We start from the raw sequence: 57671 nt of genomic DNA on the forward strand, positions 1-57671 counted from the left end.
TCCCCCCCCGCCCCCCCCCCCGCCGCGGCCCGCCCCCCCCCCCCCCCCCCCCCCCCCGCGCGGCGCGCCGGCCCCCCCCCCCCCCCCCCCCCCCCCCCCCCCCCCCCCGTCCGGCGGGGGCCGCTGCGGCGCGTGCGTCAACCGGAGCGGTTCGGCGCCCCCGCCTCGGCGTGCGTCCGGGTGGCCGGGGCGAGCGGCTGCCCCGCCGTCTCCACCGGGTCCTTCGCGCGCCGCTTGGCGATGACCGCGCACACCATCAGCTGCATCTGGTGGAAGAGCATCAGGGGCAGGACCGCGAGCGAGGCGTGCGCGCCGAACAGGACGCTGGCCATGGGCAGTCCGGAGGCGAGCGACTTCTTCGAGCCGGCGAACTGGATGGCGACCCGGTCCGCGCGGCCGAAGCCGAGCGCCTTCGCCCCGTACCAGGTAGCGGCGAGCATCACCGCGAGCAGCACCGCCTCCACGGCGAGCAGGCCGGCCAGCCGCACCGCGCTGACCTGGTGCCAGATGCCCTGCACCATGCCCTCGCTGAACGCGGTGTAGACGACGAGCAGGATCGAGCCGCGGTCGACGTAGCCGAGGATCTTCTTGTGACGGGTGAGGAAGCCGCCGACCCAGCGGCGCAGCAGCTGGCCCGCGAGGAACGGCACGAGCAGCTGAGCCACGATCTTGACGAGCGAGTCGGCGGAGAAGCCGCCGCCGCTGTTGCCGAGCAGCGCCGCCGCGAGCAGCGGCGTGAGGACGATGCCGGCCAGGGACGAGAAGGAGCCCGCGCAGATCGCCGCCGGGACGTTGCCGCGCGCGATGGAGGTGAACGCGATCGACGACTGGATGGTGGAGGGGACGAGGGTCAGGAACAGCAGCCCCTCGTAGAGGTTGCGCGGCAGCAGGACGGGGACGAGGCCGCGGGCGGCCAGGCCGAGCAGCGGGAACGCGACGAACGTGCAGGCGAGGACCGTGACGTGCAGACGCCAGTGCCGCAGTCCGTCCATCGCCTCGCGGGTCGAGAGTCTGGCCCCGTAGAGGAAGAAGAGGAACGCGACCGCGCCGGTCGAGGCACCGGAGGCGACGTCGGCCGCGGCGCCGCGGGCCGGCAGGAGCGCGGCCAGGCCGACGGTCCCGAGCAGCGCCAGGATGTACGGGTCGATCGGCATCCAGCGCGGCCAGTGCAGGCGTTTCATCGGTTCCCAGCTCTCGGTTCAGGTCGTGCCCTCTCCATGGTCCACCTGATCACCGTGATCGGGAATCCTGCATACCGCTCTGACTGTGATCGTGGTTCGTGATCGGCGGGGTTAGGCTGGGGGCATGTACGACCCCGGGCAGTTGCGGACGTTCCTGGCCGTCGCGCAGACGCTGAGCTTCACGCAGGCCGCGCGGCGCCTCGGGCTGCGCCAGTCGACGGTCAGCCAGCACGTGCGGCGGCTCGAGGACGCCGCCGGGCGCACGCTGTTCACCCGGGACACGCACTCCGTGGAGCTGACGGAGGACGGCGAGGCGATGCTCGGGTTCGCGCGGCGCATCCTGGAGGTCCACGAGCAGGCCGCCGCCTTCTTCACGGGGACGCGGCTGCGCGGGCGGCTGCGGTTCGGGGCCTCCGAGGACTTCGTGCTGACCCGGCTCACCGAGATCCTGGAGGCGTTCCGGCACGAGCATCCCGAGGTCGACCTGGAGCTGACGGTCGAGCTGTCGGGCACGCTGCACGAGCAGCTCGCGGCGGGCAAGCTCGATCTCGTGCTGGCCAAGCGGCGGCCGGAGGACCCGCGCGGCGAGTCCGTCTGGCACGACCGGCTCGTGTGGATCGGAGCGGAGCGGCTGCGCATCGATCCGGAGCGCCCGGTCCCGCTGATCGTCTATCCCCCGCCGGGGATCTCGCGGGCCCTGGCCCTGGAGGCGCTGGAGCGGCACGGGCGGGCGTGGCGCATCGCCTGTACCAGCGGGTCGCTGAACGGGCTGATCGCGGCGGCGCGGGCCGGTCTCGGTGTGATGGCGCACGCGCGGGGCCTGGTCCCGCCGGGCCTGGTGCGGGTCCCCGACCGGGCGGGGCTGCCGGAGCTGGGCGAGGTCGACTTCGTGCTGCTGCACGGGGCCGCGGGGCGGGGGCGCGACCAGGGCGGGGCCGGGGCGGCGCTGGCCCAGGCCATTCTGGCCGGTGGGGACCGGTTGCACCGGGCTGCCCGGTAGCGCCGGCGGCGGATGTCCTGCGGCGCGCGGCGCGGCCGCACGTGCGTCCCGCGCTTCAGCGGACCGGCGGGCTGTACGTCAGCTGCTTCACCCTGCGGCTGAACGGGGCCGTCTCCACGTGCTCCACTCCCTTCAGGTGCCCGAGCTCTCCGCTGACGTAGGCGTAGAGGCCGGCCGTGTCGCGGGCGACCGCGGTGACGACGATGTTCGAGGGGCCCGCGGTCGCGGCCGCGTAGGCGATCTCGTGGTGGCCGGCGAGCGCGCGGCCGACGTCGTGGAGATGGCGCGGGGCCGCCGTGATCCACAGGACGGAGGCCAGGCCGAAGCCGAGGCGCTGCGTGTCGTACTCGATGTCGAAGTAGCAGGCGCCGGAGGCCAGGAGCTGGGCCAGGCGGCGATTGACCGCGGACTCCGAGGTGCCGGTCGCGCGCCGCAGTTCCGGGTAGGCGGCCCGGCCGTCGCGGCGCAGGGCGGCGAGCAGCGGGGCGTCGGCCGGGGTGGGCAGGGCGGGGTCGGCCGTGGGCGGCGCCGGGCGCAGCGCGGCGATCTGGCCGGCGGTGAGCGGCCCGTTCTTGCGCAGCCAGCCCTGGGGGCCGCCGAAGTACCGGTGCAGCAGTTGCAGGGCCCGGATCTCGACGATGTGCGGGGTGCGCGGGAGTTTGCCGAGGAGCAGGTCGTCGTGGTCGCCGGGGGTGCGCGGCACGGTGATGCAGACGACCTCGGTGCCGCCGGAGGTCAGGCCGATCCAGGCGGTGTCGGGGCGGCGGGCGAGGGCGGCGGCGATGGTCCCGGCGCCTTCCGGGGCGCAGCGCAGCCGCAGCATCCAGGTGTCGTGGCCGAGCAGGTGGTGGTCCTGGAGGCCGACGACGCGCAGCCCGCCGCTCGCGACCATCCGGCGGTAGCGGCGGGCGACGGTCTGGTCGGAGACGCCGAGGACCTCGGCGATCCGGCTGAAGGGCGCGCGGCCGTCGATCTCCAGGGCGTGGAGAATCTTGAGCTCCAGCTCGTCGAACGGGATGGAATCCACTCCCCTGTCCCCTCTGTCTGTCGGTTTCCGCCGTCCGGAAGGGACCGGGCGTGGCGATCGGCCGCCGCCGGGCCATCGTACGGAAGCAGAACAGGACAGGACGAGACGAGAGACCGGAGTGACCATGCGTACGTGGGGGACCTTGACGGCGGTCTGTCTGGGGACGTTCATGCTGTTGCTGGACGTGTCCATAGCCGTGGTCGCGCTGCCGGACATGGCGGGCGCGCTGCACGCCTCGCTGAGCGATCTGCAATGGGTGATGGACGGGTACGCGCTGGCGCTCGCCGCGCTGCTGCTGGGGACCGGCGCCGCCGCGGACATCCTGGGGCGGCGCCGGGTGCACGTGGTGGGTGTGGTGGTGTTCGCGCTCGCCTCGCTGGTGTGCGGGCTCGCGACCGGTCCCGGGATGCTCGTCGCGGCGCGCGTGGTGCAGGGGGTGGGCGGCGCCGCGATGTTCGCGACGACGCTGCCGATCATCGGCTCCGTCTACCAGGGGCGGCAGCGCTCCGTCGCGCTGGGCGTGTTCGGCGCGGTGAGCGGGGGCGCCGCCGCGATCGGGCCGGTCCTGGGCGGGCTGCTGACCGAGGGGCCGGGGTGGCGGTGGATCTTCTGGGTCAATCTGCCGGTGAGCGTCGCCGCGGTGTGGCTGACGCTGCGGGCGGTCCCGGAGTCGCGCGGGCCCCGGGGGCGGCGGATCGACTGGGCCGGGACCGGCACGTTCGCGGCGTTCGCCGGGGCGGCGACGTACGGCGTCATCCGGGCCGGGGAACGCGGCTGGGGCGAGCGGGGGGCGCTCCTCGCGCTGGCGGTGGCCGCGGTGGCGCTGGTGGCGTTCGTGGTGGTGGAGCGGGGCTCGGCGCATCCGATGCTGGATCTGGCGCTGCTGCGCAAGCCCGCGTTCGTGGGGGTGATGGTGGGGGCGTTCGCCTTCAACGCGGCCGCGTTCGGTGTGCTGCCGTACACCTCGCTGTGGTTGCAGACGCTGCTCGGGATGAGCCCGGTCGACGGCGGTCTGGTCTTCGTGACGCTGTCCGGCGCGTCCATGGTGGTGGCGATCGCCGGCGGCAGGCTGCTGCACGGGGTGCCGGCCCGGGTCACGGTCGGGGGCGGTCTGGTGCTCATCGGGGCCGGACTGTGCTGCCAGGCCGTCCTGGACGCCGGGTCCACCTGGCCGGCCCTGGTCCCGGGGCTGCTGCTGACCGGTGTCGGCGTGGGCCTGGTGTCGCCGGGGATCGCGGGCGCCGCGCTCGCCACGGTCGCGCCGGAGCGGGCCGGCATGGCGGGCGGTTCGCTCAACACGTTCCGCCAGCTCGGATACGCGCTCGGCATCGCCGTCTTCGGCACCGTGGTGATCGCGCGGATGCGGGACACGCTGCCGCGGGGGGCCGCGCATGCGCTCGCGGGCGGCGGGGCGGACTCCCTGCGCGGCCGGGTGCCGGAGCCCGTGCTGCGCACGGCGTTCGCGCAGGGACTCAACTCGGCATCGGTGCTGGCCGGTTGCCTGGCCATCGCCGCGGGCCTCGCGGTTCTGGTCCTGGTACGGTCGCCCCGGACGGCCGGAGCGGAACCGACCACTCCGCCCAAAAAGGCCGTCGACGCGCCGCGGTGACCTCTCCGTAGGGATTCCGTGGAGACGGGTGAAGAGCGCCGGGAGATTACGCTCCCGAAACTTACTCGGGCGTAAGAATTCTGTCCCGGCACTTCCCTTGTGGCCGCATTTACCCGGCTGACCTGTGCATATTCCGCGCGCTTGCGGCAACTTGGCACCCCTCCCGCCGGGGCGCGCGGTCGGGTACCGTCACCGACGCTGTGCGGAGCGCCACAAGGAGCAACTTTGCGCGAGTTCACCAACCCAGCTCTGGCGTCGGCGCCGCCGGTGGGCGGCCTGGCCGACGTCGTCTTCGACCACGCCCTGGAGGACCCCTCACACATCGCCTTCGGCCGCAAGGACAAGAACAAGCAGTGGCACGACGTCACCGCGGCCCAGTTCCGTGACGAGGTACTGGCCCTGGCCAAGGGGCTGCTCGCGGAGGGCATCAGATTCGGCGACCGCGTCGCGATCATGTCGCCGACCCGCTACGAGTGGACGCTCTTCGACTTCGCGCTGTGGACCATCGGCGCCCAGGTCGTCCCCGTCTACCCCACGTCCTCGGCCGAGCAGGTCTTCTGGATGCTCTACGACGCCCAGGTGACGGCGGCGGTGGTGGAGCACGAGGACCACGCGATGACCATCGCCACGGTCATCGACCGGCTGCCGCACCTGCGGCGGCTGTGGCAGCTCGACTCGGACGCGGTCGGCCAGGTGACGGCGGCCGGTGCGCACGTCGACGACGAGACGGTGCACCGGCACCGCCGCGCGGTCACCCCGGACTCGGTCGCCACCATCATCTACACGTCCGGGACGACGGGCCGCCCCAAGGGGTGCGTCATCTCGCACGCGAACTTCATGTTCGAGGCGGACACGATGGTGAGCCGCTGGGAGCCGGTCTTCGCCTCCAAGCGGGACCACGTCGCCTCCACCCTGCTCTTCCTGCCGCTGGCGCACGTCTTCGGGCGGATGGTGCAGGTCGCCGCCGTGCGCGGCGGCGTGAAACTGGCGCACCAGCCGCAGCTGAACGCGGCGGCGCTGCTGCCCGACCTCCAGGCCTTCCGGCCCACCTTCATCCTGGCCGTGCCGTACATCTTCGAGAAGGTCTTCAACGCGGCCCGCCGCAAGGCCGAGAAGGAGGGCAGATCGGGCGCGTTCGACAAGGCCGTGGAGTGCGCCGTGAAGTACGCGGACGCGCAGGAGGCCAAGGCGTTCGGCACCGGCCCCGGCCCCTCGGCGTCGCTGCGCATGCAGCACTCCCTCTTCGACAAGCTCGTCTACTCCAAGGTCCGCGACGCGATGGGCGGCCGGGTGCGCCAGGCGATGTCCGGGGGCTCGGGCATGGACCGGCGGCTCGGGCTGTTCTTCGCGGGCGCGGGCGTCGCCATCTACGAGGGCTACGGACTGACCGAGTCGACGGCGGCGGCCGCCGCGAACCCGCCCGAGCAGACCCGGTACGGCACGGTCGGCAAGGCCATCCCGGGCACGACCGTGCACATCGCCGACGACGGTGAGATCTGGCTGTACGGCGCCAACATCTTCCAGGGGTATCTGAACGACCCCAAGGCGACCGACGCCTCCCTGCACGACGGCTGGCTCGCCACCGGCGACCTCGGCTCCCTCGACGAGGACGGCTACCTCACCATCACCGGCCGCAAGAAGGAGATCCTCGTGACCTCCGGCGGCAAGAGCGTCTCGCCGCAGCAGCTGGAGGAGCGGGTCCGCGACCATCCGCTGGTCGCGCAGTGCATCGTCGTGGGCAACGACCGCCCCTACATCGCCGCGCTCGTCACCCTCGACTCCGAGGCCGTCGAGCACTGGCTGGGGATGCGCGGCAAGCAGCTGATGACCCCCGCCGACCTGGTGCGCGACGGCGACCTGGAGATGGAGGTGCGGCGCGCGGTGGTGGCCGCCAACACCCTCGTCTCCCAGGCCGAGTCCATCCGTACGTTCCGCATCCTGGCCCATCAGTTCACCGAGGAGCACGGGCTGCTCACCCCCTCGCTGAAGCTGAAGCGCAAGTCGATCGAGTCGGCATACGCGACGGAGGTCGACGCGCTGTACCGCGCCTAGGCGCGGCCCGGGCCGGGGGCCCGGGGGTGGTGGCGCACGTGCCTGGCATGCTGGTGGCCGGCACATGTTTCCGTGGCACTGCGGACAGGAATGCGGGTACTCCTGTGATCGTTGACCATGGAAGTACCACCCGACGACTTTAAGGATCGACACCTCGTGAGCAAGGTCCCCCCGATCATCCTGAACAACGGCGTCGAGATGCCGCAGCTCGGTTTCGGTGTCTGGCAGGTCCCGGACGCCGAGGCCGAGAAGGCCGTGACGACGGCCCTGGAGGCCGGGTACCGCAGCATCGACACCGCGGCCGTCTACCGCAACGAGGAGGGCACCGGCCGGGCGATCGCCGCCACCGACGTGCCCCGCGAGGAGCTCTTCGTCACGACGAAGCTGTGGAACTCCGAGCAGGGCTACGACTCGACCCTGCGCGCGTTCGACACCTCGCTGGCCAAGCTGGGCCTCGACTACGTGGACCTGTACCTCATCCACTGGCCGCTGCCGGCCAAGGACACGTACGTGGACACCTACCGGGCGTTCGAGAAGATCTACGCGGACGGCCGCGCCAAGGCGATCGGCGTCTCGAACTTCCTCCCCGAGCACCTCGACCGGCTGGCCGCCGAGACCTCCGTCGTCCCGGCCGTCAACCAGATCGAGCTGCACCCGCACCTCCAGCAGCACGTCTCCCGCGAGAAGCACGCGGAGCTCGGCATCGCGACCGAGGCCTGGTCGCCGCTGGGGCAGGGCAAGGGCCTCCTGGAGGTCCCGGCGATCGTCGCCATCGCGCGCAAGCACGGCCGCACGCCCGCGCAGATCGTGCTGCGCTGGCACGTCCAGCTGGGCAACGTGGTGATCCCGAAGTCCGTGACGCCGTCGCGGATCACGGAGAACATCGACGTGTTCGACTTCGAGCTGGACACCGAGGACCTCGGCGCGATCAGCGCGCTCAACGAGGACCGCCGGCTCGGCGGCGACCCGGCCACGTTCGACCTGGTCTGATCCGCCCGGCCGGCGCGCCGTCGCACGGAACGCGGCCCGGGCACCCGAGGTGTCCGGGCCGCTGCCTCACCCGGGCCGCCGGGCCATGACCACGACCCCCGGGCCGCTGAACTCATCGGCGGGCAGGCGCAGTTCGGCCACCGGACACAGCCCGGCCCGCTCGATTACCGCGACGAACTCCGCCGGGCGCCACTGGTGGGTCGTCCAGTTCACCGCCACCCCGCCGTAGGCCTCGGTGCGTGCCAGGTCCGCGTCGCCGACGTGGGTGCCGGTGAGGAAGGCCCCGCCCGGCTTCAGGGCCCGCGCGAACACGGCGAGCACCTGCGGGAGGACGTCCCGGGGCAGGTTGAACAGGGACCACCAGCCGAGCAGGCCGCCGAGCGACGCGTCGGCGAGGTCCAGTTCGGTGGCGGAGGCGACGTCGAAGCGGCAGTGCGGATACCGCCGGCGGGCGTTGTCGATCATGCGGGGCGACAGGTCCACACCGGACGCGTCGAGTCCGCGTTCGGCCAGGTAGGCGGTGACGGTGCCGGGGCCGCAGCCGACGTCGAGGACCGGACCGAGGTCGCCGACGGTGTCGGCGAACGCGTCGACCGACGCCTTGAGCCAGGGATGGCGGCGGATGTCGCCCATCCCTGTCGTCACCACCATCTCGGCATAGTTGTCGGCCACGCGGTCGTAGGAGTCACGGACCGCGTCGAGATCGGCGGGACGGTCGACGGAGTGTGCGCGCATCCGCCCACGATAGGACGGACACGCGCACGGCGGAGCGGGGGGGTCCGTCGGGACCGGGGCGTCGCGCCGCCCGGCCCCGACGGGGTGCGGTACGCCTACAGCGCGGGGTAGGCGTTCTTCATGAGTTCCTGGAACTGGGCGGAGAACCAGTGCCCGGAGACCGGCGCGTTGGGCAGCGCCCCGGACAGGTGGTTGTTGTTGCGCGGGTTACCGGTGTACGTCGGGTCGCACATGCGGTCGAAGCCCTTGCCCTCGTCGTTGTCGATGGCGGTGCTCGAACCGTCGGACTCCCCCGGCGGCTTCATCCACACGTACGCGTCGATCCCGGCGGCCGGGTCGGCCTTGGGCCGCTCACCGAGTCCCGCGCCCGACTGGTTGCACCAGTTGCCGAGGTGGATGCGGCGGTCGTAGCGGCCGCCGTCCACGTACGTGTCGACGGTGGTCTTCGCGCCGGGTCCAGCCGGTCGCGCCGCGCCGCCCCAGCCGTTGCGGGAGGTGTCGATCAGCATGCCGAGGTGCGAGTCGAAGCCGAGCGAGACCAGCTTGGTGCGCATGGCCTGGGCGTAGGAGAGCTCGTCGGTGTAGCGGTTCCAGTCGACCCATGCGGACTGGCGGACCGAGACCCCGTTCACGGAGTCGTCGACGGTGAAGTTGTTCTCCTTGAGGGCGCTGTAGTTGGCGGTGTTCACGATGAAGCCGTGGACGTCGGACAGCTTCGCGCCGTTGCCGCTGGCGGTAGTCTTGAACAGTTCGGCGGAGGCGCCGAAGTTGTCGTCCCAGCCGAGCCAGCCGTGGTGACCGGCGTCGATGTAGTTGTAGACGTTCGGGACGTCGCCGAGCTTGTCGAGGGCGTAGCCGACGCCCTTCTGGTAGTTGCCGTTCGCCTTCATCACGTCGCAGTTGGGCGTGGCCGTGGGCCGCCCGCTGACGTTGGTGACGAGGTTGGGCAGCGAGTCGATCTCGATGGTGGTGACGATGCGCAGGCCCGCGTACTTGGGGTCGGCGAGGATCGTCTTGATCGGGTCGATGAAGTCGCTCTTGTACTTGTCGATGTCGTTCGGGCCGAGTTCGCCGTTCGAGGCGAGGGCGGCGCAGTCGCGGCCCGGCAGATCGTAGACGACGAGCTGGACGACCTCTTCGCCGCTGCCCTTCTGGGCCAGGGCCGCGTCGAGGTGGTCGCGCAGGCCCATGCCGCCGTCGACACCCTCGATGGCGGCGATGCGGTCGAGCCAGACGCCGGTGGGCTGGTTGGAGATCCTGCTGCCGCCCGGCTCGGCGGCGGCCTTCTGCGACCACTCCGGGTTCACGTAGACCTTGGCACCGGCGTACGGGTTGTCGACACGGCCGCTGGGATCGGTCGGGTCGGTGGGATCGGTCGGGTCCGTCGGGTCGGTGGGGTCGGTCGGGTCCGTGGCCCCGTCGCAGGTGACGCCGTTCAGCTTGAACGTGGTGGGCAGGGCGTTGGTCCCGCTGTAGCTGCCGTTGAAGCCGAAGGACGTGGAGGCGCCGGTGGCGAGCGAGCCGTTGTAGGAGAGGCTCTTCGCGGTGACGGCGGCGCCGGACTGGCTGATGTCGGAGTTCCAGCCGCTGGTGACCTTCTGGTTGCCGGCGAAGGACCAGGTGAGGTTCCAGTTGGTCACCGCGGCGCCGTTGTTGGTGACGGTGACGGCGGTGGTGAAGCCGCTGTCCCACTGGTTCTGCACCTTGTAGTCGACGCTGCAGGTGCCGGCGGCGGCTCCCTGGACGTCGGCGGGGAGTGCGGCGGCGGTGCCCACACAGGCGGCGCCGGTGAGGGCGAGGGCGGCGAGCGCGGCGGTGCCGGCGCGCGATCTGATACGGCTCATGGTGTGCGGTGTCCCTTTCATCGGGGGGTGGTGGTGCGGGGTCGTGAGGTGGTCGGGGGGCTGGGGTCGGTCAGGGGGTGGTCAGGGGGCGGGCGGTGGTCGGGGGCGGGGGGCGTCGCGGGGGCCTCATGGGGTCGCCGTCGGGCGGCGTGAGGTTGCCGCCGGGGCGGCACTCATCGGGCGGTCATCCGTTCAGCTCCCGAAGGTGGTCGCGCAGGCCGGTCCCGAACGCGGTGGGAGTGCCGTCGTAGTCGCTGATCAGCGAGGGCCCCGACGCGCAGTCCCAGGTGTTCCAGGTCCAGCCGAGGTACGACAGCTTCCGGTCGTCGAACCACTTCATGACGCGGTCGATGAACCCGTGCGCGCAGGTGTTCTCGCCGATCTCCCCCGCCACCAGCGGGACCTGGGCCGCGACGGGCGCGAGCGTGGAGTCCCAGCAGCTCTCGGTGGCGCAGGTGTTGAAGTTGTAGACGTGCCAGGCCGCCGCGAGATTGCCGGCCGGGTCGTCGGGCCGGTGGGCGAGCCACTGGCCGAGGTCGTTGGAGTAGGCGAGGCCACCCGCGAGGATCACGTTCGTGGCCCCGGCGCCGCGCACCGCGTCGACCAGGTCCTGCATGCCGGCGACCTCGTAGCCGATGCCGGGGCAGGTGCCGCCGTCCCGCCAGCAGGCCCACGCCTGCGTGAGGTTCGAGGTGGCACGGTCCGGATACGGCTCGTTGAAGAGGTCGAACACGACCGCCGGATCGTCCTGGTAGGCGCTCGCCACCGACGACCAGAAGCTGGGCGCGTACTGCGCGTCCGGCATCGGCTTCTGGCAGGTGGCGTGGGTGTCGGAGCAGCCCGCCGAGTTCCCGGTGTACTGGCCGTAGGACCAGTGCATCTCCAGGATCGGCGTCATGCCGTGGGCTTTGACCTTGGTCACCAACTCCTTGATGGCGGACCGGTAGTTCGCGCCGCCGTACTCCGGCTTGATGTTGTCGAGACCGAGCCAGCACTCCTCGTTGAGCGGGATCCGGACGGCGTTCGCCTTCCAGTCGGCGATCGCCGCGACGGACGCGTCGTCGACGGGCCCGTCGAAGACGCCGTAGCCCTGGACGCACATGAACTCGGCGCCGGAGCGGTTCACGCCGAGGATGCGGCGTGTGGTACCGGCGGCGTCGACCAGCTTGTTCCCGGACACCTTCAGCGCGGGCGCCGAGCCGTCACCCCCCGGATCGGTCGGGTCCGTCGGATCGGTCGGGTCGGTTGGATCGGTCGGGTCGGTCGGGTCCGTGTCGGTGTTGCAGACCGTGCCGTTCAGCTTGAAGGCCGTCGGCACGGAGTTGGCACCGGACCACGACCCGATGAACCCGGCGGAGACACTCCCGCCGGACGGCAGCGCGCCGTTCCAGGACTCGTTGGCCGCGGTGACGTCACGGCCGGACTGGGTCCACTTCGCGGACCAGCCCTGGGTGACCTTCTGGCCGCCGGCGAAGGCGAAGGACAGGCTCCAACCGTCCTTGGCCGCACCGTTGTTGGTGACCTTCACCGCGGCCTGGAAGCCGCTGTCCCACTGCCCGGTGACGGAGTACTCCACCGAGCAGGCGGGGGCGGCCGCGGACGCGGCGGTGGTCAGGGGGACGAGCGTGGCCGCCGAGACGACGCACGCGAGCAGCGTTGCGGGTAACGCATGGCGCGGGGGGTGACGCATGAAGCGACTCCTTGCAGCTCGGGCGCGACCGGCACAGGCCGGCGCGTCGACTGGTGGAACCGCTCCCACTGGTTGCTGGAGGACTGTAGAGAAGGAACTGCCGTCAAGCAACAGAGGAGTTACGAAATCTTGCTGTCGAATTAATTCGACTCTTCAACCCTCTTGACCCCGAATTGCCGCGTCCTCATGCTTGGGAGCGCTCCCACTGGTTCACAGGTTGTGACCCCCGCGTCACAGCCCACCCCCCGCTCCCTGAACCGCAAGGAGGAACCAGGGCATGCCCAAGAGACCGGCCCGGCGGCTGTGGACCGCTGTCGCGGCCACCCTGGCACTACCGCTCGCCACACTTGCCGCACTCCCAACCACCGCTCAGGCAGCGGCAGTTGAGTGCAGCGTCGACTACAAGACCAATGACTGGGGCTCCGGCTTCACGGCCGACCTGACGATCACCAACCGTGGCACCACGGCGATCGACGGCTGGAACCTCACCTACAGCTATGGCGGAAACCAGAAACTCACCAACGGCTGGAACGCCACCTGGTCGCAGTCCGGAAAGACCGTGACCGCGAAAAGCCTCTCGTACAACGCGAAGATCGCGGCGGGCGCCGCCACCTCCGCGGGCGCGCAATTCACGTACAGTGGCGCGAATTCGGCGCCCACCGACTTCGCGATCAACGGCACGGTCTGTGCGGGTGCCCATCAGCCGCCGATCACGGTGCTCACCAGCCCGAAGGCGGGCGCGGTCTACTCGGCGGGCGACACCGTCCCGCTCGCCGCCACCGCCGCCGCGGCCGACGGCGCGAGCGTCTCGAAGGTCGAGTTCTACGACGACACGACGCTGCTCGGCACGGACACCTCCGCGCCGTACGCACTCGGCGCGGACGGCCTGGCGGCGGGGACGCACTCCCTGTACGCGAAGGCCTACGACAGCCAGGGCGCGTCCGGCGAGTCGACGCCGGTCGGCATCACGGTCGCGGCCGGCCCCGCCGTGGTCGCCTCCCCCTCCCAACTCGGCGTGCAGCAGGGCAAGTCGAGCACCTTCGACGTGAAGCTGTCGACGCAGCCGGCGGCGAACGTCACGGTCTCGACGGCCCGGACCAGCGGCAACACGGGCCTTTCGGTCTCCTCCGGCGCGAGTCTGACCTTCACCCCCTCGAACTGGAACACGGCCCAGAAGGTGACCGTCGCGGCGGACGCCTCGGGTACGGGCGCGGCCGCGTTCACGGTCTCGGCCCCGGGCCACACCAAGGCCACGGTCACCGTCACCCAGCTCGCGGCGGCCAAGACGTACGACGCCCGCTTCCTCGATCTCTACGGGAAGATCACCGACCCGGCCAACGGCTACTTCTCGCCGGAGGGCGTCCCGTACCACTCGGTGGAGACCCTGATCGTCGAGGCCCCCGACCACGGCCACGAGACGACCTCGGAGGCGTACAGCTACCTCCTGTGGCTCCAGGCGATGTACGGCAAGGTCAGCGGCGACTGGTCGAAGTTCAACGGGGCGTGGGGCCTCATGGAGAAGTACATGATCCCCACCCACGCGGACCAGCCGACGAACTCCTTCTACAACGCCTCGAAGCCCGCGACGTACGCGCCCGAGCACGACCTGCCGTCGCAGTACCCGGCGGCGCTCGACCCCTCGGTCCCCGTCGGCAGCGACCCGATCGCGGCGGAGCTGAAGAGCGCGTACGGCACGGACGACGTCTACGGCATGCACTGGCTCCAGGACGTGGACAACGTATACGGCTACGGCAACGAGCCCGGCACGTGCGAGGCCGGACCGACCGCGACCGGGCCCTCCTACATCAACACCTTCCAGCGCGGGGCGCAGGAGTCGGTGTGGGAGACCGTGCCGCAGCCGACCTGCGACGCGTTCAAGTACGGTGGCGAGAACGGGTACTTGGACCTGTTCACCGGCGACTCTTCTTACGCCAGGCAGTGGAAGTTCACCAACGCCCCGGACGCCGACGCCCGCGCGGTGCAGGCGGCGTACTGGGCCGACGTATGGGCCAAGCAGCAGGGCAAGGGCTCCGCCGTGTCGGCGACCGTCGGCAAGGCCGCCAAGATGGGCGACTACCTGCGGTACTCCATGTACGACAAGTACTTCAAGAAGGTGGGCAACTGCGTCGGTCCGACGACGTGCCCGGCCGGCACCGGCAAGGACGCCTCGCACTACCTGATGTCCTGGTACTACGCGTGGGGCGGCGCCACCGACACCTCGGCGGGCTGGGCCTGGCGCATCGGCTCCAGCCACACGCACGGCGGCTACCAGAACCCGCTGGCCGCGTACGCGCTCTCCTCGGTCGCCGACCTGAAGCCGAAGTCGGCCACCGGGCAGGCGGACTGGGCCAAGTCGCTCGACCGGCAACTGGAGTTCTACCGCTGGCTCCAGTCGGACGAGGGAGCCATCGCGGGCGGCGCGACGAACAGCTGGGGCGGCTCGTACAGCACTCCGCCGTCCGGCACGCCCACCTTCTACGGCATGTACTACGACGAGGCGCCGGTCTACCACGACCCGCCGTCGAACCAGTGGTTCGGCTTCCAGGCGTGGTCGATGGAGCGCGTCGCCGAGTACTACCAGCAGACGGGCGACGCCGACGCCAAGACCGTCCTGGACAAGTGGGTCGACTGGGCCCTTTCCGAGACGACCGTCAACCCCGACGGCACGTTCCGGATCCCGTCGACGCTCAAGTGGTCGGGCAAGCCGGACACCTGGAACGCGTCGAGCCCCGGCGGCAACGCGGGCCTGCACGTCACGGTCGCCGACTACACGAACGACGTCGGGGTCGCCGCCGCCTACGCCAAGACCCTGACGTACTACGCCGCCAAGTCCGGTGACGCACAGGCGAAGACCGCGGCGAAGGCGTTGCTCGACGGGATGTGGGACCACGACCAGGACGCCCTCGGCATCGCCGTGCCCGAGACCCGGGCCGACTACAGCCGGTTCGGCGACCCGGTCTACGTGCCGAGCGGCTGGACCGGCACGATGCCCAACGGCGACAAGATCGACTCCTCGTCGACCTTCGCCTCGCTGCGCTCCTTCTACAAGGACGACCCCAACTGGTCGAAGGTCGAGGCCTACTTGGCGGGCGGCGCGGCGCCGACGTTCACGTACCACCGGTTCTGGGCCCAGGCGGACATCGCGCTCGCCATGGGTTCCTACGCGGAGCTGCTCGAATAGACGCCCCGCCGGCGACGGCTCCGCGTGAAACGGGCCGGGCGGACCCCCTCCCCGGGGTCCGCCCGGTCCTCCCCCTGTTCCTCCGGTACCTGGAGATCCCATGCGCAGACCCCGCTTGCCGCTGGCAGGCGTACTCGCTCTGGTCGCGGGCCTGTTGACGACGGGCGCGGCCACCGCGGCCGAGGCTCCGAGCGCGCCGCGTGCGGCCGTGGCCGCCGACACGTACACCTGGAAGAACGCCCGGATCGACGGCGGCGGCTTCGTCCCCGGCATCGTCTTCAACCGCTCCGAGCGGAACCTCGCCTACGCCCGCACCGACATCGGCGGCGCCTACCGCTGGAACCAGGCGGCGAAGTCCTGGACCCCGCTGCTCGATGCGGTCGGCTGGGACGACTGGGGCCACACGGGCGTCGCCTCCCTCGCGTCGGACTCCGTCGACCCGGACAGGGTCTACGCGGCCGTCGGCACGTACACGAACGACTGGGACCCGGGCGACGGGGCCGTCCTGCGCTCCGCCGACCGCGGCGCGACCTGGAAGAGGACCGACCTCCCCTTCAAGCTCGGAGGCAACATGCCGGGCCGCGGCATGGGCGAACGGCTCGCGATCGACCCGCACGACAACAAGGTGCTGTACCTGGGCGCGCCCAGCGGCAAGGGTCTGTGGCGCTCGACGGACGCAGGCGTGACATGGTCGCAGGTCACGGCGTTCCCGAACCCGGGCACCTACCGGCAGGACCCGTCCGACGCGTCGGGGTACGCCTCGGATCTCCAGGGCGTGGTGTGGGTGACGTTCGACGAGTCCACGGGCTCGGGCACGTCGCGCACGCAGACGATCTACGCGGGCGTGGCCGACAAGGACAACGCGGTCTACCGCTCGACGGACGCGGGCACGACGTGGCAGCGTCTGGCCGGGCAGCCCACCGGGTACCTCGCCCACAAGGGCGTCCTGGACGCGGAGAACGGCTACCTCTACCTCGCGTACAGCGACACCGGCGGCCCCTACGACGGCGGCAAGGGCCAGGTGTGGCGCTACGCCACGAAGACGGGCGCATGGACCGACATCAGCCCGGCCGCGGAGGCGGACACGTACTTCGGCTACAGCGGTCTGACGGTGGACCGCCGGCACCCGGGCACGGTCATGGTCTCCGGCTACAGCTCCTGGTGGCCCGACACACTGATCTTCCGCTCCACGGACAGCGGCGGTACGTGGACGAAGGCGTGGGACTACACCGCGTACCCGGAGCGCGCGAACCGCTACACCATGGACGTCTCGTCGGTCCCCTGGCTGACCTGGGGCGCGAACCCGGCCCCGCCGGAGCAGACGCCGAAGCTCGGCTGGATGACGGAGGCGCTGGAGATCGATCCGTTCGACTCGAACCGCATGATGTACGGGACGGGCGCGACGCTCTACGGGGCCGAGGACCTGGGGAAATGGGACACGGGCGGCAAGGTCTCCGTCACCCCCATGGTGAAGGGTCTGGAGGAGACGGCCGTCAACGACCTGGCGTCCCCGCCCTCGGGCGCGCCGCTGCTCAGCGCGCTCGGTGACATCGGCGGCTTCCGCCACACGGACCTCACGAAGGTCCCGTCGATGATGTTCACGAGCCCGGACTTCACGACCACGACGAGCCTGGACTTCGCCGAGTCGAGACCGGACACCGTCGTTCGCGTCGGCAACGTCGACACGGGCGCGCATGTCGCCTTCTCCTCGGACGACGGAGCCGACTGGTACGCGGGCAGCGATCCGCCCGGCGTCACGGGCGGCGGCACGGTCGCGGTGTCGGCGGACGGCGCGCGGTACGTGTGGAGCCCGGAGGGCGCGGGCGTGCAGACGGGTTCGGGATCGTCGTGGACGGCGTCGGGCGGGGTTCCCGCGGGCGCGGTGGTCGAATCGGACCGGGCGGACGCGAAGACGTTCTACGCCTTCAAGTCCGGTACTTTCTACGCGAGTTCCGACGCAGGGGCGACCTTCGTCGCGAAGGCGTCGAGCGGGCTGCCCACCGACGGGCCGGTGCGGTTCAAGGCCGTGCCGGGCGCGAAGGGTGACATCTGGCTGGCGGGCGGCTCGGCGCAGGGCGCGTACGGCCTGTGGCACTCGGCGGACGGCGGCGCCACGTTCACGAAGCTCTCGAACGTCACCGAGGCGGACACCGTCGGGTTCGGCAAGGCGGCACCGGGCGCGCGTTATCAGACGTTGTTCACCAGTGCGAAGATCGGCGGCGTCCGGGGCATCTTCCGCTCCACGGACGCGGGCGCGACCTGGACCCGGATCAACGACGACGCCCACCAGTGGGGCTGGACGGGCGCGGCCATCACGGGCGATCCGCGGGTCTACGGCCGGGTGTACGCCTCGACGAACGGGCGGGGCGTGATCTACGGGGACACGGCGGGCACCCCGACGGATCCGGGCGACGGGGGTCCGGGCGACGGGGGTCCGGGCGACGGCGCCTGCAAGGTCACGTACAAGGTCACCAACGAGTGGCCGGGCGGCTTCCAGGCCGAGGTGACGGTCACCAACACGGGCTCGTCCGCGTGGGACGGCTGGTCCCTCGGCTGGACCTTCCCCGACGGGCAGAGGCTGACGCAGGCGTGGAACGCGGAGGCGAGCCAAACCGGGGCGGCGGTGACGGCGAGGAACGTGAGCTGGAACGGGAGGGTGGCGGCGGGCAGCTCGGCGGCGTTCGGCTTCACGGGAAGCCGCGCCTCGACGAACGGGAGTCCTGCCGGATTCACGGCCGACGGGAAGGAGTGCGGAGTCGACTGACAGCCCCGTCCGATCACGAATGCGTCACCGGTACTTCACATCTCCTTCACCTTTGGCGCCTCGCGGCCGTACGCTCCCTCCCTCACCACCACATTCGGGTCCAGGGGGGACACCATGACCAATCCGTACATACCCGCACCGCCACCCGGCCCGGGAGCCCGGCCCGCACCGAAGTGGGCCCGTAAGCGCGTCGTGCTGCCCGCCCTGGGCGTCGCGGTCCTCCTGGGTGCCGGGATCGGCGCCGCGGGCGACGACGGCAAGGACGGCAGCAGCACGGTCGCGACGGCCCGGACCCGGCCGGCCCCCACCGCGACCGTCACCGCGACGGCGACGGCGACGGCCACGAAGACGGCCGACCCCGAACCGGCGCCGACGGTGACCGCGACCAAGACGGTGAAGGTGCAGGTCACGGTCACGGCGAAGGCGGCCGCACGGACCGGCGGCGGAAACGGGGGCAGCGGTTCGGGCGGGAGCACCACCAGCGGCGGCGGGGGCGGTACGAAGTCCGGCACCTGCTCGCTCACTTCCAACGCGGGCAACTGCTACGCGGCGGGCCAGTTCTGCCGCAACGCCGACCACGGCGCCTCCACGACCACGGCGGGCGGCGCGGCGATCACCTGCCGGTACAGCGGGAGCGCCTGGCGCTGGGTCAGCGGCTGACGAGGTCGCTGCCCGCCCCGCCCACGCTGCCGGACCGGATGCCGCCGAGGACGCCGGGGCTTCCCCCGCAGGGGACCCCTTGACTTCGTGTGCGCTCCAACGCGTTGACTCCTGTCACAGCCCGGCCCGCACCCGGCGGCCGGGCTCCGTGAGGGGGATTGCGCGATGAAGTACCGCAGTATCGGCTCGGACCCGGCGACGCGTCTTGAGGTCAGTGTGCTCAGCCTGGGCGCCATGCTGTTCGGCACGCTCACCGAGGAGAAGACGGCGTTCGCGATCCTCGACCGGTACGTCGAAGCGGGCGGCACGTTCGTCGACACGTCCGACAACTACGCGTTCTGGCAGACCGGCAGCGTCGGCGGCGAGAGCGAGACGGTGCTCGGAAACTGGCGGCGCAGCCGCGGCATCGGCGACGAGGTCGTGATCGCCACCAAGCTGGGTGCGGCGCCGCTCGCGCCCGGCACCGGGTACGTCGACAACGCCGAAGGGCTCTCCGCGGCCGCGATCCGCGCGGCCGTCGCGGGCAGCACCGCCCGGCTCGGCATGGAGCGCCTTGACCTGCTGTACGCCCACATCCCCGACCCTTCGGTCGAACTCGCCGAGACGGTGCGGGGGTTCGGGGCGCTGGTGAACGAGGGGACCGTCGGGCTGCTCGGCGTCTCCAACCACTGGGCATGGCAGGTGGAGCGGGCCCGCGCCCTCGCGCGGGCCGAGGGACTGCCCGGGTACGAGGTGCTCCAGTACCAGCACAGCTACCTGCGGCACCGCACCGACCTGCCGAGCCAGCTGTCACCGGACGGCGAGCTGGGCACCGCCGACGGCAATCTGCTCAGCATGGTGCGGGCCGAGCGCGATCTCACCCTGGTCGCCTACTCGCCGCTGCTCGGCGGCGGGTACGTCCGGGCCGACAAGCCGCTGGGCCCGGGGCACGACCACGGCAGCGCGCCGGCCCGCCTTGCGGCGCTGCGGGACGTGGCGGCGGCGGCGGGAGCCACCGTCAACCAGGTGGTACTCGCCTGGATGATCGGCGCCCAGGTACCGGCGATCCCGCTCGTCGGGGCCTCGTCCGTGGCCCAGCTCGACGAGAGCCTCGCCGCGGTCGACCTCGAACTCACCGTGGACCAGCGGGAACGGCTGGACGCGGCCTGATCCGGGCCGCCGGGCCGGCCTCTCGACGCCCGCCGCGCAGGCCCGGCCCGCCCGTACGTCCCGCGCGAGCGTGGCCGCGGCTTCCCCGTTGTGGTCGGGCGCGGGGGCGGTCCTCGTGCACCCCGCGCCTCGGGCCGCGGATCAGGTCGCGCCGTGTGCGGGGGCCAACCCCTCCACCCGTCGCGCGAGTTCGAAGTCCTTCGCGGTCACCGCGCCGCCCGCGTCGTGCGTGTGCACGGCGAGGGTGACCGTGTCGTAGCCGAGGGTGAGGTCGGAGTGGTGGTCCAGCTCGTCCTGCGTCCGGGCGATGTGCACGACGAGGGCGGTCGCCGCGAAGTGCGAGCCCAGACGGTAGGTGCGGGTGATGCGGTCGCCGTCGAGTGACCAGCCGGGGAGTTCGGCGAGGCGGTCCTCGATCTCCTTCTGGGAGAGCGGTTGTGTAGGCATGCCTCCAGCCTGCCACCGCGGCCGGGTTACGGTCTCCCCATGGCCGAAGCGACGCGCGGGAACCCGTCCGACGTGGGCCGGCTGCTGCGCGACTGGCGCCGGCGGCGGCGGGTCAGCCAGCTGGAGCTCGCGCTGCGCGCGGACTCCTCGGCGCGGCACATCAGCTTCGTGGAGACGGGCCGCTCGCGGCCGAGCGAGGAGCTGGTGCTGCGGCTCGCCGAGCACCTGGACGTCCCCGTGCGGGAGCGCAACGCGCTGCTCCTGGCGGCCGGTTACGCGCCCCGGTTCTCGCGGACCCCGCTCGACGACCCCGCGATGGGTCCGCTGCGGGACGGCCTGGACCGGCTGCTGCGCGGCTACGAACCGTATCCGGCGCTGGTCGTCGACGCCGTGTACGACGTGGTCGCCACCAACCGCGGCCTGGAGCTGCTGATGGCCCCGCTGCCCGAGGAGCTGCTGGCGCGCCGGCCGATGAACGCGATGCGGCTCACGCTGCACCCGCACGGCCTCGCCCCCCGGATCAGGAACCTGCGCGCGTGGCGCGGGCACCTCCTCGCGCAGATGGAACGGCAGATCGCGCTGGCGCGCTCACCCGAGCTGCGGACGCTGTACGACGAGGTGGCGGCGTACCCGGTGCCGGAGCGGCCGGAGGGGCCGGACTGCTCCGGGTCCGCCGAACCCGTCTCCTACGTCGCGCTGCCCCTGGTGATCGAGCACGACGGGCACGTGCTGTCGTTCATGTCGACGATCTCGACGTTCAACACACCGATGGACGTGACCGTCGCCGAGCTGGCCGTCGAGACGCTGCTCCCGGCCGACCCGGCGACGGCCAAGTACCTGCGCTCCGCGCTCGGCTGAGCGGCCCGCGCCGGACGCCGTCCGGCCCCGCTGGGCCGGCCGGGTGACGGCCGCCGGCGCGGGCCGCAGGGCGGCCGGTCCACCGGCACCCGTACGGCCCCGGCCGACATGTGCTCCCGCCCCCGCGCCCCTAGCGTGCGAAGGAGGCCACAGCGAGGGAGCACAGACGGTGACAGACACGACGCGCACCCCGGCCGAGCCGGACGCCGCGCTGCTGCGGGCCGGTCGGTTCTTCCGGCGGGGGACGGCCTCGGACGACCTGCACAGTGTGCGGATCGAGGGCGGCCGGGACGGGGACGTCTTCTACCGGGACCGGTGGAGCCACGACAAGGTCGTGAACTCGACGCACGGCGTGAACTGCACGGGGTCGTGCCGGTGGAAGGTGTACGTCAAGGACGGCATCATCACGTGGGAGACCCAGCAGACGGACTATCCGAGCGTGGGCCCCGACCGGCCGGAGTACGAGCCGCGCGGCTGCCCCCGGGGCGCGGCCTTCTCCTGGTACACGTACTCCCCCACCCGGGTGCGCTACCCCTACATCCGGGGGGTGCTCCTGGAGCTGTACCGGGAGGCGAAGGCGCGGCTGCGCGACCCGGTGCTGGCGTGGGCGGACATCCAGGGCGATCCCGAGCGGCGGCGCCGCTACCAGCTGGCCCGCGGCAAGGGCGGCCTGGTGCGGGCCACCTGGGACGAGGCGGTGGAGATCGTCGCGGCGGCGCACGTGCACACGATCAAGGCGTACGGGCCCGACCGGGTCGCCGGGTTCTCGCCGATCCCCGCGATGTCGATGGTGTCGCACGCGGCCGGCGCCCGGTTCATGTCGCTGATCGGCGCGCCGATGCTGTCGTTCTACGACTGGTACGCGGATCTGCCGGTGGCCTCTCCGCAGGTCTTCGGCGACCAGACGGACGTTCCCGAGTCGGGCGACTGGTGGGACGCCGCGTATCTGATGATGTGGGGCTCGAACGTGCCGGTGACGCGGACGCCGGACGCGCACTGGATGGCCGAGGCGCGCTACCGCGGGCAGAAGGTCGTGGTGGTCGCGCCGGACTACGCGGACAACGCCAAGTTCGCCGACGAGTGGCTGCACCCGCACCCCGGCACCGACGGCGCGCTCGCCTTCGCCATGGGGCACGTCATCCTGAAGGAGTTCTTCGTCGAGCGGCAGACGCCGTTCTTCACGGAGTACGTCAAGAAGTTCACGGACCTGCCGTTCCTGGTGACGCTGGAGGAGAAGGACGGCGGGTACGTCCCGGCGAAGTTCCTGCGCGCCGCGGACCTCGGGCAGGGCGGCGAGGGGGCGGAGTGGAAGACGGCCGTCCTCGACGAGGCGACCGGGCAGCCCACCGTGCCGAACGGTTCACTCGGCTTCCGCTGGACCGAGTCCGGCAAGGGCAGGTGGAACCTCGAACTGGGTGACATCAAGCCGCAGTTGAGCCTGCACGGGAGTGAGGTCGCCACCGGCGTGCCCGTGCTGCTGCCCCGCTTCGACACCGACGGCGGCAGCCACGGGCAGGGCCGGGGCGAGATCGTCCGGCGCGGCGTCCCGGCGACCCGGCTCGGCGGGCAGGACGGGCCGCTGGTCACCACCGTCTTCGATCTGCTGCTCGCCCAGTACGGCGTCGGCCGCGAGGGGCTGCCGGGTGAGTGGGCCGCCTCGTACGACGACGCCCACGCGCCGGGGACGCCCGCCTGGCAGGAGCTGCACACCTCCGTACCGGCCGCCAAGTGCGTGAAGATCGCCCGGGAGTTCGCGGAGACCGCGGAGAAGTCGCGCGGCCGCTGCATGATCCTCATGGGGGCCGGCACCAACCACTGGTTCCACTCCGAGACCATCTACCGCAGCTTCCTGTCGCTGCTCCAGCTCACCGGCTGCCAGGGCAGGAACGGCGGCGGCTGGGCGCACTACGTGGGCCAGGAGAAGTGCCGGCCGGTGACCGGCTGGGCCTCGCTCGCCTCCGCCAACGACTGGTCGCGGCCGCCACGGCAGATGATCGGCGCGGCGTACTGGTTCACCAACACCGACCAGTGGCGCTACGACAGGTTCGGCGCGGACGTGCTCGCCTCGCCGCTCGGCAAGGGCGCCTTCGAGGGGATGACGGGCGCCGACTGCCTGGCCCTGTCGGCGCGTTCGGGGTGGATGCCGTCGTACCCGACGTTCGACCGCAACCCGCTGGAGCTCGGCGCGAGCGCGGACCCGGTCGGCGGGACGGTGGCCGAACTCAAGGCGGGCACCCTGAAGTTCGCCTGCGAGGACCCGGACGCGCCGGAGAACTGGCCGCGGGTGCTGACGCTGTGGCGGGCCAACCTGCTCGGTTCGTCCGCGAAGGGCGCCGAGTACTTCACCAAGCACCTGCTGGGCACCCACTCCTCGCTGCGGGCCGAGGAGGCGGCGCCCGGGGAGCGGCCCACCACGGTGACGTGGCGCGACGAGGCGCCCGAGGGCAAGCTCGACCTGCTCCTGTCGCTGGACTTCCGGCAGACCTCGTCGACGCTGCTCTCCGACGTCGTGCTGCCCGCCGCGACCTGGTACGAGAAGCACGACCTGTCCTCCACGGACATGCACCCCTACGTGCACTCGTTCACCCCGGCCGTGGACCCGCCGTGGCAGGCCCGCACCGACTTCGACACGTTCAAGGCGCTCGCGGAGAAGCTCAGCGAGCTGGCCGTGGACCACCTGGGCGTCCGCAAGGACCTGGTGGCGGCGCCCTTGCAGCACGACACCCCGGGCGAGATCGCGCAGCCCGGCGGCGTCGTCCTGGACTGGCGCAAGGGCGAGTGCGAGCCGGTGCCCGGCAAGACGATGCCGAACCTCGTCGTCGTCGAGCGCGACTACACCGCGATCGGCGCGAAGTTCGGCGCACTGGGCCCGCTGGTCGAGAAGCTGGGCCTGCCCGCCAAGGGCATCACCCTGCGGCCCGACCAGGAGGTCGAGGAGCTGCGCGCCCGCAACGGGACCGTGCGCGGCGGCCCCGCCGACGGCCGTCCCAGCCTCGACACCGCGGTCAAGGCGGCCAACACGATCCTGGCCCTGTCGGGGACGACCAACGGCCGCCTCGCCACGCAGGGCTTCCACACCCTGGAGGCGCGCACCGGGCAGGAGATGGCGCACCTGGCCGCCGAGCACGAGGGCAAGCGGGTCACCTACGCGGACACGCAGGCCGCGCCCGTCCCGGTGATCACCTCACCGGAGTGGTCGGGCAGCGAGGCGGGCGGGCGCCGGTACACGGCGTTCACGCTCAACACCGAGCACGCCAAACCGTGGCACACGCTCACCGGGCGCCAGCACTTCTTCATCGACCACGACTGGATGCACGAGCTGGGCGAGGCGCTCCCCGTCTACCGGCCGCCGCTCGACATGAACCGGCTGTTCGGCGAGCCGGTCCTCGGCCCGGACGGCGAGCACGAGGTGACGGTCCGCTACCTGACGCCGCACAACAAGTGGTCGATCCACTCCGAGTACCAGGACAACCTGTTCATGCTGGCGCTCTCCCGCGGCGGCCAGTCGATCTGGATGGCGCCGCAGGACGCGCAGGCCATCGGCGTCAAGGACAACGACTGGATCGAGGCGGTGAACCGCAACGGCGTCGTCGTCGCCCGCGCGATCGTCTCGCACCGCATGCCGGCCGGCACGGTCTACATGCACCACGCGCAGGAACGCACCGTCAACGTCCCCAAGGCGGAGACCACCGGCCGGCGCGGCGGCATCCACAACTCGCTCACCCGGCTCATCCTCAAGCCGTCCCATCTCATCGGCGGCTACGCCCAGTTGAGCTGGGCGTTCAACTACCTCGGCCCGACGGGCAACCAGCGCGACGAAGTCACCGTCATCCGGCGCCGCTCCCAGGAGGTCCAGTACTGATGCGCATCATGGCTCAGATCGCGATGGTGATGAACCTGGACAAGTGCATCGGCTGCCACACCTGCTCGGTCACCTGCAAGCAGGCGTGGACCAACCGTGGCGGCATGGAGTACGTCTGGTTCAACAACGTCGAGACCCGCCCCGGACAGGGCTACCCGCGCCGCTACGAGGACCAGGAGAAGTGGCGCGGCGGCTGGGAGCTGAACAAGAGGGGCGCCCTGAAGCTCAAGAACGGCGGCCGCTTCAAGAAGCTCGCGGGCATCTTCTCCAACCCCAAGCTGCCCGAGATCAAGGACTACTACGAGCCCTGGACGTACGACTACAAGAACCTGACCGAGGCGCCGCTGGGCGACGACTACCCGGTGGCGGAGCCCCGCTCGCAGATCTCCGGCAAGCCGATGAAGATCGAGTGGTCCTCGAACTGGGACGACAACCTCGGCGGCGCGACGCAGTACGGCGACCTCGACCCGATGGTGGAGAAGACCCGTCAACAGGCTTCGGACAAGGTGAAGTTCGCCTTCGAGCAGACTTTCATGTTCTATCTGCCGCGCATCTGCGAGCACTGCCTGAACCCGTCGTGCGTGGCGTCCTGCCCGTCCGGCGCGATGTACAAGCGCGCGGAGGACGGCATCGTCCTGGTCGACCAGGACCAGTGCCGCGGCTGGCGGATGTGCGTGACGGGATGCCCGTACAAGAAGGTCTACTTCAACCACCGCACCGGCAAGGCCGAGAAGTGCACGCTGTGCTATCCGCGGATCGAGGTGGGCCTGCCCACCGTCTGCTCGGAGACCTGCGTGGGCCGGCTGCGCTATCTCGGCGTCATCCTCTACGACGCCGACAAGGTGACGGAGGCGGCGCAGACCCGGGACGACACCGCCCTGTACGAGGCGCAGCTCGGCGTCTTCCTCGACCCGCACGACCCGGCCGTGCAGCGGGCCGCGGAGGAGGCCGACATCCCCTACGACTGGATGGAGGCGGCGCGCCGCTCCCCGGTGCACGCGCTGATCAGCGAGTACAAGGTGGCGCTGCCGCTGCACCCGGAGTACCGGACGATGCCGATGGTCTGGTACATCCCGCCGCTCTCCCCGGTCGTCGACGCGCTCAGCGAGAGTGGCCACGACGGCGAGGACCACGCCAACCTCTTCGGCGCCATCGACACCCTGCGCATCCCGCTGGAGTACCTCGCGGAGATCTTCACCGCGGGCGACGTGGCGCCGGTGCGCGCGTCCCTGGAGAAGCTGGCGGCGATGCGCTCGCACATGCGGGCCCTCAACCTCGGTGACACCCCGGACGCCTCGATCGCCGCGTCGGTCGGCATGGCCGCCGGGGAGATCGAGGAGATGTACCGGCTGCTCGCCATCGCCAAGTACGAGGACCGGTACGTGATCCCGACGGCCGCGATGGGCGACGCCCGGCGCCTGGAGGAGACGGCGGTGCCGGACTCGTGCAGTCTCGACCACGCCGACGGGCCCGGCATGGGCGGCGAGGGCCCCTTCGGCGGCGACTCCGGCAACACCATGGCCGGCGGGCGCAGGCTGCTGCCGGTCGTCTCCGTCGAGAACTTCCACCTCACCAAGCGCCGCCAGACCGCCGACGACCCGAAGGAGAGCCCGTGACCGGCTCCCGTGCCCTCCTCCACCAGGCGGCGGCGCTCTGCCTGACCTACCCGGACGAGGAGCTGTACGAGCGGCTGCCGCTGGTACGCGCCGCGGCGCCGCGGCTGGCCCCGTTCGTCGACCACGCCGAAGCCGCCGGGCTCGCGGAGCTGGCGGCCCACTACGTCCAGGTCTTCGACTTCAAGAACCGGCACAGCCTGTACCTGACGTGGTGGCGGGACGGGGACACCCGGCGGCGCGGGATGTCGCTGGTGCGCATGAAGGAGGTCTACCGGCAGCACGGCATGGAGTTCACCGGGGAGGAGCTCCCCGACTTCCTCCCCGCGGTCCTGGAGTTCTCGGCGCAGGCCGGCCCGGTCCTGCTGGAGGAGCACCGCAGCGGCCTGGAGCTGCTGCGTCTGGCCCTCACCGAGCACGGCACCCCGTACGCCACCGTCCTCACCGCCGTCTGCGCCACGCTCCCGGGCCCCACCCCCAAGGACCGCGCCGAGGCGCTCGCGCTGGCCCGCTCGGGTCCCCCGCGCGAAGAGGTCGGCCTGGAACCCTTCGGAGACCTCGGTCTCCGCGCCCCCCTCCCGCTGTTCGTGAAGGAGCAGGCCCGGTGACCACGCTGATCTGGGGCGCGCTGCCCTACATCGCCTTCGTCCTGCTGATCGCGGGCACGATCTGGCGGTTCCGCTACGACAAGTTCGGCTGGACGACGCGTTCCTCGCAGATCTACGAGTCGAAGCTGCTGAACATCGCCTCGCCGGTCTTCCATTACGGCATCCTGTTCGTCCTCGTCGGGCACATCATCGGCATCTTCATCCCGATGTCGTGGACGGAGAAGGTGCACGTCAGCGAGCACACCTACCACCTCTTCTCGCTGTACGGCGGCACGTTCGCCGGGGTCCTCGCCGTCGCCGGCATCTTCCTGCTGGTGTACCGGCGCCGCACCAAGGCCCCCGTCTTCCGCGCGACGACCCGCAACGACAAGCTCATGTACGTCGTGCTGCTCGGCTCCCTCGTGCTCGGCATGGTGGCGAAGCTGTCGCACTCCACCGGCGACGGCTACAACTACCGGGAATCCATCGGGCCCTGGGCGCGCAGCCTGTTCACGCTGAGCCCGGACACCTGGCGGATGGAGGGGGTGCCCGTGCTCTACCAGATCCATGCGGTAGTGGGCATGGCATTGATCGCGCTGGTACCGTTCACCCGGCTCGTGCATATGTTCAGCGCGCCGGTGCAGTACCTGTTCCGTCCGTACGTGGTCTATCGCAGCCGCGATCCGCGGCAGCTGGCCTCGCGGCCGGAGCGACGGGGGTGGGAGCGCACCGGCTCCTAGCCGCGGCGTGCCGCGGTGCGGCACGTGGGGAGACGTGACGTGAGTGAAAGACGGCCCGCTCCCACCGTGGGCCAGGTGGTCCTCGGCCGGCGCCTGCGCGATCTGCGGGAGGCCGCGGGGCTCAAGAGGGACGAGGCCGCCCGCGCCCTGCGGGTGACCGGGGCGACCATCCGCAGGATGGAGACGGCCGAGGTCGCGCTGAAGATCCCGTACGTCCAGATGCTCCTGGAGCTGTACGAGGTCCCCGAGCGGGAGATCGAGGCGTTCGTCGCGCTCGCCGAGGAGGCGAACCTTCCCGGCTGGTGGCAGCGGTTCCACGACGTGCTGCCGGACTGGTTCAGCCTCTACGTGAGCCTGGAAGGCGCGGCCGAGATGATCCGCGCCTACGAACCGCACTTCGTGCCGGGCCTGTTGCAGACCGAGGAGTACGCGCGGGCCGTCTTCGACGCGGGCACGGTGGGCCGCTCGACGCCCGAGGACATCGACCGGCACGTGTCGCTGCGGATGGCCCGGCAGTCGCTGCTCACCCGTGAGGACGCGCCGCACCTGTGGGTCGTAATGGACGAGACGGTCCTGCTGCGCCCGCCCGGCGGCCCGGACGTGCTGCGCGGCCAGCTCGACCGCCTGCTGGAGATCGCCCGGCTGCCCCATGTCACGTTGCAGATAGCCGAGTTCGCGAGCGGGCCGCACCCGGGCACCTTCGGCCCGTTCACCCTGTTCCGCTTCCCCGTGCGGGAGTTGCCGGACATGGTGTACAGCGAGTACCTCACCGGGGCGCTCTACCTCGACTCGCGTGACGAGGTCGGCACGCACCTGGAGGTCCTGGACCACCTGGTGGCCCAGGCGGCGAGCGCGGAGCGCAGCCTGGAGCTGATACGCCGGTGGCGGGAGCGCCTGACCGCCGCCGACGGCTGAGGCGCTCCCCCGGGCGCGCGCCGAGGCGTCTCCGGCGAGGACGGCACCGACGCCGTCGTCACCGCCCCTTCTCACAGAAACGGGCCCGCTCCGGTCCTGGCGGACACCGGGTGTCCCGGTGTCCAGCTCAGATCCTGGGCGGGCCCGCGTCCAGGGCGCGTCGTCAGGCCAGCTTGGCCGTCAGGGTGATCGTCGTGCCGGTGAGCGCCTGGCTGACCGGGCAGTTCTTCTTGGCGTCCTCGGCGGCCGCGGTGAAGCCCTGCTCGTCGAGGCCGGGCACGGTGCCCTCGACGGTCAGGTGGATGCCCTTGATGCCCTCGCCGGGCTGGAACGTCACGTCCGCCGAGGTGGTCAGCTTGGTGGGCGGCGTGCCCGCGCCGGCCAGGCCGTGCGAGAGCGCCATCGAGAAGCAGGACGAGTGCGCGGCCGCGATCAGCTCCTCGGGGCTCGTCTTTCCGTTCGCCTGCTCGGCGCGCGAGGGCCACGACACCGGCTGCTCACCGATGCCGGAGGAGTCGAAGGTGACGACGCCGCTGCCCTCGAGCAGGTTGCCTTCCCACACGGTGTGCGCGGAGCGCGTGGTTGCCATGATGGTCCCTTTCCATTGCCGATCGACCGGGGGCACCATCCGATCACACTCCGCCCGTCCGCACGGTGGCGACGAGCAGTGCGGCTCCGCGAAAGATCGGTGAATCCACTGTCCGGCCGCGGCGGAAGCCCTACAGTCCAGACATGCTGGAACTCTTCCAAGTCCTCGGGGGAATAGCCGGATTTGGCGGAATCGCGCTGGGCGTGCTGTACCTGCTCTACCGCGATCTGATGCGCGACATCATCCGCAACCGCATGTTCCGCTCGCTCACGCCCGCGCAGGCCACCGCGTTGTTCGGCGCGGTCGTCGTCCTGGCGTTCGTCGTCGCCGTGCTCGGGGTCTTCGCCACCCTCGCCGAGAGCAAGGGCGTGGTGCAGTTCCTGGTCCTGGTGGCCATGCTGCTGCTCTTCCTCCTCGCGGTCCTGCTCGTCGGGGCCCGCGTGGCCATGGGCCGGCCCCCGGCCTCCGCCACCGGACGCGGGGGCGGCGTCGACCGCTCGCTCACGACGGTCCGCCGCCACGTCGAGCGGGAGGAGCCGGACGAGGCCGAGCGCGCCCTGGAGGTCTCGCGCACCGACCGCGACGCGGCGGAGTTCTGGTACTGGAAGGCCCGCATCGCCCTGGTCCGCTCGAACGTCGACGTCGCGTCGGGGTACGTGGACGAGGCGCTGAAGCTGGAGCCGCGCGACCCGTTCGGCATCGCCCTCAAGACGGAGCTGCTGTTGCTGGCCAACGATCCGGCCCGTGCCGTCGAGGCTGAGCGGCTGGCCGCCTCCGCCACCGGGCTGAGCGCCGGACTCGACGCCTGGCTTCGGCGGTTGCGGGCCGAAGGAATGTTCGGCGACGGGCTGCGCACGCGCACGCAGCTGGAGACGCGGTGCCCGCTGCCCACCCCGAGTACGGAGAGAGCACATGCCGAGTGAGGACCTGCCGGGCGAGCGTCGCCCTGCCGTCGTGTACGTGGGGCCGCTCGATCCGGCGCGTGACGGCGCGGGCGGCGCGGACCGGCCGCTGATCGAGGAGGCGCTGCGGCAGGCGGAGGCCGCCGGGCTCGCGGTGCCGGACCCGGTGGCGGAGACCGTCGCGGAGGCGGACGCCCAGCTGGCGGCCCACCCGGACGCCGTCCTCCTGGTCGCCCCGCGCACGGACCACCACGACGTGTGGCCCGCACCGGGCCGCGCCTTGTGGGGGCTGCTGCGCCGCGGAGCGGTACTCCGGGCTTGCGGCGCCGCCGGATCGGTGGGCGGGGCCGTCGACCGGCCCGCGGGGGTGGCCCCGGGCGGGACCCCGGACGGGTCCGCAGGCGTAACCCCGGACGGGTCTGCCGGCACGCCCCCGAGCGAGGCCGCGGGCAGGACCCCGAGCAAGGCCGCAAGCTCGATCGCGGGTGTGACCCCGGACGGGACCACGGAAGTGGCCCCGGACGAGACGGCGCCCGTGACCCCGGACGGGTCCGCGCGCCTGACCCCAGGTCAGGTCCATGAGGCCGTTGGGGAGCACGCAGCGGTGCGGGACCCGGGTGAGGCGCCTGCCCCGCCGGCCCTGCTGGTCGTCGACTTTCCCACGGTCACCACAGCCGCCACGGGCCGCAGAAACCTCACATCAACCGCGATGGCCGCAGGCCACGCGCAGGAGTCACCACGCGTGGCCGAGTGCCGGGCCTTCGCCCACCGCCTCGGTCTGCGCGGCGGCCCCGTGCTCGCCACGTCCACGCAGTGGGCGCTGGGCGCCTTACAGCTCAGCGCGGGGCAAGGCACGACGACGGTCGTCGTCCACCCGGCGGCGGCGCCACCCGAACCCGGTTCCGCCGACGCGCTGCTGATGCGCTGGCTGCGGGCGGGGCACGAGATCCGGCCGGTGCGGACGGCGGCTCCGGACCGGAGGCGGGTCAGCGGAGGGGAGCTCGGGCAGGATTTCGGGCAGGACAGGGAGCGGCCGGATTCCGAGCGGTGGATCAGGCTGGAGAGCGACCGGTTGGCGCGTCCCGCCCGACGCGAGCACGCCGACGCGGCCGAACGGGGCATGGAACGCCGCGACTCCCACCGGGACAGGGAGTGGGACCGGCAGGCGGAGGTCGAGCGGCTGGCCGAGATCGTGCGGGACGGGCTGGGCAGCCAGCAGGCGGGCGACGAGGACCAGGCCCTGTTCCGGCGGGTCGTGTCGGACCGGTACCGGGGCCTGGACGCGCAGATCTCGGCCCCCTCCGCGAGCAGCGCCCCCTCCGCCGCCTTCGCCCGGTCCGGGCCGCCCTTCCGTCCCGCCCCCGGGCCGCGCCGCTCCGGCCCCCTCCCGCACGACGGCCTGTTCATCCGCCGCAACAACGCCTTCGGGACGCGTTCCGTGCTCGGCGTCCGGGACCTCATCGAGCAGGGCGTGATCGTCGGCCAGGAGCAGATCCGGTTCGACGACTTCGTCGCCGCGCGCACCGACCAGGTCCCCGGCCCGGGGCCGGGCGAGGCGGTCGCGGTCAGCCACGGGCTCGCGGCCGTACCGAGCGCCTTCAAGGCCGACGAGGCCACCACGCATCTGCTCGAACTCACCCTGCGCGCGGGCGACTCCCCGCCGGCCGGCACGCCGCGCGAGGAGGCGCTCCCCGTCAACTTCGTCTTCGTCGTGGACACCAGTTACTCGATGCAGGGCGAGAAGCTCGACACCGTCCGGCAGGCGTTGCAGGGTCTCTACGACCGGCTCCGCCCGGCCGACTGCCTGGGGATCATCACCTTCGACACGCACGTGCGCACCCCGCTCGCCGCCGTCCCGAAGGGGGAGCTGCCGCCCGAGCGGTTCGCCGAGGTGGTCTCCGGACTGACCGCGGGCGGCGGCACCGACATCCACCTCGGCGTGCAGTACGGGCTGTCCGAACTGCGCCGCCACTCCGCCGGCGGCAACACGGTCGACTGCCTCTACCTCTTCTCGGACGGCGACCCGACCTCCGGCTTCACGGACTGGGTGGAGATCCGGACGAGGATCGCGGCCGAGTTGCGCGGCGACGTCACGCTCTCCTGCTTCGGCTTCGGCTCCGACGCCCGGATGCCCGAACTGTCGGCGCTGGCCGGGCTGAGCGGCGGCCACTCCACGTTCGTCACCCGGCCCGAACAGATCGGCACCGACCTCCTCGCCGATCTGACCCGGCGCGACCACCTGGCCGCCATCGACATCCAGCTGCGCCTGGACATCGCCGCGGACGTCGAGATCCGGCACCTGTACGGGCACGACCTCGTCGGCGATCCCCGGGCCCGGCAGGCGGTGCTGCGCGACGCGGGGCTCGCGGCCGCGTCGGCCCGGGCGACGTACGGCGCCGAGGCCCTGCCCGACATCATCACCGACGAGCACGGCATCCGGATCTTCGCGCCGGACCTGGCGTTCGGCGAGACGTACTGGATCGTCCTGGAGATCGCGGTGCCGCCGGGGCGCGGACTGCCCGGGGTGGGCACCGCCACGGTGCAGTTCGTGGACACCGTCGCGCGCGAGGGGCTGCGCAGGGACATCGACCTGTCCGCCGGTCTCACCCTCGCCGAGGAGACGGTGAAGGTGCACGCGGTCGGCCTGTGGACCAGCGAGGTCACCTTCGCCGCCCTCGACGACCTGTACGAGCGGGACCGGGACACGGCCCGCAAGCGGCTGTCGGAGCACATCCAGATCCTCAAGAGCGTCCATCTGCACCTGCCCGCCAAGGAGTTCGTCGACGACCAGATCACCCTGAGCAAGCTGGCGACGCTCGCCGGCTCGCTGGACACCGTCCGCTCGTACAGCGACCCGCCCCGCGGCGGCGCGGGCCTCGCCCCCGCCATGGTCGCGATCAGCGAGTTCGGCCGGGTCAGATCGGGCACGGCGTGGCGGGCCTGACGGCGCGCCGGCCGACCGGGACCGGTGCGCGGGACAGCGTGTTCAGCAAGCCGCGCCGGGGGGGGCGCTCCCCTCGCCCGGTGACCGGCGGGGGCCGGGTCAGGGGGTGGCGGTCCGCTTCTTGCGGGCCGCCATCCACGCGTAGACGAGGACGCCCGCGAAGAGGAAGAGCACGCCCTGGTAGACGGCCGCGTAGCCGGCCCCGCCGACCAGCCACATGGAGAAGCCGAAGGCGGCGACGGCGAGCACCAGGTCCCGTGCGAGCCGCGAGCGGCTCACCCGGTGTCCCTGGCCGGAGAGCAGGAAGTAGATCTGGGCGGCGGTGGCCAGCAGGTAGGGGACGGTCGCGGTGAAGGTGGTGACGAGCACGAGGGTCTCGAAGACCCCGCTCGACCCGGCGGTGTAGTTGTATACGGTCAGCAGCGAGGCGAGGGTGACGGCGACGAGGACGCCGACGGTGGGGATGCCGCGCCGCTTGCGCTCGAACGCGGCCGGGAAGAGGCCGTCCCGGGCCGCCGCGTACGGCGTCTGGGCGCTGAGCAGCGTCCAGCCGTTGAGCGCGCCGACCATGGAGACGAGGGCGGCGACGGCGACGGCGGTGCCGCCCCAGGAGCCGCCGAACATCGCGTTGACGGCGTCGGAGAAGGGCGCCGTGGAGTCGACCAGCTCCGTGTGCGCGACGGTGCCGAACACGGAGACCGTGCCGAGCAGGTAGAGCAGCGCGGCGAGGCCGGTGCCGAGGACGGTCGCGCGGCCGACGTTGCGCTGCGGGTCGCGGACCTCGCCCGCGCTCACCGAAGCGGACTCGACGCCGAGGTAGCTGAAGAGCAGGATCGCGGCGGACGCGGAGACGGCGCCGAGCGCGGAGTCGCCGCTCGCGCGGAACGGTCCGAGGTCGTCCGCGTCGAAGAAGAACAGGCCGCCGACCGCGACGAGCAGCAGCGGCGCGAACTTCAGGACGGTGGAGACGAGCTGGACGGCGCCGACGTAGCGGGTCCCGGCGAGGTTGGCGAGCGCGGGCAGCCACTGGCAGCTCAGCGCGGCGACGATGGTCCAGAACGTGGAGCCGCGGATCGGCAGCAGGACGTCGAGGTAGCCGACGGCGGCGACGGCGAGCGCCGCGTTCGAGACCCAGGTGGTGATCCAGTACGACCAGGCCGCCAGGAAGCCGGCGAAGTCGCCGAAGGCCTCACGGGCGTAGACGTACGGGCCGCCGGTGCGCGGGTGCCGGTGCGCGAGCCGGCCGAAGACGAGGGCGAGCGCGATGGCGCCGAGGGTCAGGACGCCGAAGGCGACGAGGCTGATCGTGCCGTACGGGGCCACGGAGGCGGGGAGCAGGAAGATGCCGCCGCCGATGATGTTGCCCATGACGAGGGCGGTGGCGACGGGGAGGCCGAACCGGCGCGCGTGCCTGCTGTCGGGGTCCTGGTCCCGGGCCGGAGCCGGCGGTGCCGCGGGTCCGGTGTCGTGCATGGGGTGGTGCGCCTCTCGGTCGTGCCGGCCGCCGTCACGGGATCGCCGGGCGGCGCTCCATGGTCGGGCGGCACGGGGCGCCCGGCCAAATCAGCCGGATTCGTCCGGTCCGTCCTGGGGTGCGGCCGCAAATGATGCGACGGTGGAGGGTTCCCGGAGTGAATTCTCCAGCGGGACCTGGGGGCCGTCGCCGTCGCGCAGCCAGCGGCGCAGCACGTGGTGGACCTGTTCGGCGCCGACGAGTTCACCGCCGTCCGGGACGGGCGGGGACAGCACCACGGGCGAGAGCAGGAAGGGGCGGCCCTGGGCGCCGCCGAGTCCGCCGTGCGAGCCGATCTGCTCCTCGAAGGCGAGGACCTCGCCGTCCACCGGGTCGTACCAGGAGTTGACCATGATGTCGGCGGTGTGCGGGAAGGAGTCGGTGCGGCGCACGGCGTCGGCGGCGCCCGGGCCGAAGTCGGCGAGCGGTCCGTGTCCGTCGGCGAGGTCGGCGAGCGCGACCTCGGCGCCGCGCGCCCCGAGCACCACCGCGCCGTGTTCCTCGCTGCGTACGAGGAGGAAGCCGATGCCCGGATGGTTGGCGAGGGTCGGCAGCAGGGCGGGGTGGCGGGCGTCGATCTCCTCCTTGCTCATCCGGTGGCGCACGTCGGGGAAGGAGACGAGGCCGAGGTTGCCGGAGGCGAGCACGACGGGTTCGTGGTGGCGGCCCCGGCCGGCCGGCTCCTCCACGGGGCGGCGCAGGGCGGCCCGGACGGCGGAGCGGGCCTCGGCGCCGCTGTGGGTGCGGCGCGCCTTGCGCGGCACGGGCAGTCCGCAGCCGGCCCGCACCAGGTCCTGGAGGGTCAGTCCGTAGCGGGCCTGGAAGGTCTCGCCGGGGCTCTGGCCGTGGTCGGAGAGGACGACGATGCGGTAGCGGCGCGGCGCGTGCTCGGCGACCTTCTCGAGCAGCGCGAGCGAGCGGTCGAGCCGGGCGAGGACCTTCTCGGCGTCGCGGCCGAACGGGCCCGAGTGGTGGGCCACCTCGTCGTAGGCGACGAGGTCGGCGTAGACGGCGCTGCGGCCGGCCAGCAGGTCGCCGATGACGGCGGCGACCACGACGTCCCGCTCGACGACGGTCGCGAAGGCGCGGATGAAGGGGTAGAGGCCGCCGCGGCCGACGCGCGGGCGCTGCCGGCGCAGCCGGGCCCGGGTCGACTGGCCGATCTCCCGGCCCACCTCGGCGCCGAAGGACAGGGCGGTGCGCACCGCGTTGGCCGGGTCGCAGAAGTAGGCGAAGTAGCCCGCCCGGGAGCGGTTCTCCTTGCCGCGCCTGGCCGCCACGGACAGCACGAGCGCGACCTCCTCGGCGCCCCCGCTGAAGAGGTTGCCGCGGCTCGCTCCGTCGAAGGTGAGCAGCCCGCCGTCGCCGGTGTGCTCGATGGCGCGGCGCTGGAGTTCGGCGGCGCTGGTGGGCCGGTTGGAGACCTGGATCTCGCCGGTGTCCTTCTCGTACCAGCGGAAGGCGGGGATGTCGTGGTTGGAGCCGTGCAGGATGCCGAGCTGGCTCGCGCCGGTCTGGCTCGACCAGTCGGTGCGCCACGGGGTGAGGCGGTGGACGCCGTCGCGCAGCCAGCGCTGGACGGTGGGCATCGTGCCGTCGCGGGCGGCCCGCAGCAGGATCTCGTGGCCGACGCCGTCGAGCTGGATGAAGACGGTGCCGGGGGCGGGCGGCCCGGCGTCGGGCAGGACGTTCCCGGCGCCGCGGCGGCGCCGGTCGGCCAGCCGGTACAGGCGCCGCCGGTAGGCGTCGTCGTCGCGGACCGCGAGCGAGCCGCCGGTCGCCGAGGCGACGGCCGACATCACCGCGGCGACGACGACGGCGGTCTCCGGGCCCGCCTCGCCGCGGCCGTCCGGGACGAGGTGCAGGGCGAACAGCAGCAGGGCGCCGTTGAGGAAGAAGACGCCGAGGCCGAGGACGAGGGCCGGGACGAGCAGGAGGGCGCGGACCAGCAGCGGCCAGACCAGCGCCGACAGGAGCGCGAAGGCGCCGGCGCCGAGGGCGGCCGTGGTGGCGACGCGGGTGGCGCTGTCCCCGCTGTCGGACTGGAGCTGGAAGTCCGGCAGCGCTCCGGCCAGGACCAGCATCGTCAGGGTGCTCGCGACCCAGACCGTCAGCGAGCGCCATGCGGTGCTCGCCACCCGTCTCCACCGGCCTGTGGCCACGTCCCGGCTCCCCTCGCCCCTGTACGGCTGTGCGCTGCTTGTCGTCGGCCCAGGGTTTCATACGATTTGGGAGGCCAGGCAGGCCCCTCCGGCGCCGCGGGGGCGGCGGCCCGGATCTCAGCAGCCGTCGTACCCGGCGGTCGGCATCGACAGCCGCCGGTGCACGCGCGCCTTCATCTCGGTGTCGTACGCCGGTTCCGCGAGGCCCGCCGTCTCCAGCCGGACCCCGCGCCGGGCGCACTCGGCGGAGAACGCGTCGACCGAGCGGAGCGCGGCCCGCAGGACGCGGTCGCTGGGCGCGACGAAGACGTCGACCAGGCCCGCGTCGACGCCCGCCCACAGGATCTCGTGGTCGGCGCGGACGCCGTGCACGAGCAGCTCGCGGGTGATCACGTAGCCGCGCTCGGCGGCCCAGCGGGCGCACATCGCGTGCTGGCTGCGCGAGTCGACCAGGAACGGGTCGGCGTCCAGCTCCTCCAGCGGTGTGAGGCTGGCGATCGCCGCCACCCGCACGGCGTCGCCGCCCCCCTCGGGTGCGCCCATGGTGTCCCCCTCACCTCAGCCTCACCTCAGCTTTCCGCGACGACCCTACTCCTGCACGTAGGCTCAGGGGCAGTCGTACGTAAGGAGGCAACGGGTGCCGGTGGAGATCACCTGGTGGGGTCATGCCACCTGCACGGTCGAGGACTCGGGCACGAGAGTGCTCACGGATCCGCTCTTCGCCCGTCGCCTGGCCCATCTGCGCCGCCGCCGCGGGGGCACGCCGCCGCCGGGCGCGGCCCGCGCGGACGTGGTCCTCGTCTCGCACCTGCACGCGGACCATCTGCATCTGCCGTCGCTGGCGCGGCTCGCCCCGGGCACCCGGGTGCTGGTGCCGCGCGGCGCCGGCCGGTCCGTGCCGGGGCTGCGCAGACTGCGGGATCTGGAGATCACCGAGGTCGAGGCGGGGACGCGGGTGGAGGTCGGCGACGTGGCGATACGGGCCGTACCCGCGGCGCACGACGGGCGGCGGCTGCCGGTGGGACCGCAGCGCGCGCCCGCGCTGGGGTACGTGATCAGCGGGGAGGCCCGGACGTACTTCGCGGGTGACACCGGCCTGTTCGACGGGATGGCGGACGCCGTCGGGGAGGTGGACGTGGCGCTGCTGCCGGTCGGTGGCTGGGGGCCGAATCTCGGGCCGCACCACCTCGATCCGGAGCGGGCCGCCGAGGCGCTGGCCCGGATCGCGCCGCGCAGCGCGGTGCCCGTGCACTACGGGACGTACTGGCCGATCGGGATGGACGCGGTGCGCCCCCACGAATTCCACACGCCGGGCGATGAGTTCGTCCGGCAGGCCGCGCTGCGGGCCCCGCAGGTGGCGGTGCACCGCCTCGCGCACGGCGAGAGCGTGCGGCCGGAGGTGGCCCGGTGATGCTCGACGCCGTCGCTCAGGTGGTGCCGACCGAGTCGACCCAACAGGCCGTCGGGTACCCGACGTTGTTCCTGTTCGTCGCGGTCGGCGCACTGCTGCCGGTCATCCCGACGGGCGCGCTGGTGAGCTCCGCCGCTGTGGTGGCGTTCCATCAGAAGGCGCCGTACTCGCTGCTGTTCGTCTTCGCCACGGCCTCCGTGGCCGCGTTCCTCGGCGACGTGGCGCTGTACTGGCTCGGGCGGCGCGGGATGCATTCGAAGAACGGTTCGCGGTGGTTGCAGGCCCTGCGGTCGCGGGCGCCGCAGGAGCGTCTGGAGCAGGCGCAGGACAAGCTCGCCGACCACGGGGTGCTGGTCCTCGTGCTGTCGCGGCTGGTGCCCGCCGGGCGGATCCCGGTGATGCTGGCGTGCCTGATGGCGAAGATGCCGCTGCGCCGCTTCGCCCGCGGCGACGTACCGGCGTGCCTGGCGTGGGCGCTGACGTACCAGGTGATCGGGCTTCTCGGTGGCTCCCTGTTCAAGGAGCCGTGGCAGGGGGTCGTGGCCGCGGTCGCGCTGACCGTGGCGGTCAGCGCCGTCCCCGTGCTGTGGCGCAAGGTGCGCCGGCCGTCAGGCAGTCAGCACGCGTGACGCATGCCGTCAGCCGGTCAGCGCGCGTGACGCGTGTCGTCAGCCGGTCAGCACGCGTGATCCGCCGACCGGCAGGTCCCAGAGCGCGGTGCGCGGCAGGCCCGCCTTCTCCCAGGCGGCGCGCAGCCGGGTGAGCGGCTCCATGACCGGTTCGGCCGACAGCAGGAACGTGGCCCAGTGCATCGGGGCCATCGCGCGCGCTCCCACGTCCTGGGCCGCGCGCACCGCGTCCTCGGGGTCGCAGTGCACGTCCCGCAGCCACCAGCGCGGCTCGTACGCCCCGATGGGCAGCAGCGCCAGGTCGATGCCGGGGTGGCGGCGGCCGATCTCGGTGAACCAGCGTCCGTAGCCGGTGTCGCCCGCGAAGTAGATCCGCCGCCCGGTCCGGTCGGTGAGGACCCAGCCGCCCCACAGGGTGCGGCAGGTGTCGGTGAGCGAGCGCTTCGACCAGTGGTGCGCGGGGACGAAGTCGAAGCGCACGCCGTCGAGTTCGGCCGCCTCCCACCAGTCCAGCTCGGTGACGCGGGTGAAGCGGCGGCGGGTGAACCAGCGGCCGAGTCCGGCGGGCACGAACACCGGTGTGCAGCGCGGGAGCCGGCGGACGGTGGGCCAGTCCAGGTGGTCGTAGTGGTTGTGGCTGATGACGACGGCGTCGACGGGCGGCAGCGCGCTCCAGGCGACGCCGACCGGGGTGATCCGGGCCGGGGTGCCGAGGATGCGGCGGGACCAGACGGGGTCGGTGAGGACGGTCAGGCCGCCGATGCGGACGATCCAGCTGGCGTGACCGGCCCAGGTGACGGCGGCGGTGCGGGCGTCGACGTCGGGCAGCGGCGCGGGGGCGTACGGCAGGCGGGGGATGTCGGCGAGGCCCTCGGGGCGCGGGCGCAGCGCTCCCTCGCGCGCGAACCGGGCGAAGGCCCGCAGGCCGGGCAGGGGCGCGGACAGCCGGTCCGCGAAGGAGCGGGGCCAGCGGCGCGGCGGGGCCTCGACGGTGTCTCCCCCGCCGAGCGGCCGCGGCTCGGCGAGGGGGCGCGCGGGCGTGCGGGGCCCGGCCCGCCGTGCCGTCGACGGTCCGGACGCCTGGGTCATCGCCCGGACTCCCGTCCCTCGCCGGCCGGGGCGCCGCCGCGCGGCCACTCCTCGGGGGCCGCCCCGCGCAGGTCGTCGAGGACCGCCGCGACCCTGCTCAGCCGCTCGGCCACCTGCGGCAGGCGCAGCGGCTCGGGCGACGCGAGGGACGCCGCGCGCTCCTGCGGCGTCGAGCCGAGCAGCGGTCCTGTGGAGAGCCGGACCCGCAGCGCGGCCGGGTCGTCGCCGAAGCGGTGGCCGCCGGGCGCCGGCATGCCGAGGCGGTCGGTGAGGAGGTCCTCCAGGTCCTGCGCGTCGCTCACGCCGTGCGCCGCGAGGCCCTGGCGCAGCGGGCCGAGGTCGGCGTAGAGGTGCCGGCCCGAGCGCGGCGGCCGGACCGGACCGGCCCCGGCGGCGAGCACGGCGCGGTACAGGGCCGCGGCCACCCGGGCGTGCAGCGCGACGGCGGCGGTGCGGCGGGCGACGACCGCCTCCGGCTCGTTCAGGACGTAGGTGGCCGCGGCCGCGACGGGGGCGGCGAGCACGGCGCCGGTCGCGGTGAGGAAGTCCAGGACGCGGTCGGCGAGGCGGTCGCCGAAGGGGGTGGGCGCGAACCGGGCACAGGCCGCGGGCAGGGTCGGCGGCAGGTACGCGCCGGTCAGGTCGGTGAGGACGGTGACCCGGTCGGGGAACATCTCGGCGGGGCTGAACAGGACGGTGTCCGTGCCCGGGTGCAGGGTGTCGCGCCAGGTCTCGTCGCTGACCACGTGCAGGCCCTCCCCCGCGGCGGCCTCCACCGCCTCGTGCAGCACCTCCGGCGGCGGCACGGTCGCGGTCGGGTCGTCGGCGACGGACAGGACGAGCAGCCGGGGATCGCCGCCCTCGGCCCTGACCCGGCGGACCGTCTCCAGCAGCGCGTACGGGTCGGGGACGCCGCCGCACTCGGCGGGGGTCGGTACGTGGAACGCCTCGCGGCCGAGCAGCCGGGTCTGCGGCACCCACCAGGCCGGGCAGGGGCGCGGGACGAGGACGTCGCCGCCGAGCGCAGCGGTCAGCGCGAGGAGCAGCGGGGCGCCGCCCGGGGCCGCGGTGACCCGGGCCCGCTCCCCGCTCAGTCCCCGGCGCACCCAGTAGCCGCGGGCGGCGTCGAGGAGGGCGGGCGGGCCGCCGGGCGGCTCGGGGTGCGAGCGGTCGGCGGCTGCCGCGACGACCCCGGCGAGCTCCGGCAGCACGGGCAGCCCCGGCTCGGGCAGCGGCGGTCCGTAGCGCACCGGGCCGCGCCCCTCGGGCAGGGGGTCGTGCGCCGCGTGGGCGGCGGCGGTCCGGGGTTCCCGGGCAGTGGGTTCCGATGGCCGCATGCTGCCTCCGTGCCGTGAGTCGCCGAGCGTCGCGAGTGCGCTGCCTCCAGCGTCACATCCCCGCGGGCCCCCGCGCGCGCCGTACTCCTGCCCGGGGCGTACCCCGTGGGGCCCGCGTCCGGCCGGGCGGCCCGGACGGCGGCTGCGCCGGACGGGTGAGAGACGGGACGTGACGCCCGGGGGCCGGTCCGCGGTGCGGGAGGTCAGGCCTGGCGGGTCAGGGCGGTGAACTCGCGTTCGAGGCCGTGGCCGCGGCGCTCGACGACGGCGGCGGCCACGTCGGCCAGTTTGCGGTTGGTGGTCTGCGAGACGCGGCGCAGCACCGTGAAGGCCTGTTCGGCGTCGCAGCCCAGCACGTGCATGACGATGCCGCACGCCTGGTCGACGACGGGTCGGGTGCGCAGGGCGGCGCCGAGCTGGTCCAGTTCGGTCAGGGCCGCCCGGTAGGAGCGGTCGCGCGCCAGACACGCGGCGGCCAGGTCGCCCAGCGCACGGACCGGGCCGCGCGGGGCGTCATGCAGGGTCCCGGCGCGGAAGCTGTACAGGCTGAGGGTGACGGTGAGCCCGGCGCTGCGGAACGGCATGGTCACGCTGGAGCGCACGCCGGAGTCGAGGGCGAGTGCCCGGTAGCGCGGCCAGCGCCGGTCGCGCAGCAGATCGGCGGCGTCCACGGTCCTGCCGTCCTCCTCCGCCGTCGGGATCGGGCCCTCTCCGGAGCACCGCTGGACCGAGGCCAGGGCGGCGAGGTCGGGGTGGGTCGCCGCGGACGGCCGTGCGCCCTCGCCGTCGTAGGCGGTGGCCACGGCGCCGCAGCAGTCGGGCATGCAGCGGGCCGCGCCCTCGGCGAGTTCGGAGAGCCGGCGGGTGTCGTCGTCCTGCGGCTCGGGCTCCCCACCGTGCCCGCGTGCCGCGGGCGGACCGGACCGGCGCATGCGTGAACACCTCCTCGCCCCCCTCCTTCGAGTGCGCCTTCCCCGGCCCCGTCCCGGAAAACAGACGCGCGGGATAAGTTCGCCGCATGCCGCAGACGGAGGAGTTCGGTGAGGACCTTGCGGACTTCGTGCGCCGGGTGGCCGAGCTGAAGGCAGCACGGTCGGTCTCCGCCGACGACCTGCCGGCCGTGCTCGACGCGGCGCTCTTCGAACTGGAGCACGCGGTGCGCGAGCTGTGGCCGCGGCAGGAGGGCCGGCGGGCCGCCGGCCCTGCCGCGGGCCCGAGCCGCTCGGCGGCGGCCGACGGGCAGGAGCGGCAGCTGTTGCGTGCCGTCTTCCAGCGGCTGCCGCTGCCCGTGGCGCTCGTGGACCGGGACGCGGTGGTCCGCCGGCTGAACTCCGCCGCGACGGCGTTCATGGGGGTGCGCACCGGCTACGCGGCGGGCCGCCCGCTCTCCGCGCTGCTGGCCCACGCCGACCGGGCCGCCTTCCGTACCCAGGTCGCGGCGGTGGCGCGCGGGGAGGGCGACCGGGGGATGACCGTCCACCTGCAGCAGGACCCGCACGGGGCGGTCCGTACGACGCTGACCGCGCTGCGCCCCGGCGGCGAGCGGCACACCACCGTCCTTGTCCTGCTGCTGCCCGAGGGCGCCGGCTCGCCCGTGCCCGGGCAGCGCGTCCCCGGTGTCCCGGCCGTTCCGGATCTTTCGGAGACGACCCGGCACACGGCGCTGATGGACCTGGTGGACCTGATGGCGCGGGAGCTGCTCGCCGCCCCCGCGGGGGATCCGGCGGGGGTGCTGCGCCGCGCGGCCGGGGTGCTGCACGGCCGGTTCGCGGACTGGGTGGTGGCCGACCGGGGCGCCGCCCGGCCGGTCCGTGCGGCCGTGCTCGGCGGCGACGCGGCGGCCGTCGCGGACATCGCCGCCCAGGACCCCGCCGCGAGCCCCCTCGTCGTGGAGGCGGCGCGCGGCGGCTCACCCGCTCTGCTGGTGCGCCCGGAGGACCCGGGGGCGCTGGGCGACGACGCGTCCGGCGCTCCGGTCCTGGTCCGCGCGGACGTCACGTCCCTGGTGTGCGTGCCCCTGGTGGCGGCCCCCGGCGAGCCGGTCCAGGGCGTCCTGACCCTGGCCCGGTCCGCGGGCCGCCCGGCGTTCTCCATGGCGGAGGCCCGGGCGGTGGACGTGATGGCCCGGCACATCGCCCTCGCCATGCGCAGGTGACGCGCCGGGCGGCCGGTGCCCCGGCTCAGGCGGCGTCGGCCAGCACCTCGTCCCGCAGCCGGTCGCAGCACCGGGTGATCAGGCGGGACACGTGCATCTGCGAGATGCCCAGCTGCTCGGCGATGCGGCTCTGGGTCATGTCGCCGAAGAAGCGCATGTAGAGGATCTGCCGCTCGCGTTCCGGCAGGGCGGCGAGGCGCGGTTTGACGGCCTCCCGGTCGATGACGACGTCGAGCGCCGGGTCGGCGGCGCCCAGCGCGTCGGAGAGCGAGTAGCCGTCGTCGCTGCCGGGCAGCTCCGCGTCGAGCGAGAGCGCCGTGAAGCTCTCCAGGGCTTCGAGACCGGTGCGCACCTCGTCCTCCGTGAGATTCGCGTGGGCCGCGATCTCCTCGGTGGTCGGGGTCCGGCCGGGGGTGTTCCCGGACAGCTCCTGCTGGGCGAACCGGACGCGGTTGCGCAGGTCCTGGACGCGGCGGGGCACGTGGAGGGTCCACATGTGGTCACGGAAGTGACGCTTGATCTCACCGGTGACGGTGGGCACGGCATAGCTCTCGAAGGCGTTGCCGAGCGCCGGGTCGTAGCGGTCGACCGCCTTGACCAGGCCCATCGCGGCGACCTGGCGGAGGTCGTCGTAGGACTCACCGCGGTTGCGGAATCGACCGGCGAGCCGGTCGGCCATCGGCAGCCACGCCTCGACGACGGCGCGCCGCAGCACGTCGCGGTCGGGCCCGTCGGGCATGTCGGACAGCTTGGCGAACGCTTCGGCCGTGTCGGGCGCGTCGTCGTGCGGATGGCGTCGTCCGGCCTTCGCCGGGTTCACGGGTGCGCTGGTAGGCGTACGCATGGATCGCAACTCCCCTGGATGTGCTTTGGGGTTCGGTGGTCACCGTGGGAGTCGCGCGTCGCTACGGCGCCGGGCACACCCGGGGTGGATACCGAGCGGTATCTCTCCCACGGACGTGCCTCCAGTCCGAAGCACTCACCTACGCCTGCCCCCCAACCGTGGGACCAAACGCATGGCTTCGCAGGAGATGGGTAATACCCCGCGGCGCCCCGGCCCCGAGCCCGGGCGCCGCCGGAGAAAGCACCCGTGAGCTGGGACGATCCGCCGGGGACACCGGGGAGGGTACGCCCTTCGACCGACGCCCGTACGGGTGAGGCGGGCGGGCGGGCGGTGGACGCCGTGGGCCGAAGCGGCCTCAGGGGCGGCCGGGACGGACCCGTCCCGGCGGTCCCGCGGCGGTGCCCGGGGGGAGCCCGGGCACCGCCGGCGGGCGGCGGCCCGGCGGGGTGGGTGCCGGGCCGGACGTCACCGGGTTCCGTCACGGTCGGCGGGGCCGGGACGGCACGCACCCGGCACCCGGGACCGGCCCGCGGTGACGGTTCGACGGTAGTCCCCCGCCCGGCCCGTCACGATCCGCCGAACGCGGCCGTTGTCCGCAGAACGCGGCGTACCGCGCCGGGTAGGCGGGCGGCGTCAGGGGGCCGGTTCGCGCAGGGTGCGGGAGGGCGCGGTGCCGTACTTGGCGCGGTACTGCTCGGCGAACCGGCCCAGGTGGCCGAAGCCCCAGCGGTGGGCCACGGCGCTGACGGTGGTGGCGCCCGGGTCGGCGGCGACGAGCTCCAGGTGCGCCCGCTCCAGGCGGACCGTGCGCAGGTACGCCATCGGCGACAGACCGACGTAGCGGGCGAACGCCTCCTGGAGGCGGCGGACGCCGACGCGGGCCTCGGCCGCGAGTTCCGAGGTGGTGAAGGGATGCTCGGGGCGTTCGCGCATCGCGTCCATGGCCCGTTTGACCGGGGCGGGGCGCAGCTCCCGGGCGGGTGCGTCGAGCAGGTCGCGGTCCCGGTGGTCGGCGGCAAGGAGCAGGCCGTTGAGCACGGCGTCGCGCAGCGGCCGGGCGACCAGGGCGTGGTCGAGCGTCCGGGCCGGCTCGGCCAGGTCGTCGACGAGCACCCGGACCAGCCGGGCCCAGGCGCGGCCGCGGCCGCGGGTCAGGTCGAGCTCCGGGCCGAGCGTCAGGGGGGTGCGCGGCGCCCGCCCGGTCAGCTCCTCCAGGCGGTTCTCCAGCAGTCCCCGCTCCAGCTTCACGGCGATGATCCGGCCGTCCCCGGCCCAGCGGTCCACGCTCGTGGAGCCGACGGGCTGGAACAGCGCGGCCCGGCCGCGCGGGGTGATCAGTCCGGGGCGGCCCGCCTGGTGCCAGGACATCGGGCCGCCCAGCGGGATGTTCACGTGGTACGCGCCCAGCTCCCCGCAGCGGACCCGGACGTCGGCGCCGCAGGCGAGGTCGCCGATGGTGATCCCGCCGAGGTCCACCACCTCGAAGGCGGCGCCGAACCGCTCCGGCGCCGCCAGCACGTCCAGCCGGTTGGTGTAGAAGGCGGACGTGATCGCCTCCCTGGCCTCCTCGACGTCGCCCGTTCGAAAGGACGTCCTCACCAGCGGTCTCCCCATGCCTCGCCACTTCCCGTCGTGCGCGCCCGACTACTCAGCGTACGGCGGGAAGCGACGGGGTGGTGCGTCCCGGTCGGATCGGTCCCGGGGTCCTGCCCAGGGTCTGTCTGACCCTAGCGCGGGCGCTCCACGCGGCGCTCGTCCCAGACCGGCTCGGCCGTCTCGCGCACCCGGCCGTCCGTGCCGAAGACGAGGTACCGGTCGAAGGCGCGGGAGAACCAGCGGTCGTGGGTGACGGCGAGGACCGTGCCGTCGAAGGACTCCAGGCCTTCCTGGAGCGCCTCGGCCGACTCCAGGTCGAGGTTGTCGGTGGGCTCGTCGAGCAGGAGCGCGGTGGCGCCCTCCAGTTCGAGGAGGAGGATCTGGAAGCGGGCCTGCTGGCCGCCGGAGAGCCGCTCGAACTTCTGCTCCGCCTGCGCGGTCAGTTCGTAGCGCCGCAGCCGGGACATCGCGGCTCCCTTGTCCTTGGCGTGGTCGCGCCAGAGGATGTCGAGAAGGGTGCGGCCCTGCAGCTCGGGGTGGGCGTGGGTCTGGGCGAAGTGGCCGGGGACGACGCGGGCGCCGAGCTTGAACTCCCCGGAGTGCGCCACCGACCCGTCCCCCGCGAGCAGGCGCAGGAAGTGCGACTTGCCCGACCCGTTCGAGCCGAGCACGGCGACCCGCTCGCCGTAGAAGACCTCCAGGTCGAAGGGGTGCATGAGGCCGGTCAGTTCGAGCCCCTTGCAGGTGACGGCGCGCACCCCGGTGCGGCCGCCCTTGAGCCGCATCGTGATGTCCTGCTCGCGCGGCGGCTCCGGCGGCGGCCCGGCCTCCTCGAACTTGCGCAGCCGGGTCTGCGCGGCCGCGTACCGGGACGCCATCTCGTGGCTGACGGAGGCCGCCTGCCGCAGGTTCACCACGAGCTTCTTCAGCTGCGCGTGCTTCTCGTCCCAGCGCCGGCGCAGCTCCTCGAAGCGGGCGAAGCGCTCGCGGCGGGCCTCGTGGTACGTGGCGAAGCCGCCGCCGTGCACCCAGGCGTCGGCTCCGGCCGGGCCCGGCTCGACGCTGACGATCTTCTCGGCGGAGCGGGCGAGCAGCTCGCGGTCGTGCGAGACGAAGAGCACGGTCTTGCGGGTCTCGCGGAGCTTCTCCTCCAGCCAGCGCTTGCCCGGCACGTCGAGGTAGTTGTCCGGCTCGTCCAGGAGCAGGACCTCGTCGGTGCCGCGCAGCAGCGCTTCGAGGACGAGGCGCTTCTGCTCGCCGCCGGAGAGGGTGCGCACCTCGCGGAACTGCGCCTTGTCGTAGGGGACGCCGAGCGCGGCCGTGGTGCACATGTCCCAGAGCGTCTCCGCCTCGTACCCCTGGGCCTCGGCCCAGTCGGAGAGCGCCTGCGCGTAGCCCATCTGCGCGGCCTCGTCGTCGACGGTCATGATCGCGTGCTCGGCCTCGTCGACCGCCCGCGCGGCCTCGCGCAGCCGCGGGGAGGCCACGGAGACGAGCAGGTCGCGCACGGTCGTCCCCTCGTCGCGCACGGAGCCGACGAACTGGCGCATCACCCCGAGCCCGCCGCCGACGGTGACGGAGCCGCCGTGCGGCTGGAGCTCGCCGGAGATCAGCCGGAGCAGGGTCGTCTTGCCCGCCCCGTTCGGCCCGACCAGGGCGACGACGGCGCCCTCGCCGACCCGGAAGGAGACATCACCGAGCAGCGCCCGCCCGTCCGGCAAGTAGTACTCGAGGTGCGCGGCTTCCAGATGTCCCATGACCCCGCATTCTGGACGTCCGTGCGGGTGACGGGCAAACGAATAGGGCCCGCGGAGCTGGGTGCGGGGCCCGAGCCGGGGTAGGCGTCGAGGCATGTGTGCCGACTTCGACATCTCCAGGCTGCCGAGAGCCGCGGCGGAAGCGCCGCGGCCCGGGCCTTCCCTGCGCGGTCGGCTGGCCGCTCTCGACATGCGGCTGTTCGAGAACGCCGCCGAGCGGCGCTGGCCGGGCGCCGAGCGGATCCTGCCGGCGCTGAGCCGGAGCGCCAACCACGGCGCGCTGTGGTTCGCGGCGGCCGGCGTCCTGGCGGCGACGGGTTCGCCGCGGGCCCGCCGGGCCGCGCTGCGCGGGGTCTCCTCGCTGGCCCTCGCCTCCGCCACGATCAACACCATCGGGAAGCGGTCGGTGCGCCGCACGCGGCCGGCCCTGGACGCCGTGCCGATAGTGCGCCGGCTCAAGCGCCAGCCGTTCACGACGTCGTTCCCGTCGGGGCACGCGGCCTCGGCGGCGGCGTTCGCGACGGGGGTGGCCCTGGAGTCCCGGGGCTGGGGTGCCGTGATCGCGCCGGTGGCGTTCTCGGTGGCGGCCTCCCGGGTGTACACGGGCGCGCACTTCCCCGGTGACGTGCTCGCGGGCGCCACGCTCGGCGTCGGCGCGGCCTTCGCCGTCCGGGGCCTGGTGCCGACCCGGGACCAGATGCCCTCGCCGGGCCGTCCGCTGGTGGACGACGTGCCGGCGCTGCCGGAGGGCGAGGGCCTGGTGATGGTGGTGAACACCCAGGCGGGGACGCCGGAGCGGGTGCGGGTGCTGCGGGACGCGCTGCCGCTGGCCGAGTTCGTGGAGTGCGAGGGCGCCGAGATCCCGGCGGCGCTGGAGAAGGCGGCGCAGAGCGCCCGCGTCCTGGGCATCTCAGGGGGCGACGGCTCGGTCAACACGGCCGCGCAGGTGGCCCTCAAGCACGACCTGCCGCTGGCGGTGCTGCCCGGCGGCACCCTGAACCACTTCGCGTACGACCTCGGGATCGAGGACGCGGGCGACCTCGTGCGGGCCCTCGTGGGCGGCGACGCGGTCGCGGTCGACGTCGGCCGGTTCCGCTCGGACAAGGCGTCCGGGATCTTCCTCAACACGTTCAGCCTGGGCGCCTACCCGGAGCTGGTGCGCGAGCGCGAGCGCTGGTCGGGCCGGATCGGCGGCCGGCTCGCCGACGTGGTCGGCGCGGTGCACGTGCTCCGCCGCGACCACCCGCTGGAGGTCCACGTGCACGGCGAGAAGCGGCCGCTGTGGCTGCTGTTCGCCGGGAACTGCACCTACCGGCGGATGGGGCTGACCGCGGGCCGGCGCGCGGACCTCGCCGACGGCCTGCTCGACGTACGCACCGTCAGCGGCGGCCGGCTGCCCGGTGTGCGGCTGCTCGCCGCGGCCCTGTCGGGCCCGCTCTCCCGCTCGCCGTTCCACTCCGCGACCCGTCTGACGCGCCTGCACGTGGACGGCGTCTCACCGGGCACCCCGCTCGCCTACGACGGTGAAGTCACCGAATGCGGACGGCAGTTGACAGTCGACAAGCAGCACGAGGCGCTGCGCGTGTACCGGCCCCTGAGCATACTGTGAGCCGCCGTCCGTCCACATGACAAGACGGGTATCTCACGATCCGATCGACGGGCGTACGTTGACGGTGTCTCCCCGGGGCCTCCCCGGCCGGAGGCACCGTCGCGCCGTGAAACCGCACCGTGAAGGGGATCGGGCATGTCACAGGAGACCGCCGTCTACACCCACGGACACCACGAGTCCGTGCTGCGCTCGCACACCTGGCGCACCGCCGCGAACTCCGCGGCCTACCTGCTCGGCTCGCTCAAGCCGCACATGCAGATCCTGGACATCGGCTGCGGCCCCGGCACGATCACCGCGGACCTGGCCGCGCTCGTTCCCGACGGCCGGGTCGTCGGGGCCGACCACGCGCCGGACATCCTCGACCGGGCGCGCGCCACGGCCGCCGAACGGGGCCTGACGAACGTCGAGTTCACCACCGCCGACGTGCACGCCCTGGACTGGCCGGACGACACGTTCTGCGTGGTGCACGCGCACCAGGTCCTGCAGCACGTCGGCGATCCGGTCCAGGCGTTGCGCGAGATGCGCCGCGTCACCAAGCCCGGTGGTTTCGTCGCGGTACGCGACTCCGACTACGCCGCGATGACGTGGTACCCCGGCTCCCCCGGCATGACGGAGTGGCTGGACCTGTACCGCCGGGTCGCCCGCGCCAACGGCGGCGAGCCGGACGCGGGCCGCCACCTCAAGGCGTGGGCCATGCGGGCGGGGTACGCGGCGGCGGACATCACGGCCACGGCCGGGACGTGGTGCTACGCGACGCCGGAGGAGATCGCCTGGTGGAGCGGGCTGTGGGCGGAGCGCACGGTCGCCTCGTCCTACGCGAACGTGGCGACCGGCGGCGGCCACGCGACGCCGGCGGAGCTGGCGTCGGTGGCGGAGGCGTGGCGGGAGTGGGGCACGCACGAGGACGCGTGGTTCACGGTCCTGCACGGAGAACTCCTGTACCAGAAGCCCCGCGCCTAGGGGCAAAATCAAGCCCCTCCGGCGATTGAGGAGCGGGGTCCGGGGCGGAGCCCCGTGGCCCGGGCGGCAGCCCCGCTCCTACCGCTCGCCCCGCGCGGCGTCGGCAGGCCGCTCCTCCTCCACCTCATCGGCCTCATCCTCATCCTCGTACTCCCCGTCGTCCTCCCCCGCGTACTCCTCGTCGAACTCCCCCTCATCCTCATAAGCCTCGTCGCCCTCGACGCCCTCGGGCTCCTGCTCCTGCTCCTGCTCCTGCTCCTGCTCCTGCTCCACCGCATCCTCATGGCTCAGGACGACCTCACCGTCCCGGATCTCCCCGCGCCACCCTTCCTTCGCCTCGCCCCGCAACGTCACGAACCGCGCGAAGTGCTTGAGGTCGAGCCGGGCCCGCCGCCCCTGGGCGCGCCAGATGTTGCCGGTCTTCTCGAACAGCCCCTTGGGGTAGTACTCGATGACGAGCAGGACCCGGGTGAGCCGGTCGGCCAGCGGATGGAAGGTGACGACACCCTTCGTCGTGCCCTTGGCCCCTTCGGACGTCCACTGAATGCGGTCGTCCGGCACCTGCTCGGTGGTGTGCGCCTTCCAGCTCCGGTTGGACCAGAAGACCTTGAGCTGCCAGTCCGAACTGACGTCACCGGCGCGGCCCGCGCTCTTGACGCCCTTCGCGAAGGTGCTGAACTCCTGGTACTGCGTCCACGAGTCGTACGCGGTCCGCAGGTCCACGCCGACATCGACGTACTCCATGATGACGGTGGGCTTCTTGCCCGCACCGCCCTTGCGCCCGCCCTTGCCGCCGAGGTTCTTGAACGCGCCGATGGCCTTGTCCTTGAGGCGGCCCGCACCCAGCTCCACCACGGTGCGCAACGGCCCCTTGCCCTCGGCCAGTTTGCGACCGCCGTCCAGCGCGAGCTTGGCGAAGCCCGGACTGTTGCCCTCGGCGATGTCGGACAGCTTGACCGTGGTCTCGCCCAGCTTGCGGCCCACGCCGACGAGCATGCGTTCGACCTGCGCCGCGGCGTAGCCCCGCAGCTCTTCCTTCAGGTGGTCTACGGCCTCGCTCTGGGCCAGCCCGCCGAGTGCTCTGGTCGGGGAGTCAGCCACGGCCGCGGCCTCCCTTCGCGGCGCCGGCCGCTCCGCCCGCCGTCTTCTTGGCGGCCCGCGGGGCCCGCGAGGCGGCCGACTTGGCGCTGTTCGCCGCGCCGCCGGCCCCCGCGGCCTTCGCGGTGCTCTTCTTCGCCGCCGTCTTCTTGGCGGTGGTCTTCTTGGCGGCCGTCTTCTTCGCCGCACCCGTCCGCGCCGAGCCGGTCCGCGCCGCACCGGCCCGCTCCGAGCCGGACCGCGCCGCCCCCGACTTCCCCGAACCGCTCGACGCCGCCCTCTTGGACGCCGTCCGCTTGGACGTGGCGCTCTTGGCCGTGCGGGTGGTCCTGCGGGCCGCGCCACGCCCGTTCGCCGAGGACTTGTCGCCGCGCGTGCCGCGCTCGTCGTCGTTCTCGTCCCGCTTCGCGTCCCGGCCGCCGCGCTCGTCGTCGTACCCCGCGTCCTCGTCCTCGTACTCCCCGCCCCCGGCCTCGTTCCCGGCCGCGTCCCCTTCCTCTTCCTCTTCGCCGGCCCGGCGTCCGCGCCGGCGGCCCGGGACGAGGCCCGTCACGCGCTCCCCCGCGTCCCGCACGTCGTCCACGTCCGGCGCGACGCCCGCGATGCGGTCCTGCACGCCCTGCGTCCGCGCGTGCAGCCGGCCCGCGAGCCCCTCCAGCTGCCGCTCCACCAGCGCGCCCGACGCGGCCGTGCCGACGCCGCGCAGATCCTGGCGAAGCTGGCCGCCTATCTCCTTGAACTGCGGGTTCTTCTCCAACTGGGTGGTGACAAGCCCGGCCAGCGCGCGCGGGCTCAACTTCAGCCGCTTGCCCGCGACCATCGTGCCGACGGCGAACGCCAGCTTCATCTTCTTCGTACGCCCGAGGACGTAACCGGCCCCTACCGCGAGGCCGAGAGCTACTCGGTTCACTGTGCCTCCACTGGGTCGAGGACCTGGTCCTCACTGCGGTCGACTGTCTGCCGGCCGGTGTCCGCCGCCGTCGACCGGCCCGCTCACTCCGTGCCGACGGGCTCCGACGGCCCCGGCTCCACGAAGCTGTAGGGCGGGAGCGGGCCGTTGACCCTGAGTTCGACGTGCGCGTGCTCGCCGCGGGCCGTCTCGACCGCGGTGAGGAAGTGCTCGGCGGCCTTCCTGTCGACGAGGAACGAGAGGTTGGCGAGCCAGCCGGTGCTCTCCGGCGCGCTCGATACCGCCTCGGCGGCCGGTTCCAGGATCCGGCGCAGCGAGACGGCGTCCTGGGCCTCGCGGGCCTGCACCGCGGCCACCACCATCTCGCCGAGGCGCAGCTTCTCCTCGTGACTGCCGCCGCCCGCCCGCCGGTTGGCCTCGGTCACCGTGCGGATCTCGGCGTTCTCGGCCATCACCCGGTGCAGTACGGCCTCTTCGTCGTGCTGCGCCTTGACGTTGTACTCGACCTTGCCGTCGAGCGCCCGCAGCCGCTCGCGGTAGTGCTCGGCGCGCTCGTCCAGCACCGCCGCGACCGCGTCGTCGTCGGGGGCGAGGCTGCCGAACCGCATGGGCAGCACCGCGGCGTCCCCGCCCGCCTGCGCCAGTACGTTCTGGTGGGCGAGCAGGTCGCGCCGCTTGGGCCGCAGGCCGTCGGGGGCGTCGCTGACGACGGCGGCCAGGCCGCCGCCCCGCACGAGCCGGGTCCGGCGCGGCGGTTCGCCGATGCCCTCCATGCCGTCGGGCGGCGCGGAGTGGTCGGCGCTCACGATGCCGTAGATGTACGTACCGCTCATGCCCGCTCCTCCTTGCGGCGGCTCGGGGCGCGGCCCGTGCGCGACGTGTCCTGGGAGCCCCGGGAACCGGACCCGCCCAGCTCGCCCATGAGTTCCGGCAGTCCGGGGCTGCGGTTCGGGCCGGCCTCCAGGTCGAGCCGGTTGCAGGCCTCGGCGAAGCGGAGGTAGGTGTCGACGCTGGCGACGACGACGCGGATGTCGATCTTCAGGATCTCGATGCCGACCAGCGACACACGGACGAAAGCGTCGATGACGAGCCCCCGGTCCAGGACGAGTTCGAGTACGTCGTACAGGCCGCTGGTGCCGCCACCGCCGCCTGATTGCTGTGCAGGGACAACGGTCATGGAGAACTGTCCTCCTCGGTCTGTGGTGTGTTCGAGTCACCGCTCATCCCCCCGCCAAACCTCAACTCTCCTCATGTGTGCGGGAATTGTGGGTGACGAGGGGAGGCGGCGACGCGCCGGGGACCGAGGCGGGCGGTTCAGGGGGTGATGTTCTGCTCCACGAGCAGGGCGGCGCCGGCCGCGATGCTCGCCGCGTCGATGCCGGCGGCCCGCAGCTGCTCCTCGGGGGTGGCCGAGCCCGGCATCGGGCCGACGGCGAGCCGCACCAGGCGCGGGACGGGGGCACCGTCGTCGAAGGCCGCGGCGACGGCGTCCCCGAGACCGCCCTCCGCGTGGTGGTCCTCCACCGTCACCAGGCAGCCGGTCTCCTGGGCGGCCTGGCGCAGGGTGCTCCGGTCGACGGGCTTGACCGAGTACAGGTCGATGACCCGGACGGGGATGCCGGCGCCGGCCAACTCGTCGGCGGCGCGCAGCGCTTCGTGGACGGTGACGCCCGCAGCGACGAGCGTGAGACGGTCGTCGGGACCGGAGCGCAGCACCTTGCTGCCGCCCACCGGGAACGTCTCGTCGGGCGGGTAGATCACCGGCGTCCCGCCCCGTGACGTCCGCAGGTACCGGATGCCCGACAGGTCGGCCATGGCGGCGATGAGCTGCGCGGTCTGGTTGGCGTCGCACGGGTAGAGGACGGTCGAGCCGTGCACGGCGCGGAACATCGCGAGGTCCTCCAGGCCCATCTGGGACGGCCCGTCCTCGCCGATGGCGACACCCGCGTGCGAGCCGACCAGATTGAGCCCGGCGCCGCTGATCGCGGCCATCCGCACGAAGTCGTGCGCGCGGGTCAGGAACGCGGCGAACGTGGCGGCGTACGGCAGCCGGCCGCGGGCCGCCAGTCCGACACCGGTGGCGACGAGCTGCTGCTCGGCGATGTAGCACTCGAAGTACCGCTCGGGGTGCTCCTTGGCGAAGTACTCGGTGCGGGTGGAGTCGCCGACCTCGCCGTCGAGGGCGACGACGTCGCCGCGGGCGGTGCCGAGCGCGGTGAGGGCCTGTCCGTAGGCGTCGCGGGTGGCGACCTCTTCGCCGACCTCGAAGCGGGGCAGGTCGAGCCGGCCGCTGCGCACGGCGTGCAGGGAGCGCGCTGCGGGCGGCGGGGCGATCTCGACGCGCACGCCCCGGTCGCCGCCGAGTTCGGCGACGGCCTCGTCCGGCTCGGGCAGCGGCTTGCCGTGCAGTCCCTCCCGGTCCTCGGCGCTGGCGACGCCCTTGCCCTTGAGGGTGCGGGCGAGGATCGCGGTCGGCTGCCCGACGGTGTCGCGGGCCTCGGCGTACGCGCGGTCGATGGCCGCCACGTCGTGCCCGTCGATCTCGACGGTGTGCCAGCCGAACGCCTGGAAGCGGCGGGCGTACGCGTCGAGGTCGTGGCCGTGCCGGGTGGGTCCGCGCTGGCCGAGCCGGTTGACGTCGACGGTCACGGTGAGGTTGTCCAGGTGCTCGAACCCGGCGTGTTCGGCGGCCTCCCACACGGAGCCCTCGGCGAGTTCGCTGTCGCCGCACAGGACGTGCACGCGGTAGTCGACGCGGTCCAGGCGCTTGCCCGCCAGGGCGATGCCGACCGCGACCGGCAGCCCCTGGCCGAGCGAGCCGGTGGCCGTCTCCACCCAGGGCAGCCGGCGGGGCGTCGGGTGGCCTTCGAGGCGGCTGCCGAGCGTGCGGAAGGTCAGCAGTTCGGCGTCGTCGATGGCACCGGCCGCCTTGTACGCGGCGTAGAGGAGCGGGGACGCGTGGCCCTTGGAGAGGACGAACCGGTCGTTGCCGGGGTGGGCCGGGCGCGCGAAGTCGTAGCGGAAGTGGCGGGCGAGCAGGACGGCCAGCAGGTCGGCCGCGGACAGCGACGACGTGGGGTGACCGGAGCCGGCGGCGGCCGCCGCGCGGACCGCGTCGACCCTCAGCTGCTGGGCGAGGTCGTGCAGCTCCGTGTCGGTGGGGGTGGTCACGTGATGCCTCCTTCGGGCGGGCGCGGGCGGGCCCCGGTGCCGGGTCCGGCCCGCGGACGGGCGGGCCCGGCGCCGGTGAGCCTCACCCGCCGGTCGGCTCACGGCTCCCCGAACGCGCCGTGGGCGGGCTTCCCGCGTCCCCTCGATCGGCGACGGCCAAACGTCACGTGGACCCGTACGCGGGACTACGCGGCCCCGGTCGGCGGCGGTCCGGCGGGCATCGGCGGCACCTCGGGCGCGGCGGGCCCCGTGGGCCGCGCGGCGCGCCGCAGGACGTAGGCGGCGACACCCAGCACCGCCGCGACGATCAGGGCGGCGGCCCAGCCGGGCAGGCCGAGGGCGAGCACGAGGCCGAGCGCGAGGGCCAGCGCGGCGCCCGCGTAGAGCGCGGCCGCGCCCGCGGCGGCGTACAGCGTCGCGGTCCGCTTGCGCTTGCGCGCGCTCTCGCGCACCGCCTCGGTCAGCTCCGCCCGCAGCGTCTCCCGTACGGCCCGGGTCACCTGGCCGGTCAGCTCGTCGTTCAGTCGCTCGTCGATGCGTTCCATGGCGCCCGGATACCCGGGGCGCGCGCCGGTTAACAAGGGCGCCGCCCGGGCGAAGCGATCACGCGCGCGCGTCGGGTCAACTAGGCTCCCGCGTATGGAGATCCTGGGCACCACGCTGCGCATCTGCGTCGAGGATTTGGAGTCCTCGGTGACGTTCTACGAACAGCTCACGGGCAGCAGAGCGCTGCGCCACGAGCGCGGCGGGGTCTCGGTCGCCGCAGTCGGCTGCTTCCTCCTGATGAGCGGTCCCCGCCAGGAGCTGGACGTGCTGCGCAAGGTGACGGCCACGGTCGCGGTGCGCGACGTGGACGAGGCGCACGCGGTCCTGACGGCGTCCGGCGCGCAGGTCGTCGCGGGCCCGGTGCCGACCCCGGCGGGCCGCAACCTCATCGCCCTGCACCCCGACGGCTCGGTCTTCGAGTACGCGGACCGGCAGGCGCCCGCGCAGCCCTGAGCCGGTCCGCCGGTGCGGCGCACGTATCCTCGCCGGGGGGTACGGCGAAGGACGGTGCGCGTGACGGGCAGGCAGGCCGAGGCGGGAGCGGGACGGACGTCCCTGAGCGTGCGGGCGCGCGAGGAGGTCCGGCGGCGGATCGTCGAGCGCCGCTACCCGATGGGCGCGCGGCTCGTGGAGCGCGAGGTCGCCGAGGAGCTGAACATGTCCCGGGTGCCGGTGCGCGAGGCGCTGCGCGCGCTGGTCGCGGAGGGCCTGCTCGAACTGCTGCCGCACAGCGGTGTGCGGGTGCGGAGTCTGGAGCGGGACGACGTACGGCATCTGTACGAGGTGTGGGAGCCGCTGGCCGTGCAGGCCTCGCGGCTCGCGGCGCGTGCGGTGGCCGCCGCGCGGCCGGGGGAACCGGCGGGCCTCACGGCGCTGCGGGACCTCCTGGACCGCGCCGAGCGGGCCGCCGCCGCGGACGAGGGGCCGCGCGAGGTGGCGGCGCACACCGCCTTCCACGAGGAGGTGGTGGCCCTCGGCGGCAATCCGCTGCTGGCCCGCACGGTGGAGCAGGTGAGCTGGCAGTTGCAGCTCCTGTTCGGGATGCGGGAGGAGCCGGCCCACATGCGGGCGCAGCACGCGGAGATGGTCCGGCACATCGCGGCGGGGGACGAGGAGGCGGCCGCGGCGTGCACGCTGCTGCACGTCCGGGACAGCCGCGCGGTCGCCTGGAGGTCCCTCTTCGGCGACCCGGCCGGTCCGGCCGCGCCAGCATCCACTTTGTATACCGAACCTGCGTGACGTCGGGCAGAAGCACCGAGCAGTCGGCGTAAATCCTCTACACCTAGGGCAAACGACCGGCCGGGTCTTGCTGCGCTCCCCCGCTTGGTATACAAACTGTCGGGCCAGGCCACCTCCTCTCCCCCCACGGAGCCCCCATGTGCGTCGAGCCCGCCGAGCCCCCGTCCGGACGACTGACCCGCCGCGGGGTGCTCGCCGCCTCCGCGGCCCTCGCCGGCACCGCCACCGCGCTCGCCTCCGCCACGGCCCCGGCGGCCGCCGCGCCGACGGCGGCCCGTCCCGGCCGCGGCGGTGACCTCGTCGTCG

At 73.2% G+C, this 57671-nt stretch carries 45 protein-coding genes and 1 pseudogene (1 of these 46 running past the window's edge); 24 read left to right on the plus strand and 22 right to left on the minus strand.

Annotated elements, in window-relative coordinates; all coding sequences use genetic code 11:
* Positions 1–137: 137 nt before the first annotated feature.
* A complete protein-coding gene (locus ACIBW6_RS07585; RefSeq protein WP_399057748.1) occupies positions 138–1181 on the minus strand; it encodes a bile acid:sodium symporter family protein in 1044 nt (347 codons plus the stop codon).
* A gap of 124 nt (positions 1182–1305) precedes the next feature.
* On the opposite strand from ACIBW6_RS07585, the gene ACIBW6_RS07590 reads away from it, so the two are divergent.
* On the plus strand, positions 1306–2181 hold the full coding sequence (locus ACIBW6_RS07590) for a LysR substrate-binding domain-containing protein (protein ID WP_399057750.1): 876 nt from the start codon (positions 1306–1308) through the stop codon (positions 2179–2181).
* A 55-nt stretch (positions 2182–2236) separates the two neighbouring features.
* On the opposite strand, the gene ACIBW6_RS07595 is transcribed toward ACIBW6_RS07590, so the two are convergent.
* Positions 2237–3208, minus strand: a complete 972-nt coding sequence (locus tag ACIBW6_RS07595; RefSeq protein ID WP_399057752.1) for an Lrp/AsnC family transcriptional regulator — start codon at positions 3206–3208, stop codon at positions 2237–2239.
* 124 nt (positions 3209–3332) lie between these two features.
* On the opposite strand from ACIBW6_RS07595, the gene ACIBW6_RS07600 reads away from it, so the two are divergent.
* The 3 genes from ACIBW6_RS07600 to ACIBW6_RS07610 all read left to right on the plus strand — a co-directional run bounded on the left by ACIBW6_RS07600 (position 3333) and on the right by ACIBW6_RS07610 (position 7859).
* Positions 3333–4817: an MFS transporter gene (locus tag ACIBW6_RS07600; RefSeq protein WP_399057754.1), complete on the plus strand. Its 1485-nt coding sequence runs from the start codon at positions 3333–3335 to the stop codon at positions 4815–4817.
* 225 nt (positions 4818–5042) lie between these two features.
* Entirely contained in the window at positions 5043–6869 is a 1827-nt protein-coding gene (locus tag ACIBW6_RS07605; protein ID WP_399057756.1) for an AMP-dependent synthetase/ligase, read from the plus strand.
* A gap of 198 nt (positions 6870–7067) precedes the next feature.
* Complete coding sequence (locus tag ACIBW6_RS07610) at positions 7068–7859, plus strand: aldo/keto reductase (RefSeq protein WP_399058776.1); 792 nt, start codon at positions 7068–7070, stop codon at positions 7857–7859.
* A gap of 66 nt (positions 7860–7925) precedes the next feature.
* Here the strand turns inward: ACIBW6_RS07610 and ACIBW6_RS07615 are convergent, their stop codons facing one another.
* The 3 genes from ACIBW6_RS07615 to ACIBW6_RS07625 form a co-directional block, all read right to left on the minus strand.
* Positions 7926–8594 (minus strand): class I SAM-dependent methyltransferase, encoded by a 669-nt coding sequence (locus ACIBW6_RS07615; protein WP_399057758.1) that lies wholly within the window; start codon positions 8592–8594, stop codon positions 7926–7928.
* 95 nt (positions 8595–8689) lie between these two features.
* A complete protein-coding gene (locus ACIBW6_RS07620) occupies positions 8690–10438 on the minus strand; it encodes a glycoside hydrolase family 6 protein (RefSeq protein ID WP_399057760.1) in 1749 nt (582 codons plus the stop codon).
* A 184-nt stretch (positions 10439–10622) separates the two neighbouring features.
* A complete protein-coding gene (locus ACIBW6_RS07625) occupies positions 10623–12128 on the minus strand; it encodes a cellulose binding domain-containing protein (protein ID WP_399057762.1) in 1506 nt (501 codons plus the stop codon).
* Between the two features lie 277 nt (positions 12129–12405).
* Here ACIBW6_RS07625 and ACIBW6_RS07630 point away from each other — a divergent pair, with 277 nt between their 5' ends.
* From ACIBW6_RS07630 to ACIBW6_RS07645, 4 genes are all read left to right on the plus strand, one after another.
* On the plus strand, positions 12406–15309 hold the full coding sequence (locus tag ACIBW6_RS07630) for a glycoside hydrolase family 48 protein (protein ID WP_399057763.1): 2904 nt from the start codon (positions 12406–12408) through the stop codon (positions 15307–15309).
* A gap of 100 nt (positions 15310–15409) precedes the next feature.
* Positions 15410–18073 (plus strand): cellulose binding domain-containing protein, encoded by a 2664-nt coding sequence (locus tag ACIBW6_RS07635; protein WP_399057765.1) that lies wholly within the window; start codon positions 15410–15412, stop codon positions 18071–18073.
* A gap of 114 nt (positions 18074–18187) precedes the next feature.
* Positions 18188–18733 carry a hypothetical protein gene (locus tag ACIBW6_RS07640; RefSeq protein WP_399057767.1) on the plus strand — a complete coding sequence of 182 codons (546 nt, stop codon included), beginning with the start codon at positions 18188–18190 and terminating at the stop codon, positions 18731–18733.
* Positions 18734–18898: 165 nt separating this feature from the next.
* Positions 18899–19882 (plus strand): aldo/keto reductase, encoded by a 984-nt coding sequence (locus tag ACIBW6_RS07645; RefSeq protein WP_399057768.1) that lies wholly within the window; start codon positions 18899–18901, stop codon positions 19880–19882.
* 141 nt (positions 19883–20023) lie between these two features.
* On the opposite strand, the gene ACIBW6_RS07650 is transcribed toward ACIBW6_RS07645, so the two are convergent.
* Positions 20024–20329, minus strand: a complete 306-nt coding sequence (locus ACIBW6_RS07650) for a 4a-hydroxytetrahydrobiopterin dehydratase (RefSeq protein WP_399057770.1) — start codon at positions 20327–20329, stop codon at positions 20024–20026.
* Positions 20330–20368: 39 nt separating this feature from the next.
* Between ACIBW6_RS07650 and ACIBW6_RS07655 the strand changes: the two genes are divergently transcribed.
* The 6 genes from ACIBW6_RS07655 (at position 20369) to ACIBW6_RS07680 (ending at position 28904) form a co-directional block, all read left to right on the plus strand.
* Positions 20369–21187, plus strand: coding sequence for a helix-turn-helix domain-containing protein (locus tag ACIBW6_RS07655; RefSeq protein ID WP_399057772.1), 819 nt, complete (start codon positions 20369–20371; stop codon positions 21185–21187).
* Between the two features lie 169 nt (positions 21188–21356).
* Positions 21357–25049, plus strand: a complete 3693-nt coding sequence (locus ACIBW6_RS07660; protein ID WP_399057773.1) for a nitrate reductase subunit alpha — start codon at positions 21357–21359, stop codon at positions 25047–25049.
* Positions 25049–26665, plus strand: coding sequence for a nitrate reductase subunit beta (gene narH, locus ACIBW6_RS07665; RefSeq protein WP_399057775.1), 1617 nt, complete (start codon positions 25049–25051; stop codon positions 26663–26665). Before ACIBW6_RS07660 ends, narH begins: the two co-directional genes overlap by 1 nt.
* Entirely contained in the window at positions 26662–27270 is a 609-nt protein-coding gene (gene narJ / locus ACIBW6_RS07670) for a nitrate reductase molybdenum cofactor assembly chaperone (protein WP_399057777.1), read from the plus strand. The genes narH and narJ overlap by 4 nt, the downstream gene beginning before the upstream one ends.
* On the plus strand, positions 27267–27989 hold the full coding sequence (narI, locus tag ACIBW6_RS07675) for a respiratory nitrate reductase subunit gamma (protein WP_399057779.1): 723 nt from the start codon (positions 27267–27269) through the stop codon (positions 27987–27989). Before narJ ends, narI begins: the two co-directional genes overlap by 4 nt.
* Before the next feature lie 39 nt (positions 27990–28028).
* Complete coding sequence (locus tag ACIBW6_RS07680; protein WP_399057781.1) at positions 28029–28904, plus strand: helix-turn-helix domain-containing protein; 876 nt, start codon at positions 28029–28031, stop codon at positions 28902–28904.
* Positions 28905–29067: 163 nt separating this feature from the next.
* On the opposite strand, the gene ACIBW6_RS07685 is transcribed toward ACIBW6_RS07680, so the two are convergent.
* Positions 29068–29493 (minus strand): OsmC family protein, encoded by a 426-nt coding sequence (locus ACIBW6_RS07685; protein WP_399057783.1) that lies wholly within the window; start codon positions 29491–29493, stop codon positions 29068–29070.
* A 143-nt stretch (positions 29494–29636) separates the two neighbouring features.
* Between ACIBW6_RS07685 and ACIBW6_RS07690 the strand changes: the two genes are divergently transcribed.
* Positions 29637–30416, plus strand: a complete 780-nt coding sequence (locus ACIBW6_RS07690; RefSeq protein WP_399057785.1) for a tetratricopeptide repeat protein — start codon at positions 29637–29639, stop codon at positions 30414–30416.
* A complete protein-coding gene (locus tag ACIBW6_RS07695; protein ID WP_399057787.1) occupies positions 30406–33339 on the plus strand; it encodes a VWA domain-containing protein in 2934 nt (977 codons plus the stop codon). Before ACIBW6_RS07690 ends, ACIBW6_RS07695 begins: the two co-directional genes overlap by 11 nt.
* A gap of 99 nt (positions 33340–33438) precedes the next feature.
* Here the strand turns inward: ACIBW6_RS07695 and ACIBW6_RS07700 are convergent, their stop codons facing one another.
* The 3 genes from ACIBW6_RS07700 to ACIBW6_RS07710 all read right to left on the minus strand — a co-directional run bounded on the left by ACIBW6_RS07700 (position 33439) and on the right by ACIBW6_RS07710 (position 37557).
* Positions 33439–34812 carry an amino acid permease gene (locus ACIBW6_RS07700; protein WP_399057789.1) on the minus strand — a complete coding sequence of 458 codons (1374 nt, stop codon included), beginning with the start codon at positions 34810–34812 and terminating at the stop codon, positions 33439–33441.
* Between the two features lie 90 nt (positions 34813–34902).
* Positions 34903–37014 (minus strand): alkaline phosphatase family protein, encoded by a 2112-nt coding sequence (locus ACIBW6_RS07705; RefSeq protein ID WP_399057791.1) that lies wholly within the window; start codon positions 37012–37014, stop codon positions 34903–34905.
* Positions 37015–37131: 117 nt separating this feature from the next.
* Positions 37132–37557, minus strand: coding sequence for a hypothetical protein (locus ACIBW6_RS07710; protein WP_399057793.1), 426 nt, complete (start codon positions 37555–37557; stop codon positions 37132–37134).
* Positions 37558–37651: 94 nt separating this feature from the next.
* Between ACIBW6_RS07710 and ACIBW6_RS07715 the strand changes: the two genes are divergently transcribed.
* Both ACIBW6_RS07715 and ACIBW6_RS07720 read left to right on the plus strand, forming a co-directional pair.
* Positions 37652–38425 carry an MBL fold metallo-hydrolase gene (locus ACIBW6_RS07715; protein ID WP_399057795.1) on the plus strand — a complete coding sequence of 258 codons (774 nt, stop codon included), beginning with the start codon at positions 37652–37654 and terminating at the stop codon, positions 38423–38425.
* On the plus strand, positions 38425–39054 hold the full coding sequence (locus ACIBW6_RS07720; protein ID WP_399057797.1) for a DedA family protein: 630 nt from the start codon (positions 38425–38427) through the stop codon (positions 39052–39054). The genes ACIBW6_RS07715 and ACIBW6_RS07720 overlap by 1 nt, the downstream gene beginning before the upstream one ends.
* 39 nt (positions 39055–39093) lie before the next feature.
* On the opposite strand, the gene ACIBW6_RS07725 is transcribed toward ACIBW6_RS07720, so the two are convergent.
* From ACIBW6_RS07725 to ACIBW6_RS07735, 3 genes are all read right to left on the minus strand, one after another.
* A complete protein-coding gene (locus tag ACIBW6_RS07725) occupies positions 39094–40143 on the minus strand; it encodes an MBL fold metallo-hydrolase (protein ID WP_399057798.1) in 1050 nt (349 codons plus the stop codon).
* Positions 40140–41480 carry an aminotransferase class I/II-fold pyridoxal phosphate-dependent enzyme gene (locus ACIBW6_RS07730; protein ID WP_399057800.1) on the minus strand — a complete coding sequence of 447 codons (1341 nt, stop codon included), beginning with the start codon at positions 41478–41480 and terminating at the stop codon, positions 40140–40142. Before ACIBW6_RS07730 ends, ACIBW6_RS07725 begins: the two co-directional genes overlap by 4 nt.
* Positions 41481–41683: 203 nt before the next feature.
* Positions 41684–42412: an ANTAR domain-containing response regulator gene (locus ACIBW6_RS07735; RefSeq protein ID WP_399057803.1), complete on the minus strand. Its 729-nt coding sequence runs from the start codon at positions 42410–42412 to the stop codon at positions 41684–41686.
* Positions 42413–42498: 86 nt separating this feature from the next.
* On the opposite strand from ACIBW6_RS07735, the gene ACIBW6_RS07740 reads away from it, so the two are divergent.
* Positions 42499–43635: a PAS domain-containing protein gene (locus ACIBW6_RS07740; protein WP_399057805.1), complete on the plus strand. Its 1137-nt coding sequence runs from the start codon at positions 42499–42501 to the stop codon at positions 43633–43635.
* Positions 43636–43660: 25 nt separating this feature from the next.
* On the opposite strand, the gene ACIBW6_RS07745 is transcribed toward ACIBW6_RS07740, so the two are convergent.
* The 3 genes from ACIBW6_RS07745 to ACIBW6_RS07755 form a co-directional block, all read right to left on the minus strand.
* Positions 43661–44479, minus strand: coding sequence for an RNA polymerase sigma factor SigF (locus ACIBW6_RS07745; RefSeq protein WP_399057807.1), 819 nt, complete (start codon positions 44477–44479; stop codon positions 43661–43663).
* Positions 44480–45112: 633 nt separating this feature from the next.
* Positions 45113–46078, minus strand: a complete 966-nt coding sequence (locus ACIBW6_RS07750) for an AraC family transcriptional regulator (RefSeq protein ID WP_399057808.1) — start codon at positions 46076–46078, stop codon at positions 45113–45115.
* A gap of 128 nt (positions 46079–46206) precedes the next feature.
* Positions 46207–47832: an ABC-F family ATP-binding cassette domain-containing protein gene (locus tag ACIBW6_RS07755; protein WP_399057810.1), complete on the minus strand. Its 1626-nt coding sequence runs from the start codon at positions 47830–47832 to the stop codon at positions 46207–46209.
* A 94-nt stretch (positions 47833–47926) separates the two neighbouring features.
* Here ACIBW6_RS07755 and ACIBW6_RS07760 point away from each other — a divergent pair, with 94 nt between their 5' ends.
* Together ACIBW6_RS07760 and ACIBW6_RS07765 are read left to right on the plus strand one after the other, a co-directional pair.
* Positions 47927–49441, plus strand: coding sequence for a bifunctional phosphatase PAP2/diacylglycerol kinase family protein (locus ACIBW6_RS07760; protein WP_399057812.1), 1515 nt, complete (start codon positions 47927–47929; stop codon positions 49439–49441).
* Between the two features lie 135 nt (positions 49442–49576).
* Positions 49577–50401, plus strand: coding sequence for a class I SAM-dependent methyltransferase (locus ACIBW6_RS07765; RefSeq protein ID WP_399057814.1), 825 nt, complete (start codon positions 49577–49579; stop codon positions 50399–50401).
* Positions 50402–50479: 78 nt separating this feature from the next.
* On the opposite strand, the gene ACIBW6_RS07770 is transcribed toward ACIBW6_RS07765, so the two are convergent.
* The 6 genes and pseudogenes from ACIBW6_RS07770 to ACIBW6_RS07795 all read right to left on the minus strand — a co-directional run bounded on the left by ACIBW6_RS07770 (position 50480) and on the right by ACIBW6_RS07795 (position 56125).
* Entirely contained in the window at positions 50480–51502 is a 1023-nt protein-coding gene (locus tag ACIBW6_RS07770) for an SRPBCC family protein (protein ID WP_399057816.1), read from the minus strand.
* The gene (locus ACIBW6_RS07775; RefSeq protein WP_399057818.1) at positions 51495–52409 is read right to left on the minus strand and encodes a DNA primase; all 915 of its coding nucleotides are present in this window, start codon (positions 52407–52409) and stop codon (positions 51495–51497) included. The genes ACIBW6_RS07770 and ACIBW6_RS07775 overlap by 8 nt, the downstream gene beginning before the upstream one ends.
* An 83-nt stretch (positions 52410–52492) precedes the next feature.
* Positions 52493–53242: a GvpL/GvpF family gas vesicle protein gene (locus tag ACIBW6_RS07780; RefSeq protein ID WP_399057820.1), complete on the minus strand. Its 750-nt coding sequence runs from the start codon at positions 53240–53242 to the stop codon at positions 52493–52495.
* Between the two features lie 26 nt (positions 53243–53268).
* A pseudogene (gene gvpJ, locus ACIBW6_RS07785) lies at positions 53269–53586 on the minus strand (gas vesicle protein GvpJ); the annotation flags it as partial.
* A 137-nt stretch (positions 53587–53723) separates the two neighbouring features.
* Positions 53724–55580, minus strand: coding sequence for a transketolase (locus tag ACIBW6_RS07790; RefSeq protein ID WP_399057822.1), 1857 nt, complete (start codon positions 55578–55580; stop codon positions 53724–53726).
* Between the two features lie 185 nt (positions 55581–55765).
* Positions 55766–56125, minus strand: a complete 360-nt coding sequence (locus tag ACIBW6_RS07795) for a phage holin family protein (protein ID WP_399057824.1) — start codon at positions 56123–56125, stop codon at positions 55766–55768.
* A gap of 94 nt (positions 56126–56219) precedes the next feature.
* Here ACIBW6_RS07795 and ACIBW6_RS07800 point away from each other — a divergent pair, with 94 nt between their 5' ends.
* The 3 genes from ACIBW6_RS07800 to ACIBW6_RS07810 form a co-directional block, all read left to right on the plus strand.
* On the plus strand, positions 56220–56579 hold the full coding sequence (locus ACIBW6_RS07800; protein ID WP_399057826.1) for a VOC family protein: 360 nt from the start codon (positions 56220–56222) through the stop codon (positions 56577–56579).
* A gap of 60 nt (positions 56580–56639) precedes the next feature.
* A complete protein-coding gene (locus tag ACIBW6_RS07805) occupies positions 56640–57365 on the plus strand; it encodes a GntR family transcriptional regulator (protein ID WP_399057828.1) in 726 nt (241 codons plus the stop codon).
* A 137-nt stretch (positions 57366–57502) separates the two neighbouring features.
* Positions 57503–57671 carry the beginning of an amidohydrolase family protein gene (locus tag ACIBW6_RS07810; protein WP_399057830.1) on the plus strand. The gene runs 1109 nt beyond the window's last position, so only the first 169 of its 1278 coding nucleotides appear in the window; its start codon is at positions 57503–57505; its stop codon lies beyond the right edge, outside the window.

Origin of the sequence: Streptomyces sp. NPDC049813, from assembly GCF_044465085.1 — a bacterium.
Classification (GTDB): Bacteria; Actinomycetota; Actinomycetes; order Streptomycetales; family Streptomycetaceae; genus Streptomyces.

Coding starts and splice junctions, on each gene's coding strand:
- ACIBW6_RS07585 (WP_399057748.1), bottom strand. CDS start 1,181: ATGAAACGCCTGCACTGGCCGCGCTGGATGCCGATCGACCCGTACATC.
- ACIBW6_RS07590 (WP_399057750.1), top strand. CDS start 1,306: ATGTACGACCCCGGGCAGTTGCGGACGTTCCTGGCCGTCGCGCAGACG.
- ACIBW6_RS07600 (WP_399057754.1), top strand. CDS start 3,333: ATGCGTACGTGGGGGACCTTGACGGCGGTCTGTCTGGGGACGTTCATG.
- ACIBW6_RS07610 (WP_399058776.1), top strand. CDS start 7,068: ATGCCGCAGCTCGGTTTCGGTGTCTGGCAGGTCCCGGACGCCGAGGCC.
- ACIBW6_RS07615 (WP_399057758.1), bottom strand. CDS start 8,594: ATGCGCGCACACTCCGTCGACCGTCCCGCCGATCTCGACGCGGTCCGT.
- ACIBW6_RS07620 (WP_399057760.1), bottom strand. CDS start 10,438: ATGAGCCGTATCAGATCGCGCGCCGGCACCGCCGCGCTCGCCGCCCTC.
- ACIBW6_RS07625 (WP_399057762.1), bottom strand. CDS start 12,128: ATGCGTCACCCCCCGCGCCATGCGTTACCCGCAACGCTGCTCGCGTGC.
- ACIBW6_RS07630 (WP_399057763.1), top strand. CDS start 12,406: ATGCCCAAGAGACCGGCCCGGCGGCTGTGGACCGCTGTCGCGGCCACC.
- ACIBW6_RS07635 (WP_399057765.1), top strand. CDS start 15,410: ATGCGCAGACCCCGCTTGCCGCTGGCAGGCGTACTCGCTCTGGTCGCG.
- ACIBW6_RS07640 (WP_399057767.1), top strand. CDS start 18,188: ATGACCAATCCGTACATACCCGCACCGCCACCCGGCCCGGGAGCCCGG.
- ACIBW6_RS07645 (WP_399057768.1), top strand. CDS start 18,899: ATGAAGTACCGCAGTATCGGCTCGGACCCGGCGACGCGTCTTGAGGTC.
- ACIBW6_RS07650 (WP_399057770.1), bottom strand. CDS start 20,329: ATGCCTACACAACCGCTCTCCCAGAAGGAGATCGAGGACCGCCTCGCC.
- ACIBW6_RS07655 (WP_399057772.1), top strand. CDS start 20,369: ATGGCCGAAGCGACGCGCGGGAACCCGTCCGACGTGGGCCGGCTGCTG.
- narH (WP_399057775.1), top strand. CDS start 25,049: ATGCGCATCATGGCTCAGATCGCGATGGTGATGAACCTGGACAAGTGC.
- ACIBW6_RS07685 (WP_399057783.1), bottom strand. CDS start 29,493: ATGGCAACCACGCGCTCCGCGCACACCGTGTGGGAAGGCAACCTGCTC.
- ACIBW6_RS07690 (WP_399057785.1), top strand. CDS start 29,637: ATGCTGGAACTCTTCCAAGTCCTCGGGGGAATAGCCGGATTTGGCGGA.
- ACIBW6_RS07695 (WP_399057787.1), top strand. CDS start 30,406: ATGCCGAGTGAGGACCTGCCGGGCGAGCGTCGCCCTGCCGTCGTGTAC.
- ACIBW6_RS07700 (WP_399057789.1), bottom strand. CDS start 34,812: ATGCACGACACCGGACCCGCGGCACCGCCGGCTCCGGCCCGGGACCAG.
- ACIBW6_RS07710 (WP_399057793.1), bottom strand. CDS start 37,557: ATGGGCGCACCCGAGGGGGGCGGCGACGCCGTGCGGGTGGCGGCGATC.
- ACIBW6_RS07720 (WP_399057797.1), top strand. CDS start 38,425: ATGCTCGACGCCGTCGCTCAGGTGGTGCCGACCGAGTCGACCCAACAG.
- ACIBW6_RS07725 (WP_399057798.1), bottom strand. CDS start 40,143: ATGACCCAGGCGTCCGGACCGTCGACGGCACGGCGGGCCGGGCCCCGC.
- ACIBW6_RS07730 (WP_399057800.1), bottom strand. CDS start 41,480: ATGCGGCCATCGGAACCCACTGCCCGGGAACCCCGGACCGCCGCCGCC.
- ACIBW6_RS07735 (WP_399057803.1), bottom strand. CDS start 42,412: ATGCGCCGGTCCGGTCCGCCCGCGGCACGCGGGCACGGTGGGGAGCCC.
- ACIBW6_RS07740 (WP_399057805.1), top strand. CDS start 42,499: ATGCCGCAGACGGAGGAGTTCGGTGAGGACCTTGCGGACTTCGTGCGC.
- ACIBW6_RS07745 (WP_399057807.1), bottom strand. CDS start 44,479: ATGCGTACGCCTACCAGCGCACCCGTGAACCCGGCGAAGGCCGGACGA.
- ACIBW6_RS07755 (WP_399057810.1), bottom strand. CDS start 47,832: ATGGGACATCTGGAAGCCGCGCACCTCGAGTACTACTTGCCGGACGGG.
- ACIBW6_RS07760 (WP_399057812.1), top strand. CDS start 47,927: ATGTGTGCCGACTTCGACATCTCCAGGCTGCCGAGAGCCGCGGCGGAA.
- ACIBW6_RS07765 (WP_399057814.1), top strand. CDS start 49,577: ATGTCACAGGAGACCGCCGTCTACACCCACGGACACCACGAGTCCGTG.
- ACIBW6_RS07780 (WP_399057820.1), bottom strand. CDS start 53,242: ATGAGCGGTACGTACATCTACGGCATCGTGAGCGCCGACCACTCCGCG.
- ACIBW6_RS07795 (WP_399057824.1), bottom strand. CDS start 56,125: ATGGAACGCATCGACGAGCGACTGAACGACGAGCTGACCGGCCAGGTG.
- ACIBW6_RS07800 (WP_399057826.1), top strand. CDS start 56,220: ATGGAGATCCTGGGCACCACGCTGCGCATCTGCGTCGAGGATTTGGAG.